Here is a 57671-nt window from a genome sequence, read left to right as displayed (position 1 = left end):
GAGACGACGGGCAGCATCCGCTATCGCGGCCAGGAACTGGTAGGCGCCGATGTCGGCAAGTTGCGACAACTGCGCGGCAATCGCATCGCGATGATCTTCCAGGAGCCGATGACCTCCCTCAACCCGCTGCACAGCATTGAAAAGCAGATCGGCGAAACGCTGCTGGTGCACAAAGGCCTGGCGGGCAAGGCGGCGCAAGAGCGGATTCTCGAATTGCTGCACCTGGTGGGCATCCAGAAACCCGAGGAACGCCTCAAGGCCTATCCCCATCAATTGTCCGGCGGGCAGCGCCAGCGGGTGATGATCGCCATGGCCCTGGCGTGCGAACCGGAACTGCTGATCGCCGACGAACCGACCACTGCGCTGGATGTGACGGTGCAGCGCAAGATCCTGCTGCTGCTCAAATCCCTGCAACAGCGACTGGGCATGTCACTGCTGCTGATCAGCCATGACCTCAATCTGGTGCGCAGTATCGCCCAGCGCGTGTGCGTGATGAAGGCCGGGGAAATCGTCGAGCAGGCGCCTTGCGAAATCCTGTTCACCGAACCCAAGCACCCTTACAGCTGCGTATTGCTGCACGCCGAACCCGAGGGCGAAGCCTTGCCCCGGGACGAGCGCGAAAACGTACTGGAGGTGGACAATCTGCAGGTGCGGTTTCCCGTCGGTGGTGGCCTGTTTCAACGCAAAACCTGGCTGCGCGCCGTCGATGGCATCAGCCTGAATATTCAGCGCGGCAAAACCCTGGGCATCGTCGGTGAGTCCGGTTCCGGCAAGTCCACCCTGGGTCAGGCGATTCTGCGTTTGCTCGACTCCGAAGGCGGTATCCGCTTTCAAGGCCAGGCGCTGGACGGTCTAACGCAAAAACAGCTGCGACCGTGGCGCAAGCAGATGCAGGTGGTGTTCCAGGACCCTTTCGGCAGCCTCAGCCCAAGGATGTCCGTGGCACAAATCATCAGCGAAGGCCTGGAAGTGCACAGCCAGTTGAGCTCTGAAGAGTGCAATGCCGAAGTGATCCGGGCACTGAGCGAAGTCGGCCTCGACCCGCAAAGTCGCCATCGTTATCCCCACGAGTTCTCCGGGGGGCAGCGCCAGCGCATCGCCATCGCCCGGGCGTTGGTGCTGAAGCCGGCGCTGATCCTGCTCGACGAACCGACCTCGGCGCTCGACCGCACGGTACAGAAACAAGTGGTCGCCCTGCTCCGCCAGCTTCAGGAAAAACACGGTTTGACCTACCTGTTCATCAGCCATGACCTGGCGGTGGTGCGCGCCCTGGCCCACGACATGATCGTGATCAAGGACGGCAAAGTGGTGGAACGCGGCGCCAGCCATGAGGTGTTTGATTCGCCGCAGCATCCGTACACCAAGGAGCTGTTGGCGGCGGCGTTGTTGGGGCAGGCATAATCCGTTGCATTCAGTTAGACCGAGCCGCGGCCTTCGCGAGCAGGCTCGCTCCCACAGGAGATTTGTGAACGACGCAGATCAACTGTAGGAGCGAGCCTGCTCGCGAAGAGGCCGGCACAGGCAATACACAACCAGGATCATGTACCCATGAACACCACCGAAAGCCTCAAGGACTACCAGCGCGTTCGCCTGCTGGCGATCCGCTCGTTGTTCGAGATCATCGAGCAGTCGAGCGAGGGCACGGTGATTGTCGACCGCGACGCCAACATCGTCTGGATGAATGAGCGTTATGCCCGGCGCTTTGGCCTGCAATCGGCGCAAGGCGCAATCGGCAAGCCCTGCGAAAGCGTGATCCCCGGCAGCCTGTTGCGTGAAGTGGTGCGCAGCGGCCGGCCGATTTTGCTGGATATGCAAGACACCCCCAAAGAGCCGCTGGTGGTCATGCGCCTGCCGATTCACGATGACGCCGGCGTGGTGATCGGTGCCATCGGTTTTGCCCTGTTCGACGAATTGCGCAGCCTGTCGCCGATGCTCAAGCGCTACATGAGCATGCAGGAAGAACTGGCTTCCACCCGCTCGCTGCTGCGGGCGCGGCAGACCAAATACAACTTCGCCCATTTCATCGGCACCAGCGCCGCCAGCCTGGAAGTCAAACGCCGCGCCCGGCGCAGTGCGAGTACCGAATCGCCGGTGCTGTTGCTTGGTGAAACCGGCACCGGCAAGGAGTTGCTGGCCCAGGCGATCCACAATGCCTCGCCCCGTGCACACAAGGCGTTTGTCAGTGTCAACAGCGCGGCGATTCCCGAATCGCTGTTGGAGGCCGAGTTCTTCGGCACAGCCCCTGGCGCATTTACCGGTGCCGATCGCAAGGGCCGCGCCGGCAAATTGCAGATTGCCCAGGGCGGCACGCTGTTCCTCGATGAAATCGGCGACATGCCGCTGCCCCTGCAAAGCAAACTGCTGCGAGTGTTGCAGGAAAAGGAATTCGAGCCGGTGGGCTCCAACGAAGTGATCCAGAGCGATGTGCGGGTGATCGCCGCGACCTCTACGGACCTGGAAGCGGCGATCAAACGCGGCGAATTCCGCGCCGATTTGTACTACCGCCTCAATGTGCTGCCGATCCAGGTTCCACCCCTGCGCGACCGCCTGGATGACGTGCCGGCGCTCAGTGAAGCCATTCTTGAGGAACTGCGCAGCCAGCATGAATTGCACCACGAGGCCCTGGAACTGTTGGGGCAACACGCCTGGCCGGGGAACATCCGGGAACTGCGCAATGTGCTGGAGCGGGCCGCGCTGCTCAGTGATGACTTGCGCCTGACGGCGGCGGACATCCGCGCAGCGATTGGTACGTTCACCCAGGTGGAGCGCGTGGCGCCCTTGACCATCGAGCCGCTTGCCCATGAAACGTTCAGTGCGGCGCGAGAGCGATTTGACCGGCAATTGATTGAAACCACCCTTGCGCAATGCGGAGGCAAGGTGGTGGAAGCGGCAGAGCGGCTGGGGCTTGGCCGGTCGACGCTGTATAAGAAGATGGTGGCGTTGGGGATCGCCGAGTCTCAATAAAGAGACATGCATCTCCATTGTTAGACAGATCTTCGCGAGCAGGCTCGCTCCCACAGGGAGACAGAGTAGTTCGGGAGAACACGGTCTACTGTGGGAGCGAGCCTGCTCGCGATGAGGCCAGCACTATCGCCAAAAGTCTCCGATTAGAGACAAAGCATTCGAATCCAGCCCACAAAAGTCGAATATATCCTTATATTTCAACAACTTAACAAGATGGCACAAAACTCGCTATACGCCTCTCCTACCAGGCTTCACCCAACAAAAATAACAACCCAGGAGAGACACACCATGAGTGTGATCATTGCCTTGGCAGCCCTCGCGCTGCTGATGCTGGCTGCCTACCGTGGCTACAGCGTTATCCTCTTTGCCCCGATTGCCGCGCTCGGCGCCGTTCTGCTCACCGATCCTTCCGCTGTCGCCCCTGCTTTCACCGGGGTGTTCATGGAAAAAATGGTCGGTTTCATCAAACTGTATTTCCCGGTCTTCCTGCTCGGCGCGGTGTTCGGCAAGCTGATCGAACTGTCCGGTTTCTCGCGCTCCATCGTCGCGGCGGCGATTCACCTGCTGGGCACCCGCCAGGCGATGCTGGTGATCGTGCTGGTCTGCGCCTTGCTGACCTACGGCGGAGTGTCGCTGTTTGTGGTGGTGTTCGCGGTCTATCCGTTTGCCGCCGAGATGTTCCGTCAAAGCAACATCCCCAAGCGCCTGATTCCGGCGACCATTGCCCTCGGTGCGTTCTCATTCACCATGGACGCCCTGCCCGGTACGCCACAAATCCAGAACATCATCCCCAGCACATTCTTCAACACCACCGCGTGGGCGGCGCCGTGGCTGGGGTTGATCGGCACGATCTTCGTGTTCTGTGCCGGCATGCTGTTTCTCCAGCGTCAGCGCAACAAGGCCCAGCGTGCCGGTGAAGGCTATGGTTCTGACCTGCGCAACGAGCCGGAAACCGCCGCCGACCTCAAGCTGCCCAACCCGTGGCTTGCACTCTCGCCACTGCTGGCGGTGGGCATCATGAACCTGCTGTTCACCCACTGGATTCCGCAGGTGTATGGCAAGACCCACAGCCTCGCGCTGCCGGGCATGGCCGCGCCGGTGACCACGGACATCGCCAAGCTCACGGCGATCTGGGCGGTACAGGCAGCCTTGCTGGTCGGCATCCTCATGGTGCTGGTGTTTGGCTACAAGGCGATCAGCCGCAAGCTGGCCGAAGGCAGTAAAAGCGCGGTGAGCGGTGCCTTGCTGGCGGCGATGAACACCGCCTCGGAATACGGTTTCGGCGCGGTGATCGCATCCTTGCCGGGCTTTCTGGTGCTGGCCGACTGGCTCAAGAGCATCCCCAACCCACTGGTCAACGAAGCGATTACCGTGACCCTGCTGGCCGGCATCACCGGTTCCGCCTCGGGTGGCATGAGCATCGCGCTGGCGGCGATGTCCGAGCAGTTCATCAGCGCCGCCCATGCGGCGAACATTCCGCTGGAAGTGCTGCACCGGGTCGCCGCCATGGCCAGCGGTGGCATGGACACCCTGCCGCACAACGGCGCCGTCATTACCCTGCTGGCGGTCACCGGGCTGACCCACCGCGAAGCTTACAAAGACATTTTCTGTATTACGCTGATCAAGACCCTGGCGGTTTTCGTAGTGATCGGCACCTTCTACGCCACTGGCATTGTGTGAGGTATTCATGACGACTCTTTCGGGCAAGACCGCACTGGTCACCGGTTCCACCAGCGGCATCGGCCTGGGGATAGCCCTCAGCCTGGCCAAGGCCGGGGCCAATCTGATCCTCAACGGCTTTGGCGATGCATCCAGGGTGATTGCCGAAGTCGAACAGTTCGGCGGCAAGGTCGGCCATCACCCGGCCGATGTCAGCGATCCGGCACAAATTGCCGACATGATCGCCTACGCCGAGCGCGAGTTCGGCGGCGTCGACATTCTGGTCAACAACGCTGGCATTCAACACGTGGCAGCGGTGGATGAGTTTCCGGTAGAGCGCTGGGATTCGATCATCGCCATCAACCTGTCGTCGGTGTTCCATAGCACCCGTTTGAGCCTGCCAGGCATGCGAGCCAAGGGCTGGGGCCGGGTGATCAACATTGCTTCGGTGCATGGCCTGGTCGGCTCGGTGGGCAAGTCAGCCTATGTCGCGGCCAAGCACGGGGTGATCGGCTTGACCAAAGTGGTCGCGCTGGAAACCGCGACCACCCAGGTCACCTGCAACGCGATCTGCCCAGGCTGGGTATTGACGCCGCTGGTGCAAAAGCAGATTGATGATCGTGCCGCCAGTGGGGTTGATCCGCAGCAGGCACAGCATGATTTACTCGCTGAGAAACAGCCATCGCTGGAGTTCGTGACACCGCCGCAACTGGGTGAACTGGTGCTATTTTTGTGTAGCGAAGCCGGCAGCCAGGTGCGTGGCGCGGCGTGGAATGTTGATGGTGGTTGGTTGGCGCAGTGATCAGCCGCTAAACCGCGTTATCGTTCTTCGCGAGCAGGCTCGCTCCCACATGGAAATGCGATCCCCTGTAGGAGCGAGCCTGCTCGCGATCGAGTGCACAGCACTCGCCAACAAGAAGAGGCAAACCATGTCCGACATCCTCTGGCAACCTGACGCCAAACGCATTGGCAAGACCCGCATGGAGGCCTTCCGGCGTTTCATCAATCAGCGGCATCACCTCAAGATTGACGACTACCCTGCCCTGCACCAATGGTCCGTCGAGCAACGCCCGGACTTCTGGCAGGCCATCGTCGACTTCTTCGACATCCGCTTCCACGAGCAACCCGACGCGGTGCTGCTCGAAGGTCCGCAGATGCCCGGCGCCCAGTGGTTCCCCGGCGCAACGCTGAACTTTGCCGAACACCTGCTGCAGCGTCGCGATGATGCGATCGCCGTGATAGCCGTTGGTGAAAACGGTCTGCGTGAACATTTGACCTGGGCCGATCTCGCGGAACATGTCGCCGGCTTTCAAAACGGGCTGATAGCGACCGGTGTCAGGGTTGGCGACCGGGTCGCCGCGTGCATGCCCAACACCTGGCAAACCCTGGTGGCCATGCTCGCCACCACCAGCCTTGGCGCAATCTGGTCCTGCTCTTCGCCCGACTTCGGCACCCAAGGGGTGGTTGACCGTTTCGGCCAGATCGAACCGAAAGTGCTGGTGACCTGCGCCGGCTACCGCTATGCCGGCAAGGAGATCGACCAGACCGCCAAAGTCAACGAGATCCTCCAGCGCCTGCCTTCGCTGCAACAGTTGATCGTCGTGCCTTACGCACGTCCGCAGGCGCACATAGAAGAATTCCACACCCAGGCCAACGTAACGCTGTGGAACGATTTCTATGAACCTGGCGGCGAGCCGGATTTCGTCCCCGTGCCCTTCGCCCATCCGCTGTACATCCTCTACTCCAGCGGCACCACCGGCGTGCCCAAATGCATCATTCACAGCACCGGCGGCGTACTCCTGCAACACGTCAAGGAACACGGCCTGCACTGCGATCTCGGCCCCGGCGAGCGCCTGTTCTACTACACTACCTGCGGCTGGATGATGTGGAACTGGCTGGTGTCGGCATTGGCGGTCGGCAGTGCGGTGGTGCTGTACGACGGCTCGCCGTTCCACCCCGACCCGCAACGCTTGATCGACCTGATCGACGACGAGGGCATCAGTGTCTTTGGCACCAGCCCCAAATACCTTGCGACCCTGGAAAGCAGCGGTATCAAGCCCCGGGAAAGCCATGACCTGGGCAGCCTCAAGATGCTGCTATGCACCGGCTCGGCGCTGTCGCCGCACAGTTACGACTTCGTCTATCGCGACTTCAAGGCTGACGTGTGTCTGGCCTCGATGTCCGGTGGCACCGACATCGTTTCGTGCTTCGTCAATGGCAACCCTGTGTCGCCGGTCAGGCGCGGCGAAATCATGGGCAAGAGCCTGGGCATGGCCGTCGAAGTGTGGAACGACGCCGGCCAACCGGTGATCGGCGAAAAAGGCGAACTGGTCTGCACCCGGCACTTCCCGGCGATACCCGTTGGCCTGTGGAACGATCCCGATGGCGAGAAACTGCGCAAATCCTATTTCAGCCTGTTCCCCGGCGTCTGGGCCCAAGGTGATTACGCCGAACAACTGCCCCATGGCGCAATGATGATCCACGGTCGCTCCGATGCCGTGCTCAACCCTGGGGGCGTGCGCATCGGCACGGCGGAAATCTATCGTCAGGTGGAGAAAGTCCCCCAGGTGCTCGACAGCGTGGCCATCGGTCAGCAGTGGCAGGATGACGTGCGGGTGGTGCTATTCGTACAGTTGCGCGACGGGGTCGAACTGGACGAGGCGCTGCAACAGCAGATCCGCCAGACGATTCGCGACAACGCCACGCCACGCCATGTGCCGGCGAAGATTGTCGCAGTCACCGACATTCCCCGGACCATCAGCGGCAAAGTCGTTGAGTTGGCGGTACGCAATGTGGTGCACGGGCAGAAAGTGAAAAACACCGATGCCCTGGCCAATCCCGAAGCGCTGGAACAGTACCGAAACAGGCCCGAACTCCAGGATTGAAATAGGGTCACCTGTAGGAGCGAGCTTGCTCCGGGCGGCGATCCGACGATAAACCTGAGAGCGCCGCGGAGCACCTGCCAACCAGCGTTATCGTTTACGACCATCGCGAGCGAGCTCGCTCCTACAGGGCCCTGTGTCGCCTTCGAATCAACCTGTGTCTGCCACCTGTGCAAGAATAGACGCCTGCTATAGCGAATTGGCGCAGGACTCCCGGATGAACGCAACACCAACCGCCAGCGATGCCCAGGCCTTGATCGCCCGAATCGACTGGGCAAGCAGCCCGCTGGGCGCGGCCAGCACCTGGCCACAAAGCCTGCGAACCGCCGTGGATATCGTGATTCACTCACCGATGCCGATGTTGCTGCTATGGGGCCCGCAACTGACGCAGATCTACAACGACGGCTTCGCCCTGCTCAGCGGAAGCAAACATCCACACGCTTTCGGCCAACCGACACACCTGATCTGGCCAGAGTTGAAAGACTTTACCGACCCGATATACAGCGCCGTCCTGCAAGGTCAGGTGCGAACCTACAGCGAGCAGCGCTTCACCCTGCAACGTGAGGGCCGGGAGACTGACTTCTGGCTCGACCTGACCTACAGCCCGATCCGTGACGAAAGTGCCAAGGTGGCCGGGATCCTGGTCACCGCCATCGAAACCAACGAACGCCGGCGCATCGCCCTCGAACTCGAACAGCGCTCGGCGGCCAGCCTCAAGGCCCAGCGTGAAACCGAGGAGCGCCTGCAACTGGCCCTCGCCGCCACCGATGCGGTCGGCACCTGGGACTGGGACATCAGCGAGGACCGTTTCATCGCCGATGCGAATTTTGCCCAACTGCACGGCATCGATCCGGCCATGGCCAGCCAGTTGCCGATCAGCGAGTACCTGCAAGGCGTACACCCGCAAGACCGCGCCCTGATCGCCCGCAGCATCAAGCATTGCATCACCCACGGCACTGAGTACGCCGAGGAGTATCGCCTGCTGCAAACCGACGGCCAGATGCGCTGGGTGTTTGCCCGCGGTCGCTGCTACAAGGATCACCACGGCCGGCCGATGCGCTTCCTCGGCGCCGCCCTGGACCTGACCGAACGCAAACACACCGAACAGGCCCTGCGCCAGAGCCAGACCGAGCTGCAACTGATCATCAACGCCATGCCGGTCCTGATCAGCTACGTCGACCGCGAAGAACGCTTTCGCCTGAACAATGCGGCGTACCTCGACTGGTACGGCCTGACGCCGCAAGAGCTTTACGGGCTTACCATTCTTGAAGTGCTCGGCGAAGAAGCCTATGCGCTATGCGCCCCGTACATCACTGAGGCACTGTCCGGCCGGCCCTGCAGTTTCAGCATCAGCACGCCACACCGCGACGGCAGCATCCGCCAGGCCTTGATGAATTACCTGCCGCGCCACGGCGCAGACGGCGCGGTAAACGGTTTCTACATCTTCGTGATCGATGAAACCGAAAGCAAAAAGACCGAAGAAGCCCTGCGCAACCTGAACGAAACCCTTGAGGAACGGGTTGCCGCCCGCACCCGCCAACTGGCCGAGGCCAACGAGCGCCTGCAGAACGAGATGGTCGAACGTGAGCGTGCCGAAGACACCTTGCGCCATGCCCAGAAAATGGATGCGGTCGGCCAGCTTACCGGCGGCATCGCCCATGACTTCAACAACATGCTCACCGGCATCATCGGCAGCCTCGACCTGATGCAGCGCTACATCGCGGACGGTCGTATCAGCGAGATCGGCCGATTCACCGAAGCGGCAGTGTCCTCGGCCAACCGTGCCGCCGCCCTCACCCATCGCTTGCTGGCGTTCTCCCGGCGGCAGTCGCTCAACCGCAAGCCGCTGAACCCCAACGAGCTGATTCACTCGCTCGAAGACTTGTTCAGTCGAACCAAGGGCGACCACATCGAACTCAAACTGCAACTGGCCGAAGACATCTGGCGGATCAGCACGGATGTCAGTCAGTTGGAAAACGCCTTGCTCAACCTGGTGATCAACGCCCGGGACGCCATGCCCGATGGCGGCGTGCTGCAGATCGAAACCGCCAATGTGTACCTCGACGGCAGCGACATCACGACCCTGGAACCGGTCAAGGCCGGCGACTACGTGATGATTACCGTCAGCGACAACGGCGCCGGCATGACGCCCTTGGTGCTGGCCAAGGCATTCGACCCGTTCTTCACCACCAAGCCCATTGGCCAGGGCACCGGCTTGGGCTTGTCGATGATTTACGGTTTCGCCCAACAATCGGGGGGCCACGTCAGTCTGTTCAGCCTGCCCGAACGGGGCACCAGCGTGCGTTTGTACCTGCCGCGCCTGCATTCGGTCGAGCCGGAAAAAGCCCTGTCGCCCCCCATCGGTGAGGCACCGGCGGCAATTGCCGGCGAAACCGTGATGCTGGTCGAGGACGATGCGGCGGTGCGCATGCTGGTACTGGACCTGCTCAAAGAGCTCGGCTACCGCGCCCATGAAGCCGAAGATGCCAAGGGTGCCCTGCCGGTGCTGGAATCAGACCTGCGGGTGGACCTGCTGGTGACCGACGTCGGGTTGCCGGGCATGAACGGCCGGCAACTGGCAGAAATCGCCCGCCAGCACCGCCCCGAACTGAAAGTACTGTTCATGACCGGTTATGCGGAAATCGCCGCCGAGCGCCAGGGTTTCCTCGAAGAAGGCATGGACATGGTGGCCAAACCGTTTTCCATCGACCTGCTGGCCAACAAGATTCGCACGATGATCGGTCAACCGCACTGACTTGAGGCATAATCGCGCGCCCCCGCTGTCACCCACATAACCGCCCACATAGCCACCACCGTTGCAAGGTACCGCCCATGAAAGCTCAAGCCCGCCATATTCTGGTGAAAACCTCGGAAGAAGCCGAGCAGCTCAAACAACGCATTGCCAAGGGTGAAGCGTTCGATGTCCTGGCCAAGAAGTACTCGACCTGCCCCTCGGGCAAGCGCGGCGGTGACCTCGGTGAAGTGCGGCCGGGGCAGATGGTCGGCGTGATCGATGCGGTAATCTTCAAGAAACCGCTGCGGGTGGTGCATGGGCCGATCAAGAGCAAGTTCGGCTATCACCTGGTGCAGGTGTTTTACCGGGATTGATTGGGGTGGTCTGAGGGCCCTATCGCTGGCAAGCCAGCTCCTACAGGTATCGCGCAGGTCTTGTAGGAGCGGGCTTGCCCGCGAACCGATGGCGCAGCCAACGGCCATTCACCGCTTATTTCGGAATCAACGCCCCCGGCACCTGAATCACCCGGCTCGCCAACCGATGCCCTGCCTCGGCGGCGTCCACCGGGCTGCCGCCCGTGAGCCGCGAAGCCAGATACGCCGCACTGAATGAATCCCCCGCCGCCGTGGTGTCCACCACCCGCTCGACCTTCTGCGCCGGCACCTCGAATGACTCGCCATCACAACGAATCAGGCAGGCTTGGGCGCCACGCTTGAGCACCACTTCCGGCGTACCGATCTGCTCATACGCGGCAAACACTGCGTCACAATCGGCATAACCAAACAACGCCTGTTCGTCATCCACCGTCAGCAACGCCAGGTCGACATACGGCAGCACACGACGATACGCCGCCCGAGCCTCCTCGACCGACGCCCACAGCCGTGGCCGGTAGTTGTTGTCGAACACGATTCGCGCATCGCGCTGGCGGGCTTCGATCAGAGTGTCCAGCAACTTTTCCCGGCCTTGCATGCCGAGTACCGCCAGGGTGATGCCGCTGAAGTACAGCACGTCGTAATCCGGCAGCGCCGCAAGGATCGGCGCGGCGGTCGGGGTGGTGAAGCAATCGCGTACCGCCGCTTCATTGCGCCAGTACAGAAAGCGCCGCTCGCCGACCGCGTCGGTCTGGATGCAATACAAACCCGGCAGACGCCCCGGCAGGCGCTGAACCATTCCGAGCCCGATATTTTCCGCTGCCCAACTCTGGCACATCGCGTCGCTGAAACTGTCATCGCCCAAGGCGGTGACGTAATCCACGGTGCCGTTCTCTCCCAGTTCCCGGGACAGGTACACCGCCGTGTTCAAGGTGTCGCCACCGAAGCTCTGTTGCAGGCTGCCGTCGGCGCGATGCTGCAACTCGATCATGCATTCGCCGATCAGGGCGATGCGTGGAGTGTTGGGGCCCAGGGTGTTGATGGTGTTCATACGCGGATTTCTCTTTTGTCTGGTAGGGCCTCTTCGCGGGCAAGCCCGCTCCTGCAGCGAAGGCCGCGCCTCGGTCCTGAACCTTAGAAACAGGTTTCCATGGTCTCGATGACGTTCAGTTGCTCATCGACCAGACACCCGACACGCCACTTGTCGAACGTCAGGCACGGGTGCGATGTGCCGAACGAAATGATGTCGCCCACCCGCAGATCAACCCCTGGCGCCACGGTCATGAACGCATGCTGGTCCATCACCGCGGTCACCTTGCACGCACTCACATCATCGCCTTTGGCCGGCACCACGCCGGCCTTGTACCGCAACAACGGCACCGGCAAGCCGGCGTCGTAGGCCACGTCGCGCTTGCCCAGGGCTATCACCGCAAACCCCGGCTCCGGCAACGACTGCACGTGCGCCCACACTTCCAGCGCCGGACGCAGGCCTTCGTGCAGATCGCTGCGACGGTCGAGCACGCAGCACTGCGCTTCCTTGTAGATGCCATGGTCGTGAGCCACGTAACTGCCGGGACGCAGCACGCTGAGGAAACGTCCACCGGCGTTCTGCGCTTCGAAGGATTCGGCAATCAGGTCATACCAGGCCGAGCCCGACGCGGTGATGATCGGCTTGGCAATGGCGAAGGCGCCGCTGTCCTGCAACTGCACCGCCAGGCGCACCAGTGACGCGGCGAAATCGCGGATACCGGTCACGGCGTGATCACCATGGATCACGCCCTCGTAGCCTTCGATCCCGGTCAGAGCCAGGGCCGGTTGCGCGGCGATGGCCTTGGCCAAATCGAGCACTTGCTGCTCGCTACGGCAACCGCAACGCCCGCCAACTACGCCGTACTCGATCATCACGTTCAGGCGCACGCCACGGGAGGTGAAATAGGCGCCGAGGTCGGCGACGTTGTCCGGATGATCGACCATGCAATAGAAATCGAACGTCGGGTCGGCCAGCAGGTCGGCGATCAGCGCCATGTTCGGCGTGCCGACCAACTGGTTGGCCATCAGCACACGACGCACGCCATGGGCGTAGGCGGCACGGGTTTGCGTCGCGCTGGCCAGGGTGATGCCCCAGGCACCGGCGTCCAGTTGGCGACGGAACAGCGCCGGGGTCATGCTGGTTTTGCCGTGGGGCGCCAGTTCCGCGCCGCTGTTGCTGACGAAGTCCTGCATCCAGCGAATGTTGTGTTCCAGCGCCTCGCGGTGCAGTACCAGCGCGGGCAGGCTGACGTCACGCACCAGGCTGGCACCGATCGGGGCAGCGCCTTTGTCCACGTTGGCAGTATGGGGGGAAGAAGGCATGGTCGAACTCCTCGTTCACGCGGCCGCAGGCAGCCGCTGTTATTCGTTGATGCGACGGGCCAGGCTGTTGGCGCTGTCGATCAGCACCCGGCGGTAGTCATTGTAGTTTTTCTTGGCATCGGCTCGTGGAGCGACAATGCACAGGGTCGCGATGGCCACGCCGCCAGGGTCTTTGACGGGTGCGGCGAAGCAATGGGTAAAGGTGTCGGCGACGCTATCGAAAGAAAAAAATCCATCGATCCCGGCCTGACGGATTTCCTTGAGAAACTGTTCCAGCGGCAAGCGTTCGCCGTCGGGCAGGATGAAGTCGTCGTGGTCGATCAGGTCGACGATTGCCTGGTCGCTCAGGTGCGCCAGCAACAGCCGCCCGGAGGCGGTCCAGGGGATGGGCGCGTTTTCGCCAATGTCCGAGGAAATGCGGAAATGCCGTTCCCCCTCCTTCATCAACGCAACGGTGTATTTGCGCCCGTTGAGCAGACACATCTGCGCCGTTTCATGGGTCTGGCTGACGATTTCCTGCAAGGCGTGATCGGCTTCACGGGTCAGGTCGAAATGGCGCAAGTGGGCCTGGCCGAGAAAGTACAACTGACGACCGAGGTAGACATGACCGTCCTTGCCCACCGGCTCCAGGATCCGCCGCTCCAGCAGCGAAGCCACCAGTTCGTAGACCGTGGATTTTGGGCTGCCGATGCCGTTGGCAATGTCGTTCGGGCGCAGGGGCTGGCCGATCTCCTTGAGGAAGTCGAGGATATCGAACGCCCGGTCCAGACCACGTGCCCGACGCTTGATGGTGTCTTCGGTCATTTCAGTGGTTCCCATTCAAAGTCGCCGGGAGTTTAACCAGAGTGCTGCGTTGACCGTTAGGCCGCCATCGCGAGCAGGCTCGCTCCTACAGGGAACGCATTCCAAATGTAGGAGCGAGCCTGCTCGCGATGCAGTCACCGCGGACTCAAGCCTTTTTCTTGTACGCAATGCAGTCGATCTCGACCTTGCAGTCGACCATCATGTTGGCCTGCACGCAGGCCCGCGCCGGGGCATGTTCCGGTTTGAAGTATTCGGAGAACACCTTGTTGAAACTCGTGAAATCCCGCGGATCCTCCAGCCACACGCCAGCACGCACCACGTCTTCCAGGCCATAACCGGCCTCTTCGAGAATCGCGATCAGGTTTTTCATCGTCTGGTGGGTCTGTTCGACAATGCCGCCAGTAATGATCTCGCCGTCCAGCGCCGGCACCTGCCCGGAAACGTGCAGCCAGCCATCGGCTTCAACGGCACGGGCGAATGGGCGAGGCTGACCGCCAGCGGCGGTGCTTCCGGTGCCGTAACGAGTAATGCTCATGGGCGTTTCTCCTGCTTTGAAAATGACGTTAAAAGCGAGTGCTTTTGAGAAATTCCGCCAGTCGTGGCGATTGCGGGCGCTCGAACAGGTCCTTGGGCGGCCCCTGCTCTTCGATACGCCCCTGATTCATGAATACGATCTTGTCTGAAACCTCGAAGGCGAAGCGCATTTCGTGGGTCACCAGCAGCATGGTCATGCCGTCTTCGGCCAGGCCCTTGATCACGCTCAGCACTTCGCCGACCAGTTCCGGGTCCAGGGCCGAGGTCACTTCGTCGAACAGCATCAGGCTCGGGTTCATGGCGATTGCGCGGGCAATCGCCACGCGCTGCTGCTGACCGCCAGACAACTGACCGGGAAAGTGATCGCGACGTTCCAGCAGGCCGACGCGCTCCAGCCATTTCTCGGCCAGGACCACGGCCTCGTCCTTGTGCAGTTTCTTGACTTTGAGCAGACCCAGGGTGACGTTCTGCAATGCAGTCAGGTGCGGAAACAGGTTGAACTGCTGGAACGCCATGCCGGTCATGGCACGATGACGGGCAATGACTTTTTCCGGGTGGCGAATGCGTTTGCCGTTGACCTCGTCATAACCGATGGATTCGCCGTCGAGCAGGATCTGCCCGCCCTGGAACTCTTCGAGCATGTTCACGCAGCGCAGCAGCGTGGTCTTGCCCGAGCCGCTGGAACCGATCAACGTCACCACATTGCCGCGCTGCATCGTCAGATCGACGCCCTTGAGCACTTCGAGCTGGTCGTAACGCTTGTGCAGGCCGCGAATATCCAGCAGCGGTTGGCCGTTTTGTGCATGGGTTTGAGTCTGAGTCATGGCAAAGCCACCCGCTTTTCAATATGCCGGCCGAGTAACTCGATGCCGTAGTTGATGACGAAGAACAGGAATCCGGCGAACAGGTAAAACTCCAGGGTCATGAAGGTCCGGGCGATGATCTGCTGAGTACTGAGCAGCAACTCGGCGACGCCGATCACCGACAACAGGGTCGAGGCCTTGACGATCTCGGTCGACGAATTGACCCAGGTCGGCAGAATCTGCCGCAGCGCCTGGGGCAACAACACGTAACCGAGGGCCTGGTAGAACGTCAGGCCGATGGCCTTGCTTGCCTCCATCTGCCCAAGCGGCAGGGCCTGCAAGGCACCGCGCACGATTTCGGCAACATGGGAGCCGCAGAACAGCGTCAGTCCCAGCGCACCGGCCTGGAACGCACCGATCTGCCAGCCCAGCGCCGGCGCCATGTAAAAGCACGCCAGCACCAGCACGAACACGGGCGTGCCGCGAATCACATCGACATAAAAACGAAACGGTGCGCGCATCCAGAATTTACCGTAGGTCAGCACCAGCCCGGCGACGACGCCAACCAGCGTGCCGAGCAAAATCGCCAGCACCGACACCTGGACGCTGGTCAGAAAGCCTTGCCACAGCACTTCCCGCGCCACCCACAACTCATGCAACCAACTGGGGGATTCGTACATGGGGCCTCCTATCGGCGAATCGCCAGACGCTGTTCGAGGTAACGCAGCATCATGGCAATCAGGTAACAGGCCGCCACATAAAGCGCCGTGGTCACCAGCCAGGTTTCAATCACCCGGTAGCTTTCGACATTGATCTTGCGCGCGTAATAGGTCAGCTCCGGTACGGCAATCGCCGCCGCCAGCGAGGTGTCCTTGAACAGCGAAATGAAGTTGTTCGACAGGGCCGGCAACACATTGCGCAGCATCACCGGCACGGTGACGTAGGCCTTGACCTGCCACTCGCCCAGGCCAATGGCCAGCCCAGCTTCGCGCAGGCCCTTGGGAATGCTCAGCAAACCGCCGCGGAACACTTCGGTCAGGTAGGCCCCGGCGTACAGCGACAGGGTGATGATGAACGAGGGAATCTTGTCCAGGCGTATCCCCAGGCTCGGCAACGCAAAGTAGATCAACAGAATCAACACCAGGATCGGCGTGTTACGAATCACCGTGACATACACCGACGCCAGCACCCGCAATGCGCGATGCCTGGACAGCAAGGCAAACGCCATCATCAGGCCGATCACGCAGCCGATGGCGATCGACACCAGCGCCAGTTCAAGGCCCATACCGAGCCCCGCCAGCAAGGTGTCGAAATCGCGCCACACGGCGGCAAAGTTCAACTGATAGTTCATGGTCAGCAGTACCTTGAGCGGGGCGCATTGGCGCGCCCCACTCTCACGGGATCATTTGAATTCGACGGGGAAGCCAATCGCCGGCGTTGGCAGATCCACACCGAACCACTGTTTGAACGATGCCGCGTAAGTCGGGAACTCAACGCCGGTCATGGCCTCATGCAGGGTGGTGTTGACGAAATTCAGCCAGTCCTGATCGCCGCGCTTGACCGCGCACGCATAAGTCTGCGGGCTCCAGGCATAGGCCGGGCTGCGATAACGGCCGGTGTTCTGCACCATCAGGTATTTCACCGAAGACTGATCGGTGGCCGCCGCGTCGGCGCGGCCGGAGTTCACGGCCTGGTACATCAGGTCCACGCTGTCGTACTGATCGACCTTGGCCTTGGGCAGCGCCTGGTGCACCAGCTCTTCGGCATAGACGTTTTGCAGCACCGCCACGGTGAGACTGTCACCGGCGGCCTTCATGTCATCGATTTCCTTGTACTTGCTGTTCGCCGGCAGCAGCAGGCCGACACCTTCCCGGTAGTACGGCAGGGTGAACGCCACTTGCTGGGCACGGCTAGCGGTCACGGTGATGAACTGGCAGCTCATGTCGACCTTGTCGGTCAGCAGGTTGGGGATACGCGCGTCGGACGACTGCACCACGAACTCGACTTTGCTCGGGTCGTTGAACAACCCCTTGGCCACCATGCGCGCGATATCGATATCAAAGCCTTGCAACTTGCCATCGGCGCCCTGGAAGTGCCACGGCGCGTTGGTGCTGCCGGTGCCTACAATCAGTTTGCCGCGGGCCAGGACGCTGTCGAGCTTGCTGTCTGCCGCTTGAGCGATACCCACGACAGAGGCCGAAGCCGCGAACAGAAAAACACACGCTTTAAATAAGGAAGGTCGGCGATGCATGGCAAGCACTCCAAGGCTAGTTTATTCCGCTATACCGGAATACGGTGTGTAACAACGGAATAGACAGCAGAAAGTGTGCCATAAGATATGGGCGGAATCCTGGGGGAATTGAAAAGTGTTTTGAATCAGATGGATGCGTCAGGGGAGGAAAAACCGTTACCAAACGCACGGGCAGGCAGACGCTACCGTTGGCTACAGGAAGCGGGTATCCGGTTCACAACCGGGCGCACATGAACCCATTCGAAGCAAGACCTTCGAGTCAGGGCCATTCATTGGACACCTCCCCATCCGACTGCATTATTCTATGCCCAAGAAATTACCGGTTTTAGCAGCCGCGACGTATCCGGCGTGTGCGGTCCCAGGAGAGTTAATGACATTTAAAGTCATGATGGTTTTCGGTACGCGTCCGGAGGCCATCAAGATGGCCCCCCTGGCGCGGGTCCTGCGTAATTGGCCTGGTATCACGCTGAACATCTGCTCCACCGGCCAGCATCGGGAAATGCTCAAGCAGGTCCTCGACTCGTTCGAACTGACAGTCGATGAAGACTTGCAGGTGATGACCCTGGGCCAGACCCTCAACGGTCTCTCCGAACAATTGCTGGGGCATCTCGACAAAGCCTACGAGCGAGTGCAACCAGATATCGTGCTGGTGCACGGCGATACCACCACCAGCTTCATGGCCGCTCTCGCCGCCTTCAATCGCCAGTTGCCGATTGGCCACGTCGAGGCGGGGTTGCGTACCGGTAACTTGCGCGCCCCCTGGCCGGAGGAAGCCAACCGGCAACTGACCGGGGTCATTGCCGACCTGCATTTTGCGCCGACCATCAATGACGCAGGCAACCTGCTGCGCGAAGGTGTGTCCAAGACCAACATTGAGGTCACCGGTAATACAGTGATTGATGCGCTGGTATGGATGCGCAATCACCAGCGGGAAATCCACTGGCAACCGGCCGCCGACTCGCCGCTGGCCGTGCTCGACGACAACAGGCGCATGGTGCTGATCACCGGGCATCGCCGGGAGAACTTCGGCAGCGGCTTTCGCAACATCTGCCTGGCCCTGGCCACCCTCGCCGAACGTTATCCCGATGTGCAATTCGTCTACCCGGTGCACCTCAATCCGCAGGTGCAAAAGGCGGTCTACGGCGTTCTCGCGGACAAACCCAATATCTATCTGGTGGCACCGCAGGATTACCGGCATTTCGTCTGGCTGATGGGCCGCGCGTATTTCATTCTCACCGATTCCGGTGGCATCCAGGAGGAAGCCCCGGCCATTGGCAAACCGCTGTTGGTGTTGCGTGATGTCACGGAGCGGCCATTGGCGCTCGAAGGCGGAACGGTGGTGCTGGTGGGTACCGACACCGACCGTATCGTCAAGGAGTCGAGCCTGTTGTTCGATGATGACGCCACCTTCCAGCGCATGAGCCGGGTCCATAGTCCTTATGGCGACGGACACGCCAGCGAGCGCATCGCCAATCGCCTCGTCATCTGGCTCAAACACCGTACGGCTGGAAAAGCCGTATGAGCCTGGTGTTTGTCGACCTCTTTGCCTATGCGTTGTTCGGACTCAAATACCTCGCGATTACACTGGCCCTGCTGATGTTCATACTCGGGCTCGATGACCTGTTCATCGACCTGGTGTACTGGACCCGCAAATTGATCCGGCGCTGGCGGATCTATGAAAAATTCGAGCGCGCCGATGAGCAACGGCTGTACACCATCAGCGAAAAACCCCTGGCGATCATGGTGCCTGCGTGGAACGAAGTCGGCGTGGTCGGCGAGATGGCGCGCCTGGCCGCCTCGACCATCGACTACGAGAACTATCAGATTTTCGTCGGCACCTACCCCAACGACGCCGAGACCCAGGCCGACGTCGATGCGGTGTGCCTGCATTATCCCAACGTGCACAAAGTGGTGTGTGCACGCCCCGGCCCAACCAGCAAGGCCGACTGCCTGAACAACGTGATCGACGCCATCCTGCGTTTTGAAAACGATGCAAAGATCCAGTTCGCCGGCTTCATCCTGCACGATGCCGAGGACGTGATTTCGCCCATGGAGTTGCGCCTGTTCAACTACCTGCTGCCGGCCAAGGACTTGATCCAGATTCCGGTCTACCCCTACGCCCCCGAATGGAATGGCTTTACTGCCGGGCACTACGTCGACGAGTTCGCCGAAAACCATGGCAAGGACGTCATCGTGCGTGAAGCGCTGACCGGGCAAGTGCCCAGCGCCGGGGTCGGCACCTGTTTCAGTCGCAAGGCCATCAGTGCCCTGCTCGAGGACGGTGACGGTATCGCCTTCGACGTGCAGAGCCTCACCGAAGACTACGACATCGGTTTTCGCCTCAAGCAAAAAGGCATGAAGTGCATCTTTGCCCGGTATTCGGTGACCGACCCGAAACTGGCACTGGAGCAGCCATGGGTGTTGGGCATGGACCGCGCCTTCTCCCAGGTGATCTGCGTGCGCGAACACTTTCCCCGGGACTTGCAGCACGCGATCCGGCAGAAGTCGCGCTGGATCGTCGGCATTGTGTTCCAGGGCACCAAGAATCTGGGCTGGAGCCCCAAGGGCCTGCTCAATTATTTTCTGTGGCGCGACCGCCGTGGCCTGATTGCGTACCTGTTGAGCTTCCTGGTGAACATTCTGCTTCTGCTGTTGCTGACGATGTGGCTGGTCACAGTAATCGCGCCGAATGCCTGGCGGTTTCCATCGATCCTAGAAGACAGCGCATTGTTGGTGACCCTGCTGTGGCTCAACGGTTTCATGCTGCTCAATCGCCTGTTTCAGCGCGCTTGGTTTGTCACCCGTTATTACGGTCTGGGCGAAGGGCTGCTATCAGCCCCCCGGATGATGTGGAGCAATTTCGTCAATTTCTTCGCCAACCTTCGGGCGCTACGCCAGGTGATGGAAATGGGCGATTCACGTCGCGTCGCCTGGGACAAGACCACTCATGAGTTTCCGGCCCTGGCCCTGGCCCAGCGCACCCCGCTGGGCCATCGGCTGGTGGAAAAAGGCTTGCTCACTGAGGATCAACTCGAAGCCGCGATCACCAACCCGGTACGCCGGCGCCTGGGTCACGAACTGCTGCTGCGCGGACACATCGACACCACTCAACTGGTGCAGACCCTGGCCGAACAGCTGCACCTGGAATGGGCGCCACTCAATCCGTTCAAACTCGACAAACGCCTGATCGACGCCGTGCCACGCAAAATCGCCACACACTACGGCGTGCTGCCGGTCGCCGAGGAAAACGAAACCCTGGTGCTGGCCTCCGAGGGTCCAGTGAGCCAGGTGTCTCTGGGGGCCATCAGCCGTCAACTGAAACGCCCGGTGCATTGCCGCCTCGCACCACAGGGCCGGGTTACCCTGGGGATCCGCTACTGGTACGCCAGCCCTCGTCAAAACGAGGAAGTACATCAGATGCTTGGCGTGCTTGAGCAACATCAGGACGACGAAGACTTGATTGAGCGCGTCAGCCATCACCAAGTACTGCTGGGCAATCTGCTGCAAGTGCGCGGCATGGTACCGCCAACCCTGTTCAATCAGGCGCTGATCGATTTCGATGCGGAAAAAATGTCTCTGGGTGAACACTTGATAGACCGCGGCATGATCACCCAGGAAATCCTCGAACAGGCCCTGGCCGATCAGGCGAGCGAGCAGCACGCTGCCTACCGCATTGCCAGGGAGGTCGCATGAAGCCTGTCCATCGTCAAACCTTGATGGCCGGCAGCCTGTTGCTCTGTCTGAACACGACGGCGTGGGTGCAGGCCGAACCATTGACCGATTTCGATCAGTTCCGCAGTTATCCCTATATGGACCGCAGTTACCGCGAAGCGAAAAACGGCAACTGGAAAGAAGTCGAACGGCTGATGCGCCACCTGCTGAGTAAGGTGCCAGAAAACGACGAAGCGCGGGCGTTACTGGTGCAATCGCTGGTCAAGCAGCATCGCTACGAAGACGCCGTGCAAGCGCTACCGGATACCCCGGCCAACAGCGACACCCTGCTCAACCTGCGCCTGGCCTGGATCGAACAGGATCCGCCGGAAAGTGAAAAGGTGGAGCAGTGGATAGCCACCAGCAATCTGGACCAGCGCGTGCGCCTATGGCAGGCCTACAGCGCCAGCCTGGCCAAGCGCGGCGGCGCATCCGCGGCCCATGACTGGCTGGCGCAACTGCCACCCAAAGGTGATGAGCGAGTTCTGCAACTGGCCCGGGCCAATTGGTCCGAGCAGTTGCGCGATTGGGATGGCACCATCAAAGAACTGGCCCCCCTGGCCGCGAACCAACAACTCGATGCCCAAAGCTGGCAACGCCTGGCCAACGCCTACGTGCAACGCCTCGACGAGCAACCTTTGCAGCAATTGCTGCAAACAGCACCAAGCCCGGAAGCCGCGCGCAAGACTCGACAGGCCATGGTCGATCGGACGATTGCCATGGGCCACATTCAGCAGGCGCAACGCTGGATGCAATCGCTGCCGCCCGCCGATCTGGCCGATCCGACCCAGCGTCAGCGCCTGTGGGAACTGGCGCGGCAAACCGGCGACAGCGCAACGGTGCAACGCTTGAGTGGCGAGTTGCAGCGTCCCTGCCTTGAGACGGCCGAGTGGCTGTCCCGCCACGCACCGCAAGCCGCACTCAGTCAGTTGCAAAGTTGCCCGCCCGACGCAGATCCGCAGACCTGGCTGATACTCGCCCAGCGCCTGCAAGCCACCGAACTGCTGCAAAACACTCGTTTGCCGGAACCGTGGGACACGCAACGCCGTGAACGTCTACTGGACGCCTGGCAGGATGAGGGCCGCAGCGACAAAATCATGGCCTATCTCGCCAGCCAGCAGCAAACCGCCGACGTGGTCAAACGCCGCGCTGAACTGCTCCAGGCATCGGATCACGATACCCAGGCGGCGGCATTCTGGGAGCGGCATTACCAGCAGACCGGCAACCTGAACTCACTCAACCAGGCTACCTACCTGGCGCTGAAAGCCGGCCAGCGGGAACATGCGCAGCAATTGCTCGAGAGCGCCTTCGACCGCCACGGCGGCGAGCTGCCGACACCCCTGCTGCAACGATTGGCGGGGTTGTATGCCGCGTCGACACCGACCCCAACACAACAGCAACGTATCGTTTCGTTGCTCAACCGCGTCGACCCCGCCACTCGCGGGCAACTGCTGGCACAACTGGCGGAAAACAGCCAGTGCCGCGCGGTTCAACAGGCGATTGGCGATCACCCGCAAGCCGGGGGCGACTACCGCGCCCTCGGCCGTTGTGCAATGCCCGAGCGTCCCGGTGAAGCAGTGGTGTATTACCAGACCGCCGAAAAAATGGGTGACCAGAACACTCGCCTGCCACTCGCCTACGCCCTGGAGGCTGCCGGAGACTCGGCCGGTGCCCTGGCCATCTGGCGCAGCATTGCGGATGCCGAACTCAGCGACAATGCCCGCCTCACCGCCAGCCGCGGCGCCCTGAATATCGGCGCCACGCAAACAGCTGAACGCTACTGGCAACTAAGCCGCACCCGTGGTGCCAATGAGTGGACATTGGGCGCGGCGATTGCCGATGCCCAGGGCGATCACACCCTCGCGCTGCAACGCCAGCGTTCCGCCCTGCAGCTGGTACCGGATGCCGAGCATTACTATGCGGCTTCGGTCACTGCGCAAAAGGCCGGCGACCTGCAACAAAGTACCGAATGGCTGGCCGAAGCGGCGCGGCGCGAACCGGACAATCCCCGTTATCGTGCCGATTACGGCGTGCGCCTGGCCGGTGCCGAGACCAAGGCGGAACGCGCCCGCTCCATCCCGTATCTGCAACGCGCCACCCAGGATTTCCCGGAAGACTATCGCCTCGGCGAAACTCTGGCCTGGCGTTACGACGAGGTCGAGGACAGCGCCTCGGCACGCAAGGAACTGGAGCGCGTGATCGACCTGGAGCAGAGCCCGGTGGCCGCCGATGACGAGGATGGCAGCATGGAAGCGCGGCGCTATCGCCAGCGTCGCGCTCACGAAAGCCTTTCTCGTCGCGACTCAGTCACCATCGCAAGTACCTGGTCGCCGGCCGGGATATCGACCAACGACATCCTGCGTCCCGACGACAGCATCGGCACACAGCGACGCTCCAGTTCACAGAACGTGCAACTGGCCATGTGGGACCACGCACTGGGCGATGAACCCAGCCGCGCCGGCAGCACGCTGTCGGTCTATGGCCGGGTGTTGCTTGGCAGCGTGGGCCGGTCGAGCTACGCCGAATCCCTCGGCACCGGCGTCGGCCTGCGCTACAAGCCCTGGGGCACTGCCAACATCAACTTCTACGGTGAGATCTACAAGCAAAGCCAGTTCGATGATCAGGACAACCACGGCCTGAGCCTCGGCCAGATGCTGGCCCCGGAAAAGGTGTCCGATCAGGCGGACGATCATCGTGACGATGGGCACACCACCACCGACTATCTCCTGCGCGCTACCGCGTCGTTCCTCGATCAGGGGCGATATCGCAATGACTGGCGCGTCGACGAAAGTGATTGGGAGGAACGTTTCCTCTATCTCGACGCAGCGTGGTGGACCAAGGCCGGTGACCATCAATGGTTATCGCGCTTCCAGCAAGGGCACACCTGGAAGCTGCCGTTCAACAGCGCGCAAACTCTTATGCCGTATGGTTTTCTCGAATTCGCCAGTCAGGATCCGAGCAACGACTGGCGCCAGGACCTGCGCACCGGTCTCGGCCTGCGTTGGCAATGGTGGTTCAACGACAATATCTACAACGCCTATCGCGCGCACCTGACGGTCCGCACCGAGTATCAACAATCGCTGGGCGGCAATCTGTATGAAGGCGGCAACGGCGTGCTGCTGGGCGTGGAGTTGAATTTCTGATGAGGCGACTTCTTTTGGCGTTGTACCTGTTGCTGGGCGGCGTGGCGACCCATGCTGACGAGCGGATTTTCTATCAGCCACTCAATGCCGATGCCAGTCTGAGCCAGGCGCAATGGCAGCGAATCTGGCAGGAAACTGCCCGCCAAGGCACGCACACGGTGATCGTGCAGTGGACGGCCTACGGTGACTCGGACTTCGGCGGCGCCAACGGCTGGCTCGCGACCAGCCTGAAACTGGCCCAGGCCCAAGGCCTGAAACTGGTGCTGGGCCTGCGCATGGACCCGGCCTATTACCAGCGCATCGATGAGCTGGACAGTGCCGGGCTGGCGACCTACTGGCAGGCGCAACTGGGGCTGTCGCTGGCCCGGCAGCAGACGTTGCGCAAGGACTGGAAACTCCCGGTCAGCGGCTGGTATTTACCCATGGAACTGGATGACTCGCACTTTCTACCGCTCGATCGTCGGCAAACCCTGCAACGCCAACTCAAGGATTTCGCTGGCAAGCTCGACGCGCCGCTGCACATCAGCGTGTTCAGCGTCGGCAAACTTGCGCCACAGGTGAATGGCCAGTGGCTGGGCGAAGTGGCCAACGCCGCAATCCAGGTGTGGTGGCAGGACGGAGCCGGCACTGGACGCTTGCCACCCGTGGTTCGCAACGGCTACGCCAATGCACTGCCCTGCTCCATCGGTATCGTCAGGGAAGCCTTCCGGCAAGTCAGTGCTGCCGGACAACCTTTCCGCGCTGAACCGATGGCCCCGCAATCAACAACGCCGGGCTGCCACCCGACGTCGGTTTTCTCCTTGCGCTACCGACCCTGGGGTAAGGTGATTCTCGACAACCAGTACAACAGCAAGGTCGGCGATGTACAAAACCATTGAAGACGACGTGTTGAAAAAATCGGCGCCGGCTGAGCTTATGAACCGATCCATCCAATCCGCGAGCAGGCCTGCTTCCATGTCCAAGGCTGATCTAGTGCTTGAATGACGTCATCACCCGTTCGGCATTTTCATCGCAGCTCATGCCTTCGGGTCGGGCCTGAATAGTGTCGATCCACCCCAGCAACTGCGCCTTGCTATGGGCCAGGTGCCGTTGCATCTCTTCGATCTGCTCGATCTTGCGATGCAGGCCGGCCATCAACTCACTGTGCTTGAACGCGCCCGTCACAGTATCCGGCAGCAATTGCTTGAGCTCTTCCAGGCTGAAACCGGCCTGTTGTGCGCACTGGATGAGTTGCAGGGTCTGCAGCGCCTGTTGCGAATAACGCCGATAACCATTGGCAGAGCGCTCGACCTGGCGGATCAAGCCCTGAGATTCGTAAAAGCGGATGCGCGATGCAGTCAACCCGCTCAACTGTGCCAGTTCACCAATTTTCATCAGGGCCTCATTTATTCGCTTGGCATTAAAGTTAACTTTAAGCTTGGCCACTGCTCATCACTACGAGGAGTCAAGCATGTCGCCCTTCCGAACGTTGAAATTGCCCAACGGCCAGACCATCGGCAATCGCATTGCCAAAGCCCCTATGGAAGAGAACCTCGCCATGACCGGCCCCGGCGGAATCGCGCGGGAAGACGAGCGCCACCTGGAACGCTTCCGCCAGTGGGCAAGTGTCGGCCGGGCCGGCGGTGCGCATTTCTGAGTGCAGCTCAACCTTCCTGGCTGCCAGACCATGGCCAACCTCGGCCAGCAAGCCTTGGCGCCATCGGCGGTTGCGCTGGATCTCGGCCAGTTTTCGAAGATATTCGCCGAACCCAAACCCATGAACGAGGACGATATCCAGGAGGTGATCCGACGCTTCGCCACCAGCGCCGCACTGGCGGAGAAAGCCGGCTTTACCGGTGTGCAGATCCACGCCGCTCACGGGTACCTGATCAGCCAATTCCTTTCGCCGCTCACCAATCGGCGCACCGATCAATGGGGCGATTCGCTGGAAAATCGTGCGCGCCTGCTGTTGTCCGTCGTCGCGGCGGTTCGCCACGCGGTGTCGCCGCAATTTTGTGTGTCGGTAAAGCTCAACTCAGCGGACTTCCAGCGCGGTAGTTTCAATGCCGATGATGCACGGCAGGTGATCCCGTGGCTCAACGAACAACCGATCGACCTGCTGGAACTCTCCGGCGGTAGTTAGGAAGCACCGGCCATGCAAGGCGAAGCGCGTGACGGCCGGACCCTGGCGCGGGAGGCGTACTTTCTGGAAATGCATGGCGGTGGTCAAATTCCAGCTGCATCACTTGAGCCGTGGACGCAAAACCCGACCCAAGGTTTCGGCGTTGTTGGCGTTGATTATTGATCAGTTATACATCGCCAAACGCACGCGTCAGTATCGCCGGGCCATGAGCGCGGACTGATGGATCGCTATTGGCCGGTAAACCGCAGTCGCGACAACATCCGTAGATCCCCCGCGCGGTAATAGTGATCAGTCCAGCTGTTATCCGTCGCCAACGGCTGGACCTGCTTGAGCGCAAGTTTTTTCGCGAAATAACGAAAGCGGTAATGCTCGTAGAACCGCAGCAACTCCAGGCCATAACGGTCTGCCAGATCGGTATCGCCGCGAATGATCAGATAGTTTTCGTCATTGCCGTTGCTGGCTGCGTCGCTGAGGTTGTGGCTACCGCTTATGATCGTCGGCGCATCACTGGTGAAGTCAGTGACGATGGCTTTGGTGTGCACCAGGATATTGCCCTTCTGACCCTCCCTGCTTTCCTGGAGCCAGCCTTCCAGCCCTTTGTCGAGCAGGGCAACGGTGGTGAATTCAGCGGTGCGGTCGGCGTGAAACCCGGTGATTTCGCTGGCGGTGTTTTGCAGGCCATAGCGCAGGATGTCGTCATGGGGCAAGCCGAGCAAGGCGTTGAGGATGGCGTCGGGTAAGGCGAACGCAGTGACGAACAGCACGTCCTTTTTCGCGGCATCGATGATCGAGACGAACTCATCCAGGTCACCCCCGCCCGAGCGCGGCGAGAACCCGGCGAAAAGTGCCTGCGTCGGATCCATCGGGTTGTGCTGCGTGATCCATTGCCGCGTGGCGCCGACATCCGCCGGCGTGCTCCAGACCTGCTCGAAGGTTTGCAGATAACGGGTACTGAGCCGCGTATCGTCCAGCACATGCACCACGTTGGCCTGACGGTAAACGCCGTTGGGGGTGAAGTTGGTACTGCCGCAGAGTACCGCTTCAGGCTGATGCTGCCCCGCTGCGTCTAGCCGACTCAAGACCATGAACTTGTTGTGAAAGATATTGTGGGTGACCCGCCCGCGTTTGTTCGCCTGGGGGATATTTTTCAGGCTGACCTCGTTCAAGGCGGTAGTGTCTTCGCCCGGCTGCGCGTGATAAAGGACGCGAACTTTCACGCCGCGTTCCAGCGCAGCCTCCACTGCGTCGACTATCACCTGTAACTGGTACTCATAGATGGCGATATCCAGCGCCCACTGGCCATCGACAGCACGCGCGATAAACCCCAACAAGCGCCCGAGCAAACCGTTCTCCAACCATCTACGCGGGGCATCGGGCCAGGCTTCGATGGGCAGCTTGTTCTTTTTGCCAATGAGTGCATCGAGATCGGGAAACTTGCGCTCGAACGCCTGACTGGCGGCTACTGCGCGGTTGAAGTTGACGCTTTGGTTGCCGGGATGGCCATCGTCGGAGGTGACCGTTACCTCCAGGCACTCACCCAGTTGTGGCGCATTGTGGCTGCCGTAGACCGGGTAGACCCGATAATGGATCGTCATCCCCGGATTGACCGCGTAATCGGCCCAGCGGAATTTCTGTAACGGTGCGATATCGCTGGGCGTGGCGTGAAACCGGGGGAAGGTATGGTCCTTGTCCGGGAACGTCAGGCTATTGAACAGAAACATCCAGGGTTTGCTGCCCTGCTGTTTTTCAATGGCAAAACCCAACAGGCCAATGCGACGGGATTCGGCCAGGTCGATGGCCAGCAGCACACCGTTGGTGCCAGCGTAGGCTTTGACGCGAAAATCGTCCTGATCATTGCGGGCTAGAACGCGCATGGGTCACTCCTGTGACGATCTTTTCGGCTACAAATCATCGATATGCTGATAATGCGTTTGCAATTGATCCGCCAACACTTTAGCCCGTCCGAGGCGAATCGGCCCGCGCTCGATGTCGATCAGCAGCCCCGGACAATCCAGCGCCGGCAACGTTGACCATTCCTTCATCCGTCCATCGGTCACCAACAATAGCCGTTGCTGTTCTGCCGGAAAGCGCTTTTGCCGTACCGCCAGCCAACGCCCCGCCTCACCCACCGCCGCCAACATCGGCGTACCGCCGCCGGCACCGAGCCCTTCGAGCCAGTCGCGCAAACCCGCAGAGGCTTTCAACCCTTGCACCTGCCACTTCGGCACATGACCGTTGGCCGTCAGCAAAGCCAAGCGCGCACGCTGTCGATAGGCATCGTCGAACAGTTGCGCCAGCAGGCCCTTGGCATCGCTCAATGCCTGATGACGCCGGGTCGAAGCCGAGGCGTCGACGATCACCAGCCATAATTCATGAGGGCTGCGGGTGCGCAGATGAAACCGCACATCGTCGCGCTGACGAGGTCGGCCATTGAGCAAGGTGCCGGGCCAATCGATCGATCCGCTCAGGGCTGCGTGACGCTTGCCCTGTTTACCGCTATCCAGCCGTCCTGCACGGGGTCTGGCATTCGCCCCCGCGTCTGATCGAGGGCGAATGCCTAGGGCTTTTTTGGCCAGCTCGGCACTTCACGTCGAGCGCCGACCGGCAGCGCTTGAGCGGGCATTTCGCCCCACTGGCCCTGACCTTCGCTCGGGTTGGGGTTCTGACTGCAAGGCGGCTGTGCTGCGGGTGATTGGTGCGGCATCGGTGGCGAATGTTCGCGACGACGATGGCGCAAGGCAAACTCGGCGACTGCGTCGATATCTTTTTCGCCAATGGCATTCGCTCCGCGCCAGGCCGCATGAGCCCGAGCTGCGCGTAGCCAGACCAGATCGGCCCGCAGACCATCGACGCCGGCAGCAAAGCAACGCTCGGTGATCTGCGCCAGCGCGGCATCGTCGAGGGGGATGCTCGCCAGTGCATTGCGAGCGTTCTGGCAACGTTCGCGCAGAGACGCCTGCGCCGTCTCCCATTCGGCGCAGAAACCTTGCGGATCGCTGTCGAAATCCAGGCGACGACGGATGATCTGACCGCGCTCGACGGGAGCTGTGTGGCCTGCGAGAGCGACATTCAAGCCGAAACGGTCCAGCAGTTGTGGACGCAGCTCACCCTCTTCCGGGTTCATGGTGCCAATCAGCACGAATTTCGCCGAGTGCCGATGGGAAATGCCATCACGCTCGACCAGATTGGTGCCGCTGGCAGCCACATCGAGCAGCAGGTCAACGAGGTGATCGGGCAACAGATTGACTTCATCGACATACAACACGCCGCCATCGGCTTTTGCCAGCACGCCGGGAGAAAATTGCGCGCGACCTTCGCTCAGGGCCGCATCGAGGTCGAGGGTGCCCACCAATCGTTCCTCGGTGGCACCCAATGGCAATGTGACGAACTGACCGCTGGCCAGCAGGTCCGCCAGACCACGGGCCAGGGTCGACTTGGCCATGCCCCGCGGGCCTTCGATCAGCACGCCGCCGATTTTCGGGTCGATGGCGGTCAGGCACAGGGCCAGCTTCAAATCGTCGGCGCCGACCACGGCGGAGAGCGGGAAATGCGGAGTGTCGGTCATTGTTCTATCTCGGTCATGGTCGGTGATCTCACAGGCGCCCCAATCCCTGTAGGAGCGAGCTTGCTCGCGAAGTGGCAATTACATTCAACATCATCGTTGGCTGACAAATTGCCTTCGCGGGCAAGCCCGCTCCTACAGGATTTGCGGTGATTAGCCGTCTTCTTCTATGTCCAGCAACAAATTCTCCAGTGCCTCGCGGTACTCGCCTGGTTCCTTCCACATCCCCCGTTGTTGCGCCTCGAGCATGCGCTCGGTCATGTCGCGCAAGGCATGGGGATTGTGTTCGCGAACAAAATCCCGGGTGTCCGGATCGAGCAAATAGGCATCGGCCAGCAACGCGTACTGGTGATCGTCGATCAGCTGCGTGGTGGCGTCGAAGGCGAACAGGTTATCGACCGTCGCGGCCATTTCGAACGCACCTTTGTAGCCGTGACGTTTAACGCCTTCGAGCCACTTTGGATTGGCCGCCCGGGAACGGATCACCCGGTTCAGCTCTTCCTTCAAGGTGCGAATCTTCGGCAGGTCCGGCTGGCTGTGGTCGCCATGATAGCTGGCCGCGGCCTCGCCTTTCAGGCTTTCCACCGCCGCCAGCATGCCGCCCTGGAACTGGTAGTAATCGTTGGAGTCGAGCAGATCGTGCTCGCGGTTATCCTGGTTTTGCAGCACCGCCTGTACCTGGCTCAGGCGCTGGGTGAACTGTTCACGAGCAGCGGTGCCCTCATCAGATCCACCGTAAGCGTAGCCGCCCCAGTTGAGGTAAACCTCGGCCAGGTCCTCGCGGGTTTGCCACAGCCGACCGTCGATGGCGCCCTGCACACCCGCGCCGTAGGCACCGGGTTTGGCCCCGAAAATCCTCCAGCCGGCCTGACGTCGCGCCGCGTCTTCATCAAGACCCGTCTGCAGCAAGGCTGCACGCTCGGCGCGCACCTTGGCCGCCAGTGGATTGAGGTCGTCCGGCTCATCGAGGTCGGCCACCGCTTGCACCGCCGCGTCGAACAAGCGAATCAGATTGGCAAAGGCATCGCGGAAGAACCCGGACACACGCAAGGTCACATCCACCCGCGGACGGTCAAGCAAACTCAACGGCAGAATCTCGAAATCGTCGACCCGCTGACTGCCGGTGGCCCAGACCGGACGCACGCCCATCAACGCCATCGCCTGGGCGATGTCATCACCGCCGGTGCGCATGGTCGCGGTACCCCACACCGACAGACCGAGCTGGCGCAAATGATCGCCGTGGTCTTGCAGGTGTCGCTCGAGAATCAGGTTGGCCGACTGGAACCCGATGCGCCACGCCGTGGTGGTCGGCAGGTTGCGCACGTCCACCGAATAAAAGTTGCGCCCGGTGGGCAGCACGTCCAGACGCCCACGGCTCGGCGCGCCGCTGGGACCGGCCGGAACGAAGCGACCGCTCAGGGCGTCGAGCAAGCCGCGCATTTCTGCGGGGCCGCAGGCGTCCAGGCGCGGGGCGACCACCTCGCGCAGGCTATCGATGATGGTGCTCACCTCTGCCCAGCCTGCCCCCTGTAGGAGCGAGCCTGCTCGCGATGGTGTATCAGTTGACATCAATGTGGCTGACACACCATCGCGAGCAGGCTCGCTCCTACAGGTGCTATTCAAAACGTCCGAAATCAACTGTGCGGCGAACAACTCCAGGCGTTCGCGGGTATCGCCCGCCGTGCGCCAGGTCTCTTCGCTGATGTTCTCGAGAGCCTCGGGCCGCGGCCCTGTCCACGGTTCGGCCAGCGCACAATCGAGCGGGTCGAAGCCCAACGCAAAGGCCTTGGCCAATGCACGCAGCAGGCTCGACTGCGCACCACGGCCATCGCCCCGTGGAATGCGCAACAACGCCAGCAGGGTATCGATACGCAAACGACCGGTGGGCGACTCGCCAAACACATGCAGGCCATCGCGGATCTGCGACTCTTTCAAGTCGCACAGATAAGTGTCGAGTCGCGGCAACCAGATCGCCGCGTCGGCATCGCTGTTGAGCTGTTCGTCCAGCTGCAGTTCACGGTCGATGTGGGTGTCACGCACCAGTTGCAGGATGTCGCGCTGCAACTCGCGGGCGCGTCGCGGATCGAGCAGCTGCGCTTCGTAATACTCGTCGGCCAACAGTTCGAGGTTGCGCAGTGGGCCGTAGGTTTCGGCGCGGGTCAGCGGTGGCATCAAGTGATCGATGATCACCGCCTGGGTGCGCCGCTTGGCCTGGGCCCCCTCGCCCGGGTCATTGACGATGAACGGGTAGATGTTCGGCAGCGGCCCGAGCAGTGCATCCGGCCAGCAGTTTTCCGAGAGCCCCACGCCTTTACCCGGCAGCCATTCGAGGTTGCCGTGCTTGCCGACGTGGATCACGCCGTGAGCGCCGTAGGTGTTGCGCAGCCAGAAGTAAAACGCCAGGTAACCGTGGGGCGGGACCAGGTCCGGGTCGTGATACACCGAGCTCGGGTCGACCTGGTAACCCCGCGCCGGTTGAATACCGACGAAGGTCAGGCCAAATCGCAAGCCGGCGATCATCATCCGTCCGCTGCGGCACATGGGGTCGTTTTCCGGTGCGCCCCAACGTTCGAGCACCGCCGCGCGATTGGCTTCGGGCAGTGCATTGAACATCGCCAGATAATCATCCATCCCCAGGCTTTGCTGGCACGGACGCAGGTCGAGGGTATCGAGATCGTTGCTGACACCGCCCAGCAACTGCTGGATCAGCGCGGTGCCGCTGTCCGGCAATTCGGCCGGCAATGGGTAACCTTCAGCATGCAGCGCCCGCAGAATGTTCAGCGCCGCCGCCGGAGTATCGAGGCCGACGCCGTTGCCGATGCGGCCGTCGCGGGTCGGGTAATTGGCGAGGATCAAGGCAATGCGTTTTTCAGCATTGGGCACCCGCGCCAGATCGACCCAGCGCCGCGCCAGTTCGGCAACGAAGTCCATACGCGCAGGTGCAGGCCGGTAGCAAACCACATCCGACTGACTGCGCTCACTGCGCCACGCCAGGTCCTTGAAACTGATCGGGCGGCTGATGATGCGCCCGTCCAGTTCCGGCAAGGCAATGTGCATCGCCAGGTCGCGAGGACCAAGCCCCTGTTCACTGGCACGCCAACCCGGTTCGTTGTCCTGGGCGCAAATCGCCTGGATCACCGGAATATTGCGACGGAACGGCCGCAGATGCGGCGCTTCGGGACTGGACTGGGCGAAACCGGTGGTGTTCAGGATCACCGAGACGCTGGCCTCGTCGAGCCAGTCCTCGACCATGGAAAGGCAAGCTGGCTCTTTCAGACTGGCCAGCGCAATCGGCAACGGATTCAACCCCGACGCCTGCAAGCGCTGGCAAAAAACATCAATGAAAGCGGTGTTCGCCGCCTGCAAATGCGAGCGGTAAAACAGCACCGCCGCCACCGGTTGACCCGCGTGCCAGTCGGCTTGCCAGTCGCTCAGCGCGACAGAATGTTGGTGCGGATGGTAAATCGCCGTACGTGGCAGGGTTTGTGGCTCGCCCCAGGTGTAATCACGGGCCAGCCAGCGGTTGGCCAGGCAGCGGAAAAAGTCCAGGGCGTTGCCCATGCCACCCTGACGCAAAAACTGCCAGAGCCGGTCACGATCCTCCGCGCCGATTGTGCTCAGGTCGCTGAGCTCCGGGTCCGGGCGATCATCGCCCGGCACCAGAATCACCTGCACACCGCGCTGCGACAGTTCAACCAGGCGTTCGATGCCGTAACGCCAATAGGCGATGCCGCCGTGCAGCGAAATCAGGATCACCTTGGCGTGACGCAGCACTTCATCGACGTACAAATCGACCGAAGCATGGTTCTGCACCTGCATCGGGTTGGCCAGGCGCACGCTCGGGTAATCGCCGGGCAATTGCTGCGCCGCTTCGGCGAGCAGCGCCAGGCTGGAATCGCCGCTGCACAGGATCACCAGCTCGGCGGGGGTTTGTCCAAGGTCGGCAATGTTGTCATCCGACACGAAACCGCCGGGCTGGGTCCTTAGCAGGTGCATGGCTTACACGCTGAGCGCGGCGCGCAATTGCGCTTCGAGAACCGTGGCGTCCAGTTCCTGGCCGATCAGCACCAGGCGGGTGACTCGCGCTTCTTCAGCACCCCACTGGCGGTCGAAGTGCTTGTCGAAACGTGTGCCCACGCCCTGGATCAGCAGGCGCATCGGTTTGTTCGGGACTGCCGCAAAACCCTTGACTCGCAAGATGCCGTGCTGGACCACCAGTTGGGTCAGCGCGTCCATCAGCAGGCTTTCGTCAGCTTGCGGCAATTGGATGGAGATCGAATCGAAGGCGTCGTGATCGTGGTCGTCATGATCGTCGTCGCCATCGTGATGATGGTCATGGTGACTATGACGGCTGTCGATGTGTTCTTCGGAGCCGGCACCCAGACCGATCAGCACGTCCAGCGGCAGGCGACCGCTGCTGGCTTCGACGATTTTCACCGCTGGCGGCAACTCTTCGGCGACTTCCAGGCGCACCCGGGCCAGGTCGGCGGGGTTGATCAGGTCGGTTTTGTTGAGGATTACCAGGTCAGCGCTGGCCAACTGGTCGGCGAACAGTTCGTGCAGCGGCGATTCATGGTCCAGGTTCGGGTCGAGTTTGCGCTGGGCGTCGACCTGATCCGGGAAGGCAGCGAAGGTGCCGGCGGCGACGGCCGGGCTGTCGACCACGGTGATTACCGCATCCACCGTGCAGGCGCTGCGGATTTCCGGCCACTGGAAGGCTTGCACCAGCGGTTTGGGCAGGGCCAGGCCGGACGTTTCAATGAGGATATGGTCGAGATCGCCGCGACGGGCCACCAGTTCGCGCATCACCGGGAAGAACTCTTCCTGGACGGTGCAGCACAGGCAGCCGTTGGCCAGCTCATAGACACGGCCGTTGGCTTCCTCTTCGGTGCAACCGATGGAGCATTGCTTGAGGATTTCGCCATCGATACCCAACTCACCGAATTCGTTGACGATCACCGCGATGCGGCGACCCTGGGCGTTGTCGAGCATGTGCCGCAGCAGCGTGGTTTTACCCGAGCCGAGAAAGCCGGTGACGATGGTGACGGGGAGTTTGGCCAGTGTTTTCATCGGATGCCCTATGGCTAAGGTGGCGGGCATACGGGACGACGACCGACAACGCGGACGCGCGTGCCTGAAGAGTTCGCCACCGGATCACCCCGCCCGGTTGAAAGTGAGAATCTGTGACGAGGCAGGTCTCCTGGCTGACGGTGTGCCGGTCTTGAGCCTGGCATTCGCTGCGCCTTCCCGCCGGCCTCATGGATTGAGTCAGCAGTGGCGTGGCAACGAACATCACCGTTCACAGTTGCGGGGGCAGCCGCGGCATCGACCGCGTTCCCTTCTTAGCTTCGACAAACGCCGAAGAACCTCGAAAGCGCAAGGCTACGCATGGTATTGGGGCGGGTCAATGTCTTGTAGCGCCGCCACCGGCCCCATCGCGAGCAGGCTCGCTCCCACAGTTGATCGCATTCCCCTGTAGGAGCGAGCCTGCTCGCGATGAAGTCACCTGGGTTTCGAGTTGAGAACCCTTGCCAATTGACGCCCAGCCCCCGCCCATGCTCTCCTACGCACCTTGTTACGGGTGCCCTTCACAGGGTGAAACGGGAAACCGGTGAATCATGTGCTTTACTCTTAAGCCATGTCAGTCCGGTGCTGCCCCCGCAACGGTAAGCGAGCGAAGCGTCAGATCCACTGTGCTACTACGGCATGGGAAGGTGGCGCTTGCAGGATCAGGCAAACGCCTGCCCCCTCGTGAGCCCGGAGACCGGCCCGCAACACAAAGTGACCAGTACGATCACTGAACCAACAAACCCGCGGTGGGCGGGCGCTGTTTGAACCTCTGCGTGCTGGTCGCGAGGGGGTTTGCATGCGCTCTTATTCCCCACTGACAGACCAGAGGGAAACGCCATGTCGATCATCAGCAGCGCCGAACACACAGCCGCGAGCACCACTTCAACCCTGACCCAACGTCTGACCGCCGCCGTCTGCGCGTCGATCCTGGGTGCGTGCCTTGTGTATTTCGCCGGCTTCTCGCACATCGAAGCGGTGCACAACGCCGCCCACGATACCCGTCACAGCTCCGCGTTCCCGTGCCACTGAGAGCTGTCGACATGATCAAGCGTATTGCGCAAACCGCAGGCTTCACCGGGCTGCTGGCCGCCCTGCTGCTGACCCTGCTGCAAAGCTTCTGGGTCGCTCCGCTGATATTGCAGGCCGAGACTTACGAACAAGCCGAACCGGCCGCTGTTGAAATGCATCAGCACGCCGACGGTGCGATGGCCGCCCACACTCACGATGCGCAAGCCTGGGAGCCGGAAGACGGCTGGCAGCGCGTGCTGTCGACCACCGGCGGCAATCTGGTGGTAGCGGTCGGTTTCGCCCTGATGCTCGCCGGCCTGTACACCTTGCGTGCGCCGACCAAAACCTCCCAGGGCCTGCTCTGGGGCCTGGCCGGTTATGCGACGTTCGTGCTCGCGCCGACGCTCGGCCTGCCACCTGAATTGCCCGGCACTGCCGCAGCCGATCTGGCACAACGGCAACTGTGGTGGATCGGCACCGCCGCCTCCACTGCCGTCGGTATCGCGCTGATCGTATTCAGCCGTCACTGGCTGATGAAAGTCCTCGGCGTGGCGATCCTCGCCGTTCCCCACGTGATTGGCGCCCCCCAGCCGGAAGTGCATTCGATGCTCGCTCCAGAGGCGCTGGAAACCCGGTTCAAAATCGCATCGCAACTGACCAACGTGGCGTTCTGGCTGGCCCTGGGCCTGATCAGCGCCTGGTTGTTCCGTCGCAAAAGCGAAGGTCAATATCAGGCATGACTGACGTCAGCACAGCGCCGACCCTGGTGGTCGGCCTGGGCTGCCAACGGGGCTGCCCCGTCAGCACGTTGCTGGCGCTGCTCGATCAGGCACTGGAGGCGCACCAGATCGCTCGTCATGAAATCAAGGCCCTGGCGAGCATCGACTCGAAGCGCGACGAACCTGCGCTGATCGAACTGGCTCAGCAGCTTGGCCTGGAATTGATGTATTTCAGCAGTGAACAACTGGCCGCTTATGAACCGCAACTCAGTCATCAATCGCAAATAGCGTTTGAACGTACCGGCTGCTACGGCGTGGCGGAAAGCGCCGCCCTGGCCCTGGCGGAACAACTGGCCCAGGCCCCGGCAAAACTGCTGATTCCACGACAAAAATATGCTCAGGCGACCCTGGCGTTGGCCGGCGCGGCATAAAAACCCCGATAATCCCCACCGTTGATCATGAACACTCTTCATCTGAAGCCCTGTTCAGCCCCTTTTTTTCCCCACAGGAACCGACGATGACCGTCTACTTCATTGGCGCAGGTCCCGGCGACCCCGAACTGATTACCGTCAAGGGCCAGCGGCTGATTCGCAGCTGTCCGGTGATCATTTATGCCGGCTCCCTGGTGCCTGCCGCCGTACTGGAAGGTCACTGTGCCGAACAGGTGGTCAACAGCGCCGAACTGCACCTGGAACAGATCATCAACCTGATCAGGACCGCCCACGCCAAAGGCCAGGACGTCGCCCGGGTGCACTCCGGCGATCCGAGCCTTTATGGCGCCATTGGCGAGCAGATTCGCTATCTGCGTGAACTGGACATTGCGTTCGAAATCGTCCCTGGGGTAACGGCCACAGCCGCTTGCGCTGCGCTCTTGGGCGCGGAACTGACGCTGCCGGACGTTTCCCAGAGCGTGATCCTGACTCGCTACGCCGACAAGACCGCCATGCCACCCGGAGAGGAGTTCTCCAGCCTGGCGCAGCACGGCGCGACCATGGCGATCCACTTGGGGGTCAATCACCTGGCGAAGATCGTTGAGGAACTACTGCCGCATTACGGAGCCGATTGCCCGATTGCGGTGGTGCACCGCGCGAGCTGGCCGGATCAGGATTGGGTGATGGGAACACTTGAGGATATTGCCGGGAAGGTTGAAGCCAAGGGCTTTCGCCGTACGGCGTTGATTCTGGTGGGTCGGGTGCTGGGCAGTGACCACTTCAGCGAGTCATCGCTGTATCGCGCGGGGCATGCGCATCTCTACAGGCCCTGAAGCAACTGTGGCGAGGGAGCTTGCTCCCGCTGGACCGCGAAGCGGTCCCAATATCAGCCAACGCATTCATCACGGGAAAATGCATTGACTGATTTTGTGATGGCTATGCCATCAAGCGGGAGCAAGCTCCCTCGCCACAGCGCCGCTTTTTGATTTCGCAGCGAACACCTTAGTAGTAGGCGTTTTCTTTCTGCGTGTGGTCGGTCACGTCGCGAACGCCCTTGAGCTCAGGGATGCGCTCGAGCAAGGTGCGCTCGATGCCTTCCTTCAGCGTCACGTCGGCCTGGCCGCAGCCCTGGCAACCACCGCCGAACTGCAGGACGGCGATGCCGTCTTCGACCACGTCGATCAGGCTGACCTGACCGCCGTGGCTGGCCAGCCCCGGGTTGATCTCGGTTTGCAGGTAGTAGTTGATGCGCTCGTTGACCGGGCTGTCGGCGTTGACCATCGGTACTTTGGCGTTTGGCGCCTTGATGGTCAGTTGGCCGCCCATGCGGTCGGTGGCGTAGTCGACAACCGCATCGTCCAGGAAGGCTTCGCTGAAGTGGTCGATGTACGCGGTGAAGCTTTTCAGCCCCAGCGCGGTGTCTTCGGGTTTTTCTTCGCCCGGCTTGCAGTAGGCAATACAGGTTTCGGCGTACTGGGTGCCAGGCTGGGTGATGAAGACGCGAATGCCGATGCCCGGGGTGTTCTGCTTGGACAGCAGATCAGCCAGATAATCGTGGGCGGCGTCAGTGATGGTAATAGCGGTCATGGAAACTCCTCGCAGGCTTGGACGCAGTTTACGCCAATCAACGCGCCGGACAAAGTCCTAGTATTTTTGTCGGGAAAGATTTTGATATCCCCCTGGTTTTCTGTAGGAGCGAGCTTGCTCGCGATGGTCGCCAACGATAACGCGCACTCCCGGGTTTGCGCGGCGCACTTGAGAGCATCGTCGGAACGCCGCCCGGACCAAGCTCGCTCCTACAGGGGATCGGCGATTATTCAGAGGTTCTCGTAGCGGTTCATGTCCAGCACGCCCTCTTCCACCGGATCGGTTTCGTGGATGTAGCGGCTCAGGTCATGGAAATAAACCCAGAATTGCGGATGACTGCGCCGTATTCCCCAACGTTCGACGATTTTCTCGAAGCTGTCGGTATCCTTGGCGCTTTCCATCGCATCCACAAACGCCGGCACTTGCCCGGCCGGGATGTTGAACATGAAGTTCGGGTAGCTGCTGAGCACACCCGGAAAAATCGTCAGGGTGTCGAGCCCCGGTTGGTAGCGCAGTGATTCACCGAGCAAAAACGCCACGTTGCTGTGGGCTCGGTTACGCAGCAGGCTGTAGACCTCACGCTTGCCGCTGCTGGTTTCGATACGCAGCAGGGTGGCTTCAGGCAACTGATCGATGACCTTCAACCCGGCGGCCGGACGCGAAGTCAGGCGGCTTAGCGTCTGTTCGGCACTTTGCAGGTCCGGATCAATGTTCGGCCGCGAGCAGTAGGCGCCGTCGCAGCGATTGATCGGGTCGGGCCTGGCATTGAGGTCGCCGTAACGGGCCAGCAATTGCCGGGCGAAATCCCGCTTGGGATCCTGCGAATCAAGGCTCAGCGCAGTCGGCTTGTCATCGTCGATGGACTCATAGTCCAGCCACATCTTGAATTTGCCACTGTTCTGATACCAGTCGTCGAGGTAGCCTTCCCGGGAATCGGCAGGCATCAGGCGCAGGAAATTCTGCTCGGCGCCGTTGCGGATCAGGTCGAAATACAGCCGCGTCTGGGCCTGGTGGGACACGTTGCCGAACACATCGAAGTTCACTGCCAGTTGATAGTAGGTGCGCTCCAGCAGCGGATAGTCGAACAGCCAAATGGTTTGCGGCACGTCGCCGATCAGGCCTTTGGTCACCGAAGCACTGTCGAAATGGCGGAAGATGCTCAGCAACGCATTGTCATTGCCCGCCCACAGGGTCGACCAGCTTGGCGCCGGCAGGTCGGCGTAGCTGTCCCGGCGCAAGGCTTCGTATTCATTACGTTTGTCGCGGTAGTCGTGCCACAGGCTGAGGACGCTGCCGACGTCGTCGTTCTGCCCCGGCATCGCCAGCAACGGCGTGGCCTGCCCGCGATAGTTCGGATCGGTGACATACAGGTCGTGCTCGGGCGCCTGGAACAGTGTCCAGAAATTATCGCGGATCACGTCGGTGGCGATCTGCCCGCGGCACACCGGGCCGCGGATAAACGTGCGTACAAAGTACTCGGCGTTATCGAGCATGAACTGATAGCGCGCCTGGGCCGGGATCGCTTCGAAGGTGGCAAACGGGTTGGCCCGGCTCTGCGGTCCGTAGCCCGGCAATGCGTCGACCTGCCAATTGCCGCTGTAGAACAGGCTCTTGACCCGCGCCAGCTTCGCCGCACTCAGCGGATAAGTGATGTGGGTCTTGTGCACGATCACGCCCTGCACCGGCCACAAGCGGTAGTAGAACTGCGTGCCCGGATCATCGTTCGGGCGACGGGTGTTGATCAGGTCAATCGGCTGGCCGGTCGGAGTGCGTGAGCGTACCCACTGGAAGAAATGCCCTGGCTCGCCATCCTTGAAGTAGAGATGGGCAAGGAACCAGTGCTCGAACAGCCAGCGTCCCACCAGACTTTCCCGGGCGCCCGCCGAATTGAGCAGGTTTTCCCATTGCACCACCTGCAAGGCTTCCCCGGTGCTGGGCGCCAGCGCCTGCTGATCAATCGGCGCGCCTGCCGCCAGCCAGCGTTGCAGTGTCTGGTACTGTTGGTCGGTCAGGCCGGTCACTGCCAGCGGCATACCTTCTTTCGGATGCTTGGCGGCGTAGCCGTCGAACTCCGCGGGCATGGCACACATGTTTTCCCGGTTCAGGCCCAGGACGATGTCTTCCGGCAGCCTGGCGTTGGGTTGCAACGGAGTCTTGTGGCCAAGCTCCAGCATCCGCGCCATCAATGCGGCCTGGCTGCCCTGGGCATCGAGCACCGAATAGAAGCCCTTTTGCTGCCAGGCCTGTTTGCCGGAGGCGTCATAGAATAGCCGGGTCGGCGCAACGGCCTGGCGGCGGTCTCCGTCGTAGACCGGGACTTTCGTCGCGCCCCGCGCCGCGCCCTCGCCGCTGCCCAGGTTGAGCTGACAGGCGGCGTCGTTACAAGCATGGCAGGCCACGCACTTTTCAGTGAAGATCGGTTGAATATCACGGCTGTAGGAAATGGCAGGGGAAATCGCCGGACTTTGCGCCACAGCGCCCCAGCTTGAAAACAACAGCAATGTACCGATGACGAAGCGATACGACATGTCCCTGGTCCTGAATCCTGAAAAAACGCCGCGATTCTACCGGTCTCTGTCATCCTTACCAACATGAACGATATTCATGCAAAAACCAGTCATGCTCCAAAAGCGCACAGGTTTGCTATCATCCCGGCCCTTCGTCATGGTCTTACCGAGTAGTCCAAATGTCCGATCGCAGCGTTCGCCTTCAAGCTCTCAAGCACGCCCTCAAAGAGCGCATCCTGATTCTCGATGGCGGTATGGGCACGATGATCCAGAGCTACAAGCTCGAAGAGCAGGATTACCGTGGCAAACGCTTCGCTGACTGGCCAAGCGATGTCAAAGGCAACAACGATCTGCTGGTACTGACTCGCCCGGACGTGATTGGCGGCATTGAAAAAGCCTACCTGGACGCCGGCGCCGACATTCTGGAAACCAACACCTTCAACGCCACCCAGATCTCCCTGGCTGACTATGGCATGCAAGGCCTGGCGTATGAGTTAAACGTAGAAGGCGCACGTCTGGCGCGCAAGGTCGCCGACGCCAAGACCCTGGAAACCCCGGACAAGCCGCGCTTCGTCGCCGGCGTGCTCGGTCCTACAAGTCGCACCTGCTCGTTGTCCCCGGATGTGAACAACCCCGGCTACCGCAACGTGACCTTCGATGAGCTGGTCGAAAACTACACCGAATCCACCAAGGGCCTGATCGAAGGCGGCGCCGACCTGATCCTGATCGAAACCATTTTCGACACCCTGAACGCCAAGGCTGCGATCTTCGCCGTCCAGGGCGTGTTCGAGGAATTGGGCATTGAGTTGCCGATCATGATTTCCGGCACCATCACCGACGCCTCGGGCCGCACCCTGTCGGGCCAGACCACCGAAGCCTTCTGGAACTCCGTGGCCCACGCCAAGCCGATTTCCGTCGGCCTTAACTGCGCCCTCGGCGCCCGCGAACTGCGCCCGTACCTCGAAGAGCTGTCGAACAAAGCCAACACCCACGTTTCCGCGCACCCGAACGCCGGCCTGCCGAACGAATTCGGCGAGTACGACGAATTGCCGTCGGAAACCGCCAAGGTCATCGAAGAGTTCGCCCAGAGCGGCTTCCTCAATATCGTCGGCGGTTGCTGCGGCACCACGCCGGGCCACATCGAAGCCATCGCCAAGGCGGTGGCCGGTTATGCGCCGCGCGAGATTCCGGACATTCCCAAGGCGTGCCGTCTCTCGGGCCTTGAGCCGTTCACCATCGATCGCAGCTCGTTGTTCGTCAACGTCGGCGAGCGCACCAACATCACCGGTTCCGCCAAGTTCGCCCGCCTGATCCGTGAAGACAACTACACCGAAGCCCTGGAAGTCGCCCTGCAGCAGGTCGAAGCCGGTGCCCAGGTGATCGACATCAACATGGACGAAGGGATGCTCGATTCGAAGAAGGCCATGGTGACCTTCCTCAATCTGATTGCTGGCGAACCGGACATCTCCCGCGTCCCGATCATGATCGACTCCTCCAAGTGGGAAGTGATCGAAGCCGGCCTCAAGTGCATCCAGGGCAAGGGCATCGTCAACTCGATCAGCATGAAGGAAGGCGTCGAGCAGTTCATTCACCACGCCAAACTGTGCAAGCGCTACGGCGCCGCGGTGGTGGTGATGGCCTTCGACGAAGCCGGCCAGGCCGATACCGAAGCGCGCAAGAAAGAAATCTGCAAACGCTCCTACGACATTCTGGTCAACGAAGTGGGCTTCCCGCCGGAAGACATCATCTTCGACCCGAACATCTTCGCCGTGGCCACCGGTATCGAAGAACACAACAACTATGCTGTGGACTTCATCAACGCCTGTGCCTATATCCGCGACGAACTGCCGTACGCCCTGACCTCCGGCGGCGTGTCCAACGTGTCGTTCTCGTTCCGTGGCAACAACCCGGTGCGCGAGGCGATTCACTCGGTGTTCCTGCTGTATGCGATCCGTAACGGCCTGACCATGGGCATCGTCAACGCCGGCCAGCTGGAGATCTATGACCAGATCCCGGTGGAGCTGCGCGACGCCGTGGAAGACGTGATCCTCAACCGCACCCCGGAAGGCACCGACGCCCTCCTCGCCATCGCCGACAAGTACAAGGGCGACGGCAGCGTCAAGGAAGCCGAGACCGAAGAGTGGCGCAACTGGGACGTCAACAAGCGTCTGGAGCATGCGCTGGTCAAGGGCATCACCACTCACATCGTGGAAGACACCGAAGAGTCGCGCCTGTCCTTCGCTCGCCCGATCGAAGTGATCGAAGGCCCGCTGATGTCCGGCATGAACATCGTCGGCGACCTGTTCGGCGCCGGTAAAATGTTCCTGCCTCAGGTGGTGAAATCTGCCCGCGTGATGAAGCAGGCCGTTGCCCACTTGATCCCGTTCATCGAACTGGAAAAAGGCGACAAGCCGCAGGCCAAGGGCAAGATCCTCATGGCTACCGTGAAAGGCGACGTGCATGACATCGGCAAGAACATCGTCGGCGTGGTGCTGGGCTGTAACGGCTATGACATCGTCGACCTCGGCGTGATGGTGCCGGCGGAAAAAATCCTGCAAGTGGCCAAGGAACAGAAGTGCGACATCATCGGCCTGTCCGGCCTGATCACCCCGTCGCTGGATGAGATGGTCCACGTTGCCCGCGAAATGCAGCGTCAGGACTTCCACCTGCCGTTGATGATCGGTGGCGCGACCACCTCCAAGGCGCACACGGCGGTGAAGATCGAACCCAAGTACAGCAATGACGCGGTGATCTACGTCACCGACGCCTCCCGCGCCGTGGGCGTGGCAACCCAGTTGCTGTCCAAGGAACTCAAGGCCGGTTTCGTCGAGAAAACCCGCCAGGACTACATCGAGGTTCGCGAGCGCACTGCCAACCGCAGCGCCCGCACCGAACGCCTGAGCTACGGCGCGGCCGTCGCCAAGAAGCCGCAATTCGACTGGGCGAGCTACACGCCGGTCAAACCGACTTTCACCGGTACGCGGGTGCTGGACAACATCGACCTCAACGTTCTGGCTGAATACATCGACTGGACGCCGTTTTTCATATCCTGGGACCTGGCCGGCAAGTTCCCGCGCATCCTCCAGGACGAAGTGGTCGGTGAAGCCGCCACCTCGCTGTACAAAGATGCCCGGGAAATGCTCACCAAACTGATCGACGAGAAACTGATCAGCGCCCGCGCGGTGTTTGGCTTCTGGCCGGCCAACCAGGTGCATGACGACGACATCGAGCTCTATGGCGATGACGGCAAGCCAATGGCCAAGCTGCACCACTTGCGTCAACAAATCATCAAGACCGACGGCAAGCCGAACTTCTCCCTCGCCGACTTCGTTGCGCCCAAAGACAGTGAAGTGACCGACTACGTGGGTGGTTTCATCACCACCGCCGGGATCGGTGCCGAAGAGGTCGCCAAGGCCTATCAGGATGCGGGCGACGACTACAACTCGATCATGGTCAAGGCCCTGGCCGACCGCCTGGCCGAGGCCTGTGCCGAGTGGTTGCACCAGCAGGTGCGTAAAGACTACTGGGGTTACGCCAAGGACGAGACGCTGGACAACGAGGCGCTGATCAAAGAGCAATACACCGGCATCCGCCCTGCTCCGGGCTACCCGGCCTGCCCGGATCACACCGAGAAAGCCACGCTGTTCAAGCTGCTGGACCCGGAAGCGGAAGAACTCAAGGCCGGCCGCAGCGGCGTGTTCCTCACCGAGCACTACGCCATGTTCCCGGCGGCAGCGGTCAGCGGCTGGTACTTCGCTCACCCGCAGGCGCAGTATTTCGCCGTGGGCAAGATCGACAAGGATCAGGTGCAGAGTTACACCTCGCGTAAAGGTCAGGAGTTGAGCGTGACCGAGCGTTGGTTGGCGCCGAACCTGGGTTACGACAACTAAGATCAAAAGATCGCAGCCTGCGGCAGCTCCTACAGGTGTACACAAAACCCTGTAGGAGCTGCCGCAGGCTCGGGCCGCGTTCGGACGATCTTTTCTGTATTGTCTATGCTTACCTCTTACACATAAGTGACGGGGGATTTATGGACGATCCAGTCGACAACAACAAACCGCCGACCTTCTGGCAGATGCTGCACAGCGTGCTGGCTGCCGCGTTCGGGGTACAGAGCGGGAAGAACCGGGCGCGTGACTTCACTCACGGTAAGCCGAGTCATTTCGTGATTCTGGGGATTCTGTTCACCGCAGTGTTCGCGTTGACACTGTTTGGCATCGTCAAACTGGTGTTGCACCTGGCGGGTATCTGAACCGACTCAGTGCATCAGGGCTTGCAGGCTGAACGGGTAGCGCCAGGACGTCGGCCGCCCCTTGGCCGAGAGTTTCCGGAAATCCACACCGTAATCCTGAGTGGTGCTCAACGCCAGCAATCGCTTGGCTTGTGCGTGATCGATCAGCTGCAACAACGGAATCTGCCGGTCGCGTCCACCGTACTGGCTGACATCCACCCCCTGGTCGTAGTCATGCAGCTGCACCAGCGCCCAACCACCCAGAGTGAAGTGGCCGCCCAACAGCACACTCAACCGCCCATCCAACAGCGCCTGTAACGCGGCCGGTGAATTGTTGATGGCGCTGAACAGCACGTCCTTGCCGGGCTGGCCTCCGGTTTCGGCATAAGCCTGCATGGCGCCAAAGGCCATTTCATCGTTGGCCGACCAGACCAGCGACGTTTGCGGATAACGCTTGAACAATAACCTGGCCTGTTCATAGGCGCGCTCGCGGGTCCAGCTGCCATAGACCAACTGGCGCAACCGCACTTCAGGGTGTTCGGCCAATGCCCGCATCATGCCCTTCTCACGCTGTTGCGCGGCTGGCGTGATCTTCAGGCCGGAAAAGGCCACCAGATCAATGACCTGACCGGGCGCGACCGGGCGATGCAGGCGAATCAGCTGCTTGAGCATCAAGTAGCCGCCCTCCTCATTGTTGGGCACCAGGCTGCCTAGCCAGTTGGAATACTTGTCCGGTCGGGCGCCGAGCAAGCGCACCTGGTCTGCGGTCAGGCCGTTGTTGACCAAAAACAGCTTCACACCGCTGCCTTGAGCCAGACGCAGGATTTCGGGCGCAACGTACAGTTCGTTGACGAACACCAGATAGTCCGGTCGATTCGGCCCTTGCAGGGCTTCGCGGGCCTGCTTGAGTGTGGTTTCAGCGTTTCGCTCGGAATACTGGATGCGCAAATCCATGCCCAGGTCGTTGGCCGCGGCCTGCATGAATTGCGAGTAACTGACCCAGAACGTCTCCTGGGTGGTCCCTGGATTGAGGAACAATACGGACGCCGCCTGGACACACGATCCCCAGACCGTAGCCAGCGCCAGCACTGCACCACAGAAGAACTTCAACATTGATCGTCCGAGCCCCCGGAAATTCGCCGCGCATTATAGCCAGCGAACCTCCGTAAAACGGCGATTTTTCCGGTTTTTGTCAGACAATCCTCGGAACCGGGCCCGGACGGGGTCGTTTACTGATGGCTGACCCAGAAAACCGCCGTCCCCACGACCAGAATGATCAGGAATAAAATTGCCCAGGCATCAACGGTGCTATCGCTTTTCCGTGCTTTGGTTGGGTTGCTCATTGCATCGCCTCTTGTCGGTTTTATCGGTGATTGCATAAAGACTCGAGCAGAGTAAAGACGACGATTGCCCGCACCACAAACAGGGGCTTTGCAACAACAATTCTCATTAGGCGATTTGGTTCTTTACATATGCTCAAACATCACTTTTACGCATAACTGCAAACTGTTATCTTGCCCCGGCTCCTAATGGAGTGCGCGGCCGTGCGCGCAGAATTGCCGAGGTTTCATCGGACGCCAGCAAGCCAAAAAACGCCGCTGTTTCCGACCGGCCCAAGCCTGAGAACAGGACTTATATGTACGTATACGACGAATACGATCAGCGGATCATCGAGGACCGCGTCAAGCAGTTCCGTGATCAGACCCGACGCTATCTGGCAGGCGAGCTGAGCGAAGAAGAATTCCGCCCCCTGCGCCTGCAAAATGGCCTTTATATCCAGCGCTTCGCACCGATGTTGCGAGTCGCCGTGCCTTACGGCCAACTGACTTCGCGCCAAGTGCGAATGATGGCCAAAATTGCCCGCGACTACGACAAGGGCTACGCCCACATCAGTACCCGGCAGAACGTGCAGTTCAACTGGCCGGCCGTGGAAGACATTCCGGACATCCTGGCTGAACTGGCGACCGTGCAGATGCATGCGATCCAGACCAGTGGCAATTGCTTGCGCAACGTCACCACCGACCAGTTCGCCGGTGTCGCCTTCGATGAGCTGATCGACCCGCGCCCATGGTGCGAGATCGTGCGCCAGTGGACCACGTTCCACCCGGAATTCGCCTACCTGCCGCGCAAGTTCAAGATTGCCGTCAACGGTTCGACTTCCGACCGTGCCGCCATCGAAGTCCATGACATCGGCCTTGAGCCGGTGCACAACGCCGCCGGCGAACTGGGTTTCCGCGTGCTGGTCGGTGGTGGCCTGGGCCGTACGCCGGTCGTGGGCGCGTTCATCAATGAATTCCTGCCGTGGCAAGACCTGTTGAGCTACCTCGACGCCATCCTGCGGGTCTACAACCGCTATGGCCGTCGCGACAACAAGTACAAGGCGCGGATCAAGATTCTGGTAAAAGCGCTGACGCCTGAAGTCTTCGCGCAAAAAGTCGATGCGGAAATGGAACACTTGCGCGGTGGCCAGACCACGTTGACCGAAGCCGAAGTCCTGCGCGTCGCCAAACACTTCGTCGACCCGGACTACAAGGCACTGGACAACCAGACCGCCGCCCTGGCCGAGCTCGACCAGCAACACCCGGGCTTTGCCCGTTGGCGCGTGCGCAATACCCTGGCCCACAAGAAGCCGGGCTACGTGGCCGTGACCTTGTCCCTCAAGCCTACCGGCGTTGCACCGGGCGACATCACCGACAAACAGCTCGACGCCGTGGCCGACCTGGCCGACCGCTACAGCTTCGGTCAACTGCGCACCTCCCACGAGCAGAACATCATCCTGGCCGACGTCGAGCAGGACAAGCTGTTCGCCCTGTGGGGCGAGCTGCGCGAGCAAGGTTTCGCCACGCCGAACATCGGCCTGCTGACCGACATCATCTGCTGCCCGGGCGGCGACTTCTGCTCCCTGGCCAACGCCAAGTCAATCCCGATCGCCGAGTCGATCCAGCGCCGCTTCGACGACCTGGACTACCTGTTCGACATCGGCGAGCTGGACCTGAATATCTCCGGATGCATGAACGCCTGTGGTCACCACCACGTCGGCCACATCGGGATTCTCGGGGTGGACAAGAAAGGCGAGGAGTTCTACCAGGTGTCCCTGGGTGGCAGCGCCAGTCGCGATGCGAGCCTGGGCAAGATCCTCGGCCCGTCCTTTGCCCAGGAAGCCATGCCTGACGTGATCGAAAAGCTGATCGACGTGTACATCGAACAACGTACCGAAGACGAACGCTTCATCGACACCTATCAGCGTATTGGCATCGACCTCTTCAAGGAGCGTGTCTATGCAGCGAATCATTAAGAACAACGAGGTCGTCGACGAAACCTGGCACCTGCTGCCCAAGGATTTCAACATCGACGAGATCAGCAACTGTGACGACCTCATCGTGCCGTTGCAGCTGTGGCGCGAACACAGCCGTATGCTCAAGGCCCGTGACGGCGGCCTGGGCGTGTGGCTGGATGCCGATGAAGAAGCCGAGGAAATCGGTGAAGACGTGGCGCAGTTCCAGGTCATCGCCCTGAACTTCCCGGCCTTCACCGATGGCCGCAACTACTCCAACGCCCGCCTGCTGCGTGACCGTTACGGTTTCAAGGGCGAGTTGCGGGCCATTGGCGACGTACTGCGTGACCAGTTGTTCTACATGCATCGCTGTGGTTTCGACGCGTTTGCCATTCGCGCCGACAAAGACCCGCACGAAGCCCTTGAAGGTCTCAAGGATTTCTCGGTGACCTATCAGGCCGCCACCGACGAACCACTGCCGCTGTTCCGTCGCCGTTGATGCCCAGGCCTTGAACTCTTTGCGGGGTTCAAGGCCATCCTCTAGGCCTGTTCGGTGATCACCGGAAACGGCCGCCCCATCGTTACCCAATCGCGGTAAAGCCTGGCCCGATCTTCCAGCGCGGTGAAAATTCCCAGCGGATTTTCGACATCGATCGCTGTGCCTTCGACAAACCGGTTCAGCCAGCCCCACAACTCATCCGACGCCTGCGCCTCGCTCAACAGTCGCCAGACCCTCGCTTGCAATTCCAGATAATCGGCCTGAAAGTCCGCCGTCAGACTGAGCCCGTCGATGACCCTCAGGAAACGACCGCCTGACGGTTTGACCGCCAATTGCTGCCAAATCGTTCGCCTGGCTAGCCGCAGTGCTTCGTCACCCTCGCGCAACCACGCAACCGGATTGCCATAGTCGGCTCCTGGCGTACTCAACCACAGGTTGATCCCGGTGCGTTGCCGATGATCGATCAAGCGCCGCAACGTGTCCTCGTCCGTCAGCGGGTTGCCCCAGAGTTTCACCCGATCCGGGGCGACGGCCTGGCTCAGCACTGCTGGCGGAACCCGGGTGATTCGGTTATCGCTCAGGTCCAGCAGCATCAGGTAGGGCTCGTCCCGAATTCCGATCGGGCATCTACTGATCCCTGTACTCCTCAGGTTCACCTGGCGCAGTTCGTTCATCCCTAGCAACACCGGCGAAACACCCAAGGGGTTTCCACTTAAATCCAGTGATTGCAAGTTGATCAAGTCACACAGTTGCGACGCCGTGTTCTCTCTGAATTGCAGAAACGTGGCTTTCAGATTCAGGGTCGTGAGATGGCGCATTCGCGCAATCGCCGGCGGCAGAACACCACCCTCCAGCCCCCCTATTGCATCAGGCAGCCGCAGATCGACTTTTTCCAGATTCAAGACGCGCAGATTAGGGAAAGACTCAAGGAAGCCGTTCAAGCTCTCACGTTCAATCAGATGGAATCCGCGCATCGACAATTCGATCACCTCGTTGAACCTGACGCTCATGAGCGGCAAGCGGTGGAAGTCCTCGAAGTCCAGATCCAGTTTGTATCCCGTTAACGTCTCCCCGGAATAAAGACGATTGGCCTGCGGCGGGCACTTTCGCCAGATTGACACCAACTCGTCAGCCAGTTCCATCCGGGTCTCGCGCTCGTACTCCATCGTGTGCTGCAGCAACGCGACGTTATGCGCCGCGATTTGTACATGATTCATGTCCGCGGCGTCCTCGTCGTCAGCGGCCAGAAAGTCGATGTCCATGTCATCGACATCCTGCAGGGCCTGGTCGATCCAACCCGTCAAATCCGTACTCAATTGCTCAATTTGTTGCTTCAATCCATCGAGCTGCGACTGAACGCTTTCTCCGGCCTGTTGCAGCCATTCATCGGCCTGTGCGTTGCCAAAGTCGGGATAGAGGTCCCTGACTTGCAGCCTCAGCATTTCGTGGGTCAACGCTGCGGCCTGCGGGGTCGTCGGGAAGCCGCCGCCCCTCAAGCCTTGCATTTCGAAGGGTAGCCCCCCGTCCATTCTGCCCAGGCCCAGGCTGAATTCGGAGCGTGATAGCGCACGGTCACGGAGATTGAGCTTCAGTTCATTGGCCGGGTTCAGCGACTGCAATTGCAGCGCCGCACGCTCGTCCTCGGACAATGCACCGATGACAGCCCCGTAAAAATCTGTATGCAAGAGGGTTTGGGTGGGTATGTCGAAGTATTGATAATGGTTGCCGACTTTGATCAAGCGTCGACAATAAGCGGCATCGAGGGAACCGCAACGATCCAGCACCCGTCCTTGCGGCGAGCCGTCGAGCACCTCGAGTCGCAGGTTTCTCGGCCATCCGGGCAGGTCCCTCAGTGAGTGCAATGCCAGCGTGTCTGAATCGGAATGGGCCACCGACCGCAGATAAAGGCCTTCGTAAGCACGAGTGAGGCGCACATGCCGCTGGTACTGGCGGGCTTTGCTATCCAATTGCCTGAATAGTTCCCTGGCCTGGACCTCATCCGGCGTCGCCGTCAGTTCTACTCCATAGCGATCGAGCATCTGCTCTACCGCACTTTTCGGCAGGCCGGGATATTGCTGTTGAAACAATCGGATCCATTCATGCTCCGAATACTGAAGTGCCTGATAACGACTGTCGAACAACTCCACTCGCCGGGCCTGCAACGCCTCGTGCATATCACTGCCTTCGACCGCAGGGGCCGCGCCAGCCTGGGTTTTATCGATGACTTGCACGACTTCCTGATCGATCCTGAACCGATTGATGGTGTCGGCCAACACTGGGGTGGGTCGACGACCGGCCTGGATCATCCGCAGCATGTCGTCATCGACGTCGCAGACCTTGCCGACCTGCATAAGGACCTCATCGCTGAAAGCGTCCACCGGGGCGCCTATCCCTCGCAGCAGGCTCAGACGGCTCGGTATCCGCGTGATCGGTTCCGGAGCAGCGATATGAGCGGACGGATCGCCAGCCGGTCTGCCGCCGGGTTGCACATCGGGCTCGCCAGTCTCGTGCCCGGTCCTGGTCAGCGCGGCGACCTCGGCGCCTTCGCGTTCTAACGAAGCGACAGCCCCGACCAGCGGCAATGCATTGAGCAAGCCGAACACAGTTCGCGTCACGCCTTCGGAACGCTCACTGGCTGTTTGCCCCTCGACGGCCTCATCCAGACCGTAACCGGCATCAATAAGCCCGGCCAGCACCAACAATCCCTCACCTCCAGGCACAAACAACGCCAGTGGCCCGAACCGGTTGATCCATTGCACGATCGGCTTGACGAAAGCACTCAGATTGTCACGGTTGACCTGAGCATCGTCGCGGATGGCCTTGGTGCTGCCCTGGGCAGCCTGCTTCATGGATTTCACCAACTGCGCAAAAGGGTCGGTTGCGCTGGGGGAACGATCAAACTCGATGTAGTCGCCCGGATCCCAATAGCCATCATCGTTGAAGAACCCTGCACTTTTCGTCAGCCTGTGTATTTTTGGATAAATCGCCATGCCCTCCAGCGCGGTCAGTACACCCGCATGAAAGGTGCCGTCCTCGCGATCCTGTTCGGTGAAGTGAGCCGCCAATGCATGTTTCGTATCGGCGCCCCTGCCCTGAGCCACGATCCATTGGCGCAACTGCCGACTGTCGGTGAATTCGTGCAATGGCGAAGAATTGCCGGGGATGTACAGCAACACCCTGGGCACTGATCGCTCTTGAAAGCACCAGATATCCGTCGCTGTATAACGGTACAGTTTCAACCGACTCGCCTCGACACCCGGGGGCATTTTTGTCGGCGCTTGCAGTTGCTGGATCGTCAGTGCTTCCCAGGTCTGCGCGGCGGGCAACCCGGCGGCTTGCATGGCAAGTTCCAGCCCCTTTCTGGACAGGCACCGTTCTTGATATTGCAGCCGGGCCGCCATGACGAAAGCGGCCTTGACCGATGTCCTCAGCGCATAAGGACCGGGCGCAGTGATGACCGCATCCGACGGCCAGGCCTGATCGAGATAAGCCTGGTATCGATCAGAAAGAAACACCCCCCAGACCCACTGCTTGAAATCGGCAGGCCGTAGATTGATTTGCGTGTGCGGGCCATAGGATTGCGGAACCGTTGCGCGGTAAATGCCTTCATAGGTGTCGTGGTTGCCGCTGCCCACATAAGCAAACTCATCGACCTTCTCGACAATGCGCACCGACGGCCCGATGTCGGGCGGTGTGTACAGACCAAACAGCGTTTCGCCGAAGCGCCCGTCGCCCACCGTCTGATAATTGCCAAGCAGGGCCTGGATCAGGGTGCGGGAACTCCCCACCTGCCCCTGATGGATACCGTTCTCTGGAGGATGCCCATGGTAGTTATAGTCAAGTGTTACCAGCAGGGCTGTCTGCGGATCAATGTCGGCGCCCCACTTTTCCTTGATCAAGCGCTCGCCAAACTGAGCGGGAGTTTGCGGCAGTGCGGTCTCCACCGCGGCCTTCAGCTCGTTGCGCATCAGGACATTGGGTGTTGGGGCATCGCCATGGGCGTGATCATTCATGTGCATTCCATTGCAAACTATTGGGAATCACCAGAATAACCAGCGGCGACTCAAGCGTAAGTCGGAAGGGTCGGCTCATCAGTTAGGACATTTCGCAGCGGCCACGGGAAAATGACAAATCTGGAATTTCGGGCGAAAAAAAACCGCGGAAAATCCGCGGTTTGATTTTTTTTGCAGACGCCCGCTAAAGGCTTACCAGAAGCGTTGCTGGGTCAAACGGCTCCACCAGCTCAGTAGCATGCGATCGACCGAGCCGCTGGCGGCCATGCCAATGCGCTCTGGCAGGCTTTTGCGTTCGGTGTAATGCAAGTGATAGAGCTCGGACTGCCTGGCGCGCTCGGCGAGGTATTCATCGCTGGTCTTGAGTTCGTCGACCAGGTGCTTTTCCAGCGCTGCGACGCCGAGCCAGATTTCGCCGGTGGCCACTTCATCGATTGCCAGCTGCGGGCGATAGCGCGACACGAAGTTCTTGAACAGTTGATGGGTGATGTCAAGATCCTGCTGGAACTTCTCCCGCCCCTTCTCGGTGTTTTCGCCAAACACGGTCAGGGTGCGCTTGTACTCACCGGCGGTCAGCACTTCGAAATCGATGTCGTGCTTTTTCAGCAGGCGATTGACGTTGGGCAACTGCGCCACCACGCCAATCGAGCCGAGGATCGCGAAGGGTGCGCTGATGATCTTCTGGCCGATGCACGCCATCATGTAGCCGCCACTGGCCGCGACCTTGTCGATGCACACGGTCAAGGGCACGCCAGCTTCGCGGATGCGCGCCAGTTGCGAAGAAGCCAGTCCGTAGCTGTGAACCATGCCGCCGCCGCTTTCCAGGCGCAGCACCACTTCGTCCTTCGGTGTGGCGAGGGTCAGCAAGGCCGTGATTTCGTGGCGCAGGCTTTCGGTGGCCGAAGCCTTGATATCGCCGTTGAAATCCAGCACGAACACCCGGGGTTTGGCCTCGGTTTTTTTCTTCTGTTTCTTGTCGGTTTTAGCCTGCGTCTTGCGCAGGGCCTTGAGCTGGTCCTTGTCGAGCAAGGTTTGCTCCAGGCGCTCGCGCAGCCCTTTGTAGAAATCATTGAGCTTGCTGACCTGCAACTGGCCGGCGGATTTGCGTCGACCTTTGCTGCGCAAGGCCGCAAAGCTGGCCAGGACCACCAGAATGGCGATCACCAGGGTCACGGTCTTGGCCAGGAAAACGGCGTACTCGGAAAAAAACTCCACAGGGACTCCTTAATCGTTGCGCGGCATGCAAGCGCGCGGGATACCACCAGCATACCCATGCGCCGCCCTTGCGACCAGCCGTGAAACCTCTGGCAACAGGCCTGTAACGGGCATTTCAAACAAGCGTATGTTTTTTCATTGACAGTACACCGCCATCCTCATAACCTCGCCAAACCTTCAACGCACCGGGATGACGCGGACGTGGGCAGCATCTATCTGATTCGACATGGCCAGGCCTCTTTTGGTGCAGACGACTACGACGTCCTGTCGCCGACCGGCATTCGACAGGCTGAAATCCTTGGCCGGCACCTGGCCGAACTCGGCATCAGCTTCGACCGTTGCCTGGCGGGCGACCTGCGCCGCCAGCAGCACACGGCCAGCAGCGCGCTGGAACAATTCGCCGCGGTAGGCCTGCCGGTGCCGCTCCTGGAAACCGACTGTGCCTTCAACGAGTTCGATGCCGATGCGGTGATCCGCGCGCTGTTGCCGGCCATGCTGCCGGACGAACCCGAAGCCCTGAACATCCTGCGCAACGCCGCGCAAAACCGTGGTGAGTTCCAGCGTATCTTCGCCCTGATCATCGAACGCTGGCTGGCCGGCACCTACGATACACCGGGCCTGGAAAGCTGGCTGGGCTTTGTCGAACGGGTCCAGGCCGGCTTGCACCGCATCCTCGACCAGGCCGACAACACCCAGAAAATCGCCGTGTTCACGTCCGGCGGCACCATCACCGCCCTGCTCCACCTGATTACGCAAATGCCTGCCCGGCAGGCCTTTGAATTGAACTGGCAAATCGTCAACACCTCGCTCAACCAGCTTAAGTTTCGCGGTCGCGAGGTGGCCCTGGCTTCCTTCAACGCTCATGCGCACCTGCAACTGTTGAAGGCCCCGGAACTCATCACGTTTCGCTGAGTCCGGACTATTGTGACCCTGGCTGTAATCACCCAGCTCTTATTACCCAAGAAAGGATCGAACCATGACCTCCGTAGCAGACGCCGTACAAGCAATGAAAGCCAAGTTCAACCCAGCCGCTGCTGCAGGTCTGGATCTGGTCTTCGGTTTCCGCATCGACGAATCCAAGAACTTCTCGCTGATCGTCAAGGACCAGACCTGCGAGCTGCAGGAAGGCGAGAACCCGGACGCCCAGGTGACCCTGGTGATGGACGGCGAAACCCTGGAAGGCATCGTCGACGGTTCGACTGACGGCATGCAAGCGTTCATGGGCGGCAAACTGCGCGCTGAAGGCGACATGATGCTGGCGATGAAACTGTCCGAGCTGTTCCCGTCGTAAGCACCTGGCTCCCGAGCTTCGGGAGCGTGCAAGGCTGCAAACGAATCCCGCCCTTAGTGGCGGGATTCGTCGTTTTTGCCCCCTCGCCACAGGTTCAGCGGTGCTCTTACAATGCGAGCACTTACACCACCGGCCACCCCATGGACATCGACCTCGCCCGCACCTTCCTCGAAATCGTCCGCCATGGCAGCCTGGCTGCCGCCGCGGAAAAACTCCATGTCACCCAGACCGCGATCACCGCGCGGGTGCAGAAACTCGAAAGCCAACTGGGCAGCACCCTGTTCGTGCGCAACCGCGCCGGAGCCCGCCTGACACCCAACGGTGAAGCCTTCGTGGTGTATGCCAATCAACTGGTGCAAACCTGGGAAGCCGCGCGGCGTGATCTGCCATTGCCCGAGGGTTATCGCGATGTGCTGCACATCGGTGGCGAGGTGAGTCTGTGTAACCCGCTGATGCTCGGTTGGGCCGGCGAAATCCGTAACAACATCCCCAGCCACGCCTTGCGCATGGAAATCCGTGACGGTGAAAACCTGCTGCGTCAACTGGAGTTGGGCGTTCTGGATGCCGCGCTGGTGTATCAGCCCGAGTATTGGCCGCGTTTGCAGGTCGAGCAGATTCTCGAAGAAAAGCTGATTCTCGTGCGCCTGGCCGGCAAGCCAGATCCTTATGTGTACATCGATTGGGGCGCTGACTTCCGACGCCAGCACGACGCCGCCCTGCCGGAAAAAGCCAAGGCTGCGCTGAGTTTCAATCTTGGCCCGCTGGGCCTGCAGTACCTTCTCGAAAACGGCGGCAGCGGCTACTTCCGCACCCGCGTCGTGCAGAGCTATCTGGATAGTGGCGCCCTGGAACGGGTGCCCAAGGCGCCGGAATTCAACTACCCGACCTATCTGGTCTATTCGCGCGATCGTGACTCGCCGACACTGCAACGCGCCTTCGACCTGCTGCGCAAGGTTATCGATTCCGACGAAGACTGGTCGCAACGCTGGGACCCGCTGACTTGAGACCGGCTTGCACCGGATCATGGCCGTTGTGGCCTCAAGGTTCGGTCCGTCAAATCACCGGGATCGGCTAATCTGAAAGAGATAACAATAACGACAGGTGATTGCAGTGAGGCAGACCACCGAAGGATTCCGCAGCCGTTACCGCGCCGACATTCATCCGCTCTACAATCCCTGGCTGCACGGCGCGTTTGTCCTGGCGTTCGGGGCACTGGCGATCATCGTCTTCTGGAGCAACGTACATCAGGTGCGGCCAGCGGAATGGCTGGCGGTGCCCGTCACGCTGCTGTTGTTCAACCTCGGTGTGTACAGGGTGCATCGCCACCTGGGGCATCATAAAAAGACCTTCGCCCGGCTGTTTTATGCCCGTCACGCCGTCGACCACCACAGCTTTTTCACCCCCGGTCACATGACCTACGACAGCGCCAGCGACTGGCGGGTGATCCTGTTTCCGGCGTGGCTGATCGTGCTGCACACCTTCGCCGTCGCCCTGCCCCTCTGGTGGCTGCTCAAGCACATCAATACCAACGTCGCCGGATTGGTCGGCGGCCTGCTTGTCCTCGGTTACCTGGCTTATGAAGTGTTTCATGCCTGCGAGCACCTGCCGTCGCGCAACCCGGTCACACGACTGCCGTGGATCCGCCAGATGCGCCGGCTGCACGAGCTGCATCACCGCCGCGAACTGATGCAGGAGCGTAATTTCAACATCGTTTTCCCGCTGATGGACTACCTGTTCGGCACCCTCTATTGGGAGCCGGAACCTGCGCCGTTAAACACGACGAGAACGCCCATGACCCGCATGCAGCATCAGATTGTCATTGCCGGAAACCCGATCGATGTACTGGCCTACGCCAGCACCGTGACCCTTTGGCCGCAATGGCATCCGTCGTCGCTGCATATCGATGGGCCGAAAGGCCCGTTGCATGCCGGCGC

At 60.9% G+C, this 57671-nt stretch carries 42 protein-coding genes, 1 pseudogene and 2 riboswitches (2 of these 45 only partly in view); of the genes and pseudogenes, 24 read left to right on the top strand and 19 right to left on the bottom strand.

All coding sequences use genetic code 11. From position 1 onward, the window contains the following. The 7 genes from KGA83_RS08265 to KGA83_RS08235 form a co-directional block, all read left to right on the top strand. Nucleotides 1–1401: the 3' portion of an ABC transporter ATP-binding protein gene (locus KGA83_RS08265; protein ID WP_108217304.1), read on the top strand. 177 nt of this gene lie to the left of the window's left edge; 1401 of the gene's 1578 nt are visible here — the last part of the coding sequence; its start codon lies off the left edge, out of view; it ends in the stop codon at nt 1399–1401. Between the two features lie 147 nt (nt 1402–1548). Then, nucleotides 1549–2964, top strand: a complete 1416-nt coding sequence (locus tag KGA83_RS08260) for a sigma-54 interaction domain-containing protein (RefSeq protein WP_115947858.1) — start codon at nt 1549–1551, stop codon at nt 2962–2964. A 288-nt stretch (nt 2965–3252) separates the two neighbouring features. After that, entirely contained in the window at nt 3253–4644 is a 1392-nt protein-coding gene (locus KGA83_RS08255; protein ID WP_108217302.1) for a GntP family permease, read from the top strand. A gap of 7 nt (nt 4645–4651) precedes the next feature. Next, entirely contained in the window at nt 4652–5425 is a 774-nt protein-coding gene (locus KGA83_RS08250) for a 3-hydroxybutyrate dehydrogenase (RefSeq protein WP_108217301.1), read from the top strand. 127 nt (nt 5426–5552) lie between these two features. Beyond that, nucleotides 5553–7508: an acetoacetate--CoA ligase gene (locus KGA83_RS08245; RefSeq protein ID WP_108217300.1), complete on the top strand. Its 1956-nt coding sequence runs from the start codon at nt 5553–5555 to the stop codon at nt 7506–7508. A 214-nt stretch (nt 7509–7722) separates the two neighbouring features. Further along, nucleotides 7723–10260 (top strand): PAS domain-containing protein, encoded by a 2538-nt coding sequence (locus KGA83_RS08240; RefSeq protein WP_108217299.1) that lies wholly within the window; start codon nt 7723–7725, stop codon nt 10258–10260. A gap of 77 nt (nt 10261–10337) precedes the next feature. Then, entirely contained in the window at nt 10338–10613 is a 276-nt protein-coding gene (locus tag KGA83_RS08235; protein ID WP_007898282.1) for a peptidylprolyl isomerase, read from the top strand. A gap of 115 nt (nt 10614–10728) precedes the next feature. Here KGA83_RS08235 and KGA83_RS08230 read toward each other — a convergent pair whose 3' ends face one another. From KGA83_RS08230 to KGA83_RS08195, 8 genes are all read right to left on the bottom strand, one after another. After that, complete coding sequence (locus KGA83_RS08230) at nt 10729–11661, bottom strand: sugar kinase (protein WP_108217298.1); 933 nt, start codon at nt 11659–11661, stop codon at nt 10729–10731. Between the two features lie 83 nt (nt 11662–11744). Next, nucleotides 11745–12962, bottom strand: a complete 1218-nt coding sequence (locus KGA83_RS08225; protein ID WP_108217297.1) for an amino acid deaminase — start codon at nt 12960–12962, stop codon at nt 11745–11747. 39 nt (nt 12963–13001) lie between these two features. Further along, nucleotides 13002–13766 (bottom strand): IclR family transcriptional regulator, encoded by a 765-nt coding sequence (locus KGA83_RS08220; protein WP_108217296.1) that lies wholly within the window; start codon nt 13764–13766, stop codon nt 13002–13004. A 145-nt stretch (nt 13767–13911) separates the two neighbouring features. Next, nucleotides 13912–14301, bottom strand: a complete 390-nt coding sequence (locus KGA83_RS08215; RefSeq protein ID WP_108217295.1) for a RidA family protein — start codon at nt 14299–14301, stop codon at nt 13912–13914. 28 nt (nt 14302–14329) lie between these two features. Continuing rightward, a complete protein-coding gene (locus KGA83_RS08210) occupies nt 14330–15124 on the bottom strand; it encodes an amino acid ABC transporter ATP-binding protein (RefSeq protein ID WP_108217294.1) in 795 nt (264 codons plus the stop codon). After that, nucleotides 15121–15783 (bottom strand): amino acid ABC transporter permease, encoded by a 663-nt coding sequence (locus KGA83_RS08205; RefSeq protein WP_108217293.1) that lies wholly within the window; start codon nt 15781–15783, stop codon nt 15121–15123. The genes KGA83_RS08210 and KGA83_RS08205 overlap by 4 nt, the downstream gene beginning before the upstream one ends. An 8-nt stretch (nt 15784–15791) precedes the next feature. Then, entirely contained in the window at nt 15792–16454 is a 663-nt protein-coding gene (locus tag KGA83_RS08200) for an amino acid ABC transporter permease (RefSeq protein WP_108217292.1), read from the bottom strand. A 51-nt stretch (nt 16455–16505) separates the two neighbouring features. Continuing rightward, complete coding sequence (locus KGA83_RS08195) at nt 16506–17354, bottom strand: transporter substrate-binding domain-containing protein (protein WP_108217291.1); 849 nt, start codon at nt 17352–17354, stop codon at nt 16506–16508. Between the two features lie 370 nt (nt 17355–17724). Between KGA83_RS08195 and wecB the strand changes: the two genes are divergently transcribed. Genes wecB through KGA83_RS08175 form a run of 4 tightly spaced genes read left to right on the top strand, consistent with a single transcriptional unit; the run spans nt 17725 to nt 25086 of the window. Continuing rightward, a complete protein-coding gene (gene wecB / locus KGA83_RS08190) occupies nt 17725–18876 on the top strand; it encodes a non-hydrolyzing UDP-N-acetylglucosamine 2-epimerase (protein WP_108217290.1) in 1152 nt (383 codons plus the stop codon). After that, nucleotides 18873–21047, top strand: coding sequence for a cyclic di-3',5'-guanylate-activated glycosyltransferase NrfB (nrfB, locus tag KGA83_RS08185; RefSeq protein ID WP_108217289.1), 2175 nt, complete (start codon nt 18873–18875; stop codon nt 21045–21047). Before wecB ends, nrfB begins: the two co-directional genes overlap by 4 nt. Further along, nucleotides 21044–24208 (top strand): NfrA family protein, encoded by a 3165-nt coding sequence (locus KGA83_RS08180; RefSeq protein WP_108217288.1) that lies wholly within the window; start codon nt 21044–21046, stop codon nt 24206–24208. The genes nrfB and KGA83_RS08180 overlap by 4 nt, the downstream gene beginning before the upstream one ends. Continuing rightward, complete coding sequence (locus tag KGA83_RS08175; protein ID WP_108217287.1) at nt 24208–25086, top strand: DUF4434 family protein; 879 nt, start codon at nt 24208–24210, stop codon at nt 25084–25086. Before KGA83_RS08180 ends, KGA83_RS08175 begins: the two co-directional genes overlap by 1 nt. Nucleotides 25087–25177: 91 nt before the next feature. Here the strand turns inward: KGA83_RS08175 and KGA83_RS08170 are convergent, their stop codons facing one another. After that, entirely contained in the window at nt 25178–25582 is a 405-nt protein-coding gene (locus KGA83_RS08170; RefSeq protein ID WP_108217286.1) for a MerR family transcriptional regulator, read from the bottom strand. Nucleotides 25583–25658: 76 nt separating this feature from the next. On the opposite strand from KGA83_RS08170, the pseudogene KGA83_RS08165 reads away from it, so the two are divergent. Further along, nucleotides 25659–26550 (top strand): annotated as a pseudogene (locus KGA83_RS08165) (hypothetical protein). A gap of 7 nt (nt 26551–26557) precedes the next feature. On the opposite strand, the gene KGA83_RS08160 reads toward KGA83_RS08165, so the two are convergent. From KGA83_RS08160 to cobW, 5 genes are all read right to left on the bottom strand, one after another. Next, nucleotides 26558–28204, bottom strand: coding sequence for a phospholipase D-like domain-containing protein (locus tag KGA83_RS08160; protein WP_108217285.1), 1647 nt, complete (start codon nt 28202–28204; stop codon nt 26558–26560). Nucleotides 28205–28231: 27 nt separating this feature from the next. Then, nucleotides 28232–28768 (bottom strand): vWA domain-containing protein, encoded by a 537-nt coding sequence (locus KGA83_RS08155; RefSeq protein ID WP_223529425.1) that lies wholly within the window; start codon nt 28766–28768, stop codon nt 28232–28234. A gap of 119 nt (nt 28769–28887) precedes the next feature. Next, a complete protein-coding gene (locus tag KGA83_RS08150; RefSeq protein ID WP_223529423.1) occupies nt 28888–29895 on the bottom strand; it encodes an ATP-binding protein in 1008 nt (335 codons plus the stop codon). Nucleotides 29896–30045: 150 nt separating this feature from the next. Next, nucleotides 30046–33888 (bottom strand): cobaltochelatase subunit CobN, encoded by a 3843-nt coding sequence (cobN, locus tag KGA83_RS08145; RefSeq protein WP_223529421.1) that lies wholly within the window; start codon nt 33886–33888, stop codon nt 30046–30048. A gap of 3 nt (nt 33889–33891) precedes the next feature. Continuing rightward, complete coding sequence (cobW, locus tag KGA83_RS08140) at nt 33892–34962, bottom strand: cobalamin biosynthesis protein CobW (protein ID WP_108217281.1); 1071 nt, start codon at nt 34960–34962, stop codon at nt 33892–33894. Between the two features lie 102 nt (nt 34963–35064). Beyond that, a riboswitch (cobalamin riboswitch) is annotated at nt 35065–35278 on the bottom strand. A 176-nt stretch (nt 35279–35454) separates the two neighbouring features. Further along, a riboswitch (cobalamin riboswitch) is annotated at nt 35455–35680 on the top strand. A 119-nt stretch (nt 35681–35799) separates the two neighbouring features. Here cobW and KGA83_RS08135 point away from each other — a divergent pair. From KGA83_RS08135 to cobM, 4 genes are all read left to right on the top strand, one after another. Next, a complete protein-coding gene (locus tag KGA83_RS08135) occupies nt 35800–35991 on the top strand; it encodes a CbtB domain-containing protein (protein WP_095941889.1) in 192 nt (63 codons plus the stop codon). Between the two features lie 11 nt (nt 35992–36002). Further along, nucleotides 36003–36710: a CbtA family protein gene (locus KGA83_RS08130; protein WP_108217280.1), complete on the top strand. Its 708-nt coding sequence runs from the start codon at nt 36003–36005 to the stop codon at nt 36708–36710. Continuing rightward, nucleotides 36707–37120 (top strand): cobalamin biosynthesis protein, encoded by a 414-nt coding sequence (locus KGA83_RS08125; RefSeq protein WP_102671349.1) that lies wholly within the window; start codon nt 36707–36709, stop codon nt 37118–37120. The genes KGA83_RS08130 and KGA83_RS08125 overlap by 4 nt, the downstream gene beginning before the upstream one ends. An 86-nt stretch (nt 37121–37206) precedes the next feature. Beyond that, nucleotides 37207–37953 carry a precorrin-4 C(11)-methyltransferase gene (gene cobM, locus KGA83_RS08120; protein ID WP_223529419.1) on the top strand — a complete coding sequence of 249 codons (747 nt, stop codon included), beginning with the start codon at nt 37207–37209 and terminating at the stop codon, nt 37951–37953. Nucleotides 37954–38122: 169 nt separating this feature from the next. Here the strand turns inward: cobM and nfuA are convergent, their stop codons facing one another. Together nfuA and KGA83_RS08110 are read right to left on the bottom strand one after the other, a co-directional pair. Next, on the bottom strand, nt 38123–38707 hold the full coding sequence (gene nfuA, locus KGA83_RS08115; RefSeq protein WP_007912592.1) for a Fe-S biogenesis protein NfuA: 585 nt from the start codon (nt 38705–38707) through the stop codon (nt 38123–38125). A gap of 230 nt (nt 38708–38937) precedes the next feature. Beyond that, on the bottom strand, nt 38938–41235 hold the full coding sequence (locus KGA83_RS08110) for a fatty acid cis/trans isomerase (protein ID WP_223529417.1): 2298 nt from the start codon (nt 41233–41235) through the stop codon (nt 38938–38940). A gap of 158 nt (nt 41236–41393) precedes the next feature. Here KGA83_RS08110 and metH point away from each other — a divergent pair, with 158 nt between their 5' ends. Together metH and KGA83_RS08100 are read left to right on the top strand one after the other, a co-directional pair. Beyond that, on the top strand, nt 41394–45104 hold the full coding sequence (gene metH, locus KGA83_RS08105; RefSeq protein ID WP_108217277.1) for a methionine synthase: 3711 nt from the start codon (nt 41394–41396) through the stop codon (nt 45102–45104). A 140-nt stretch (nt 45105–45244) separates the two neighbouring features. Beyond that, nucleotides 45245–45466 carry a DUF2970 domain-containing protein gene (locus KGA83_RS08100; RefSeq protein ID WP_108217276.1) on the top strand — a complete coding sequence of 74 codons (222 nt, stop codon included), beginning with the start codon at nt 45245–45247 and terminating at the stop codon, nt 45464–45466. 6 nt (nt 45467–45472) lie between these two features. Here KGA83_RS08100 and KGA83_RS08095 read toward each other — a convergent pair whose 3' ends face one another. After that, nucleotides 45473–46558, bottom strand: a complete 1086-nt coding sequence (locus KGA83_RS08095; protein ID WP_108217275.1) for an ABC transporter substrate-binding protein — start codon at nt 46556–46558, stop codon at nt 45473–45475. Nucleotides 46559–47081: 523 nt separating this feature from the next. Between KGA83_RS08095 and KGA83_RS08090 the strand changes: the two genes are divergently transcribed. Beyond that, nucleotides 47082–48740, top strand: a complete 1659-nt coding sequence (locus KGA83_RS08090; RefSeq protein WP_108217274.1) for a nitrite/sulfite reductase — start codon at nt 47082–47084, stop codon at nt 48738–48740. After that, nucleotides 48724–49218: a DUF934 domain-containing protein gene (locus KGA83_RS08085; RefSeq protein ID WP_108217273.1), complete on the top strand. Its 495-nt coding sequence runs from the start codon at nt 48724–48726 to the stop codon at nt 49216–49218. Before KGA83_RS08090 ends, KGA83_RS08085 begins: the two co-directional genes overlap by 17 nt. Before the next feature lie 41 nt (nt 49219–49259). On the opposite strand, the gene KGA83_RS08080 is transcribed toward KGA83_RS08085, so the two are convergent. After that, the gene (locus tag KGA83_RS08080) at nt 49260–53231 is read right to left on the bottom strand and encodes a dermonecrotic toxin domain-containing protein (protein WP_223529415.1); all 3972 of its coding nucleotides are present in this window, start codon (nt 53229–53231) and stop codon (nt 49260–49262) included. Between the two features lie 192 nt (nt 53232–53423). After that, the gene (gene sohB, locus KGA83_RS08075) at nt 53424–54446 is read right to left on the bottom strand and encodes a protease SohB (RefSeq protein ID WP_108217271.1); all 1023 of its coding nucleotides are present in this window, start codon (nt 54444–54446) and stop codon (nt 53424–53426) included. Nucleotides 54447–54647: 201 nt separating this feature from the next. On the opposite strand from sohB, the gene KGA83_RS08070 reads away from it, so the two are divergent. The 4 genes from KGA83_RS08070 to KGA83_RS08055 all read left to right on the top strand — a co-directional run. Next, a complete protein-coding gene (locus KGA83_RS08070) occupies nt 54648–55358 on the top strand; it encodes a histidine phosphatase family protein (protein ID WP_108217270.1) in 711 nt (236 codons plus the stop codon). Nucleotides 55359–55422: 64 nt separating this feature from the next. Continuing rightward, nucleotides 55423–55737: an SCP2 sterol-binding domain-containing protein gene (locus tag KGA83_RS08065; protein WP_223529413.1), complete on the top strand. Its 315-nt coding sequence runs from the start codon at nt 55423–55425 to the stop codon at nt 55735–55737. 140 nt (nt 55738–55877) lie between these two features. After that, complete coding sequence (locus KGA83_RS08060) at nt 55878–56741, top strand: LysR family transcriptional regulator (RefSeq protein WP_108217268.1); 864 nt, start codon at nt 55878–55880, stop codon at nt 56739–56741. A gap of 106 nt (nt 56742–56847) precedes the next feature. Further along, nucleotides 56848–57671, top strand: the 5' portion of a protein-coding gene (locus tag KGA83_RS08055) for a sterol desaturase/SRPBCC family protein (RefSeq protein ID WP_108217267.1). Its footprint extends 322 nt past the window's final position; 824 of the gene's 1146 nt are visible here — the first part of the coding sequence; the start codon lies at nt 56848–56850; the stop codon falls past the right edge of the window.

Source organism: Pseudomonas sp. GL-R-19 (assembly GCF_019956375.1).
Lineage (GTDB): Bacteria > Pseudomonadota > Gammaproteobacteria > Pseudomonadales > Pseudomonadaceae > Aquipseudomonas.
The sequence above is the reverse complement of the archived record's forward strand: the minus strand, read 5'-3'. Positions and strand labels throughout refer to the sequence as shown.

Bases quoted from the DNA above. Each gene is read 5' to 3' on its own strand.
- KGA83_RS08260 (WP_115947858.1), top strand. From the start codon at position 1,549: ATGAACACCACCGAAAGCCTCAAGGACTACCAGCGCGTTCGCCTGCTG.
- KGA83_RS08255 (WP_108217302.1), top strand. From the start codon at position 3,253: ATGAGTGTGATCATTGCCTTGGCAGCCCTCGCGCTGCTGATGCTGGCT.
- KGA83_RS08250 (WP_108217301.1), top strand. From the start codon at position 4,652: ATGACGACTCTTTCGGGCAAGACCGCACTGGTCACCGGTTCCACCAGC.
- KGA83_RS08245 (WP_108217300.1), top strand. From the start codon at position 5,553: ATGTCCGACATCCTCTGGCAACCTGACGCCAAACGCATTGGCAAGACC.
- KGA83_RS08240 (WP_108217299.1), top strand. From the start codon at position 7,723: ATGAACGCAACACCAACCGCCAGCGATGCCCAGGCCTTGATCGCCCGA.
- KGA83_RS08235 (WP_007898282.1), top strand. From the start codon at position 10,338: ATGAAAGCTCAAGCCCGCCATATTCTGGTGAAAACCTCGGAAGAAGCC.
- KGA83_RS08230 (WP_108217298.1), bottom strand. From the start codon at position 11,661: ATGAACACCATCAACACCCTGGGCCCCAACACTCCACGCATCGCCCTG.
- KGA83_RS08225 (WP_108217297.1), bottom strand. From the start codon at position 12,962: ATGCCTTCTTCCCCCCATACTGCCAACGTGGACAAAGGCGCTGCCCCG.
- KGA83_RS08220 (WP_108217296.1), bottom strand. From the start codon at position 13,766: ATGACCGAAGACACCATCAAGCGTCGGGCACGTGGTCTGGACCGGGCG.
- KGA83_RS08215 (WP_108217295.1), bottom strand. From the start codon at position 14,301: ATGAGCATTACTCGTTACGGCACCGGAAGCACCGCCGCTGGCGGTCAG.
- KGA83_RS08210 (WP_108217294.1), bottom strand. From the start codon at position 15,124: ATGACTCAGACTCAAACCCATGCACAAAACGGCCAACCGCTGCTGGAT.
- KGA83_RS08205 (WP_108217293.1), bottom strand. From the start codon at position 15,783: ATGTACGAATCCCCCAGTTGGTTGCATGAGTTGTGGGTGGCGCGGGAA.
- KGA83_RS08200 (WP_108217292.1), bottom strand. From the start codon at position 16,454: ATGAACTATCAGTTGAACTTTGCCGCCGTGTGGCGCGATTTCGACACC.
- KGA83_RS08195 (WP_108217291.1), bottom strand. From the start codon at position 17,354: ATGCATCGCCGACCTTCCTTATTTAAAGCGTGTGTTTTTCTGTTCGCG.
- wecB (WP_108217290.1), top strand. From the start codon at position 17,725: ATGACATTTAAAGTCATGATGGTTTTCGGTACGCGTCCGGAGGCCATC.
- nrfB (WP_108217289.1), top strand. From the start codon at position 18,873: ATGAGCCTGGTGTTTGTCGACCTCTTTGCCTATGCGTTGTTCGGACTC.
- KGA83_RS08180 (WP_108217288.1), top strand. From the start codon at position 21,044: ATGAAGCCTGTCCATCGTCAAACCTTGATGGCCGGCAGCCTGTTGCTC.
- KGA83_RS08175 (WP_108217287.1), top strand. From the start codon at position 24,208: ATGAGGCGACTTCTTTTGGCGTTGTACCTGTTGCTGGGCGGCGTGGCG.
- KGA83_RS08170 (WP_108217286.1), bottom strand. From the start codon at position 25,582: ATGAAAATTGGTGAACTGGCACAGTTGAGCGGGTTGACTGCATCGCGC.
- KGA83_RS08160 (WP_108217285.1), bottom strand. From the start codon at position 28,204: ATGCGCGTTCTAGCCCGCAATGATCAGGACGATTTTCGCGTCAAAGCC.
- KGA83_RS08150 (WP_223529423.1), bottom strand. From the start codon at position 29,895: ATGACCGACACTCCGCATTTCCCGCTCTCCGCCGTGGTCGGCGCCGAC.
- cobN (WP_223529421.1), bottom strand. From the start codon at position 33,888: ATGCACCTGCTAAGGACCCAGCCCGGCGGTTTCGTGTCGGATGACAAC.
- cobW (WP_108217281.1), bottom strand. From the start codon at position 34,962: ATGAAAACACTGGCCAAACTCCCCGTCACCATCGTCACCGGCTTTCTC.
- KGA83_RS08135 (WP_095941889.1), top strand. From the start codon at position 35,800: ATGTCGATCATCAGCAGCGCCGAACACACAGCCGCGAGCACCACTTCA.
- KGA83_RS08130 (WP_108217280.1), top strand. From the start codon at position 36,003: ATGATCAAGCGTATTGCGCAAACCGCAGGCTTCACCGGGCTGCTGGCC.
- KGA83_RS08125 (WP_102671349.1), top strand. From the start codon at position 36,707: ATGACTGACGTCAGCACAGCGCCGACCCTGGTGGTCGGCCTGGGCTGC.
- cobM (WP_223529419.1), top strand. From the start codon at position 37,207: ATGACCGTCTACTTCATTGGCGCAGGTCCCGGCGACCCCGAACTGATT.
- nfuA (WP_007912592.1), bottom strand. From the start codon at position 38,707: ATGACCGCTATTACCATCACTGACGCCGCCCACGATTATCTGGCTGAT.
- KGA83_RS08110 (WP_223529417.1), bottom strand. From the start codon at position 41,235: ATGTCGTATCGCTTCGTCATCGGTACATTGCTGTTGTTTTCAAGCTGG.
- metH (WP_108217277.1), top strand. From the start codon at position 41,394: ATGTCCGATCGCAGCGTTCGCCTTCAAGCTCTCAAGCACGCCCTCAAA.
- KGA83_RS08100 (WP_108217276.1), top strand. From the start codon at position 45,245: ATGGACGATCCAGTCGACAACAACAAACCGCCGACCTTCTGGCAGATG.
- KGA83_RS08095 (WP_108217275.1), bottom strand. From the start codon at position 46,558: ATGTTGAAGTTCTTCTGTGGTGCAGTGCTGGCGCTGGCTACGGTCTGG.
- KGA83_RS08090 (WP_108217274.1), top strand. From the start codon at position 47,082: ATGTACGTATACGACGAATACGATCAGCGGATCATCGAGGACCGCGTC.
- KGA83_RS08085 (WP_108217273.1), top strand. From the start codon at position 48,724: ATGCAGCGAATCATTAAGAACAACGAGGTCGTCGACGAAACCTGGCAC.
- KGA83_RS08080 (WP_223529415.1), bottom strand. From the start codon at position 53,231: ATGAATGATCACGCCCATGGCGATGCCCCAACACCCAATGTCCTGATG.
- KGA83_RS08065 (WP_223529413.1), top strand. From the start codon at position 55,423: ATGACCTCCGTAGCAGACGCCGTACAAGCAATGAAAGCCAAGTTCAAC.
- KGA83_RS08060 (WP_108217268.1), top strand. From the start codon at position 55,878: ATGGACATCGACCTCGCCCGCACCTTCCTCGAAATCGTCCGCCATGGC.